This is a genomic window from Microbacterium sp. CFSPD4_SD4, from assembly GCF_057364585.1.
In genome coordinates this window covers 54,938-107,217 of record NZ_JBNFOC010000004.1, presented here as the reverse complement: position 1 = coordinate 107,217, position 52,280 = coordinate 54,938, and the positions used below count along the sequence as shown (strand labels likewise).

Annotated in this window: 62 protein-coding genes, 1 tRNA gene and 2 pseudogenes (2 of these 65 running past the window's edge); 30 read left to right on the top strand and 35 right to left on the bottom strand. The window is 71.3% G+C overall.

The features are described from left to right. The 3 genes in view from AC2W7E_RS08470 to AC2W7E_RS08460 are tightly spaced (at most 31 nt apart) and all read right to left on the bottom strand, a layout consistent with a single transcriptional unit that may run on beyond the window. A protein-coding gene (locus AC2W7E_RS08470) for a type II toxin-antitoxin system VapC family toxin (RefSeq protein WP_485988921.1) crosses the window boundary here: on the bottom strand, positions 1 to 182 show its 5' end (the start). The gene continues 208 nt to the left of window position 1, outside the view; only the first 182 of its 390 coding nucleotides appear in the window; the start codon lies at positions 180 to 182; its stop codon lies off the left edge, out of view. Beyond that, positions 179 to 436: a type II toxin-antitoxin system Phd/YefM family antitoxin gene (locus AC2W7E_RS08465; RefSeq protein WP_025102482.1), complete on the bottom strand. Its 258-nt coding sequence runs from the start codon at positions 434 to 436 to the stop codon at positions 179 to 181. The genes AC2W7E_RS08470 and AC2W7E_RS08465 overlap by 4 nt, the downstream gene beginning before the upstream one ends. A 31-nt stretch (positions 437 to 467) precedes the next feature. Then, entirely contained in the window at positions 468 to 1,505 is a 1,038-nt protein-coding gene (locus AC2W7E_RS08460; protein ID WP_485988920.1) for an NAD(P)H-dependent flavin oxidoreductase, read from the bottom strand. Positions 1,506 to 1,598: 93 nt separating this feature from the next. Here AC2W7E_RS08460 and AC2W7E_RS08455 point away from each other — a divergent pair, with 93 nt between their 5' ends. Beyond that, the gene (locus AC2W7E_RS08455; RefSeq protein ID WP_085606466.1) at positions 1,599 to 1,871 is read left to right on the top strand and encodes a DUF6412 domain-containing protein; all 273 of its coding nucleotides are present in this window, start codon (positions 1,599 to 1,601) and stop codon (positions 1,869 to 1,871) included. A 63-nt stretch (positions 1,872 to 1,934) separates the two neighbouring features. Beyond that, positions 1,935 to 2,699, top strand: a complete 765-nt coding sequence (locus tag AC2W7E_RS08450) for a YidC/Oxa1 family membrane protein insertase (protein WP_102208824.1) — start codon at positions 1,935 to 1,937, stop codon at positions 2,697 to 2,699. 22 nt (positions 2,700 to 2,721) lie between these two features. On the opposite strand, the gene AC2W7E_RS08445 is transcribed toward AC2W7E_RS08450, so the two are convergent. The 3 genes from AC2W7E_RS08445 to AC2W7E_RS08435 form a co-directional block, all read right to left on the bottom strand. Continuing rightward, a complete protein-coding gene (locus AC2W7E_RS08445; RefSeq protein ID WP_485988919.1) occupies positions 2,722 to 3,639 on the bottom strand; it encodes an EamA family transporter in 918 nt (305 codons plus the stop codon). Positions 3,640 to 3,698: 59 nt separating this feature from the next. Beyond that, entirely contained in the window at positions 3,699 to 4,598 is a 900-nt protein-coding gene (locus AC2W7E_RS08440; protein WP_485988918.1) for an SDR family oxidoreductase, read from the bottom strand. Between the two features lie 112 nt (positions 4,599 to 4,710). Continuing rightward, complete coding sequence (locus tag AC2W7E_RS08435) at positions 4,711 to 5,049, bottom strand: DUF7882 family protein (RefSeq protein WP_062765424.1); 339 nt, start codon at positions 5,047 to 5,049, stop codon at positions 4,711 to 4,713. Positions 5,050 to 5,247: 198 nt separating this feature from the next. On the opposite strand from AC2W7E_RS08435, the gene AC2W7E_RS08430 reads away from it, so the two are divergent. Further along, positions 5,248 to 5,781 (top strand): FHA domain-containing protein, encoded by a 534-nt coding sequence (locus tag AC2W7E_RS08430; RefSeq protein WP_062765427.1) that lies wholly within the window; start codon positions 5,248 to 5,250, stop codon positions 5,779 to 5,781. Here AC2W7E_RS08430 and AC2W7E_RS08425 read toward each other — a convergent pair. After that, complete coding sequence (locus tag AC2W7E_RS08425) at positions 5,757 to 6,434, bottom strand: DUF6766 family protein (protein ID WP_062765430.1); 678 nt, start codon at positions 6,432 to 6,434, stop codon at positions 5,757 to 5,759. The two genes, AC2W7E_RS08430 and AC2W7E_RS08425, sit on opposite strands and share 25 nt — an antisense overlap. Positions 6,435 to 6,700: 266 nt before the next feature. On the opposite strand from AC2W7E_RS08425, the gene AC2W7E_RS08420 reads away from it, so the two are divergent. Then, a complete protein-coding gene (locus tag AC2W7E_RS08420; RefSeq protein WP_062633002.1) occupies positions 6,701 to 7,210 on the top strand; it encodes a CinA family protein in 510 nt (169 codons plus the stop codon). A gap of 132 nt (positions 7,211 to 7,342) precedes the next feature. Here AC2W7E_RS08420 and AC2W7E_RS08415 read toward each other — a convergent pair. From AC2W7E_RS08415 to AC2W7E_RS08390, 6 genes and pseudogenes are all read right to left on the bottom strand, one after another. After that, positions 7,343 to 8,143, bottom strand: a pseudogene (locus AC2W7E_RS08415) (alcohol dehydrogenase catalytic domain-containing protein); the annotation flags it as partial. Positions 8,144 to 8,311: 168 nt separating this feature from the next. Continuing rightward, on the bottom strand, positions 8,312 to 9,019 hold the full coding sequence (locus tag AC2W7E_RS08410) for an HAD family hydrolase (RefSeq protein WP_485988917.1): 708 nt from the start codon (positions 9,017 to 9,019) through the stop codon (positions 8,312 to 8,314). Further along, positions 9,016 to 10,155, bottom strand: coding sequence for a TIGR03364 family FAD-dependent oxidoreductase (locus AC2W7E_RS08405; protein ID WP_485988916.1), 1,140 nt, complete (start codon positions 10,153 to 10,155; stop codon positions 9,016 to 9,018). Before AC2W7E_RS08405 ends, AC2W7E_RS08410 begins: the two co-directional genes overlap by 4 nt. Next, the gene (gene phnE / locus AC2W7E_RS08400) at positions 10,152 to 11,900 is read right to left on the bottom strand and encodes a phosphonate ABC transporter, permease protein PhnE (RefSeq protein WP_485988915.1); all 1,749 of its coding nucleotides are present in this window, start codon (positions 11,898 to 11,900) and stop codon (positions 10,152 to 10,154) included. Before phnE ends, AC2W7E_RS08405 begins: the two co-directional genes overlap by 4 nt. Beyond that, positions 11,897 to 12,724 carry a phosphonate ABC transporter ATP-binding protein gene (phnC, locus tag AC2W7E_RS08395; protein WP_485988914.1) on the bottom strand — a complete coding sequence of 276 codons (828 nt, stop codon included), beginning with the start codon at positions 12,722 to 12,724 and terminating at the stop codon, positions 11,897 to 11,899. Before phnC ends, phnE begins: the two co-directional genes overlap by 4 nt. 28 nt (positions 12,725 to 12,752) lie before the next feature. Beyond that, complete coding sequence (locus AC2W7E_RS08390) at positions 12,753 to 13,676, bottom strand: phosphate/phosphite/phosphonate ABC transporter substrate-binding protein (protein ID WP_485988913.1); 924 nt, start codon at positions 13,674 to 13,676, stop codon at positions 12,753 to 12,755. Positions 13,677 to 13,846: 170 nt separating this feature from the next. Here AC2W7E_RS08390 and AC2W7E_RS08385 point away from each other — a divergent pair. Beyond that, positions 13,847 to 13,978: pseudogene (locus AC2W7E_RS08385) on the top strand (GntR family transcriptional regulator); the annotation flags it as partial. A 95-nt stretch (positions 13,979 to 14,073) separates the two neighbouring features. Then, entirely contained in the window at positions 14,074 to 14,589 is a 516-nt protein-coding gene (locus AC2W7E_RS08380; protein WP_485988912.1) for a GntR family transcriptional regulator, read from the top strand. A 214-nt stretch (positions 14,590 to 14,803) separates the two neighbouring features. Here the strand turns inward: AC2W7E_RS08380 and AC2W7E_RS08375 are convergent, their stop codons facing one another. After that, entirely contained in the window at positions 14,804 to 15,874 is a 1,071-nt protein-coding gene (locus tag AC2W7E_RS08375) for a sensor histidine kinase (RefSeq protein WP_253247408.1), read from the bottom strand. Positions 15,875 to 16,172: 298 nt separating this feature from the next. Here AC2W7E_RS08375 and AC2W7E_RS08370 point away from each other — a divergent pair, with 298 nt between their 5' ends. Then, positions 16,173 to 16,826, top strand: a complete 654-nt coding sequence (locus AC2W7E_RS08370) for a response regulator (protein ID WP_231729504.1) — start codon at positions 16,173 to 16,175, stop codon at positions 16,824 to 16,826. 9 nt (positions 16,827 to 16,835) lie between these two features. Here AC2W7E_RS08370 and AC2W7E_RS08365 read toward each other — a convergent pair whose 3' ends face one another. Further along, the gene (locus AC2W7E_RS08365; RefSeq protein WP_025102501.1) at positions 16,836 to 17,699 is read right to left on the bottom strand and encodes an EamA family transporter; all 864 of its coding nucleotides are present in this window, start codon (positions 17,697 to 17,699) and stop codon (positions 16,836 to 16,838) included. A 227-nt stretch (positions 17,700 to 17,926) separates the two neighbouring features. Between AC2W7E_RS08365 and AC2W7E_RS08360 the strand changes: the two genes are divergently transcribed. From AC2W7E_RS08360 to AC2W7E_RS08350, 3 genes are all read left to right on the top strand, one after another. Beyond that, entirely contained in the window at positions 17,927 to 19,210 is a 1,284-nt protein-coding gene (locus tag AC2W7E_RS08360) for a M18 family aminopeptidase (protein ID WP_025102502.1), read from the top strand. Positions 19,211 to 19,254: 44 nt separating this feature from the next. Then, positions 19,255 to 20,694 carry a purine-cytosine permease family protein gene (locus AC2W7E_RS08355; RefSeq protein WP_485988911.1) on the top strand — a complete coding sequence of 480 codons (1,440 nt, stop codon included), beginning with the start codon at positions 19,255 to 19,257 and terminating at the stop codon, positions 20,692 to 20,694. Between the two features lie 107 nt (positions 20,695 to 20,801). Continuing rightward, positions 20,802 to 21,329: a cysteine hydrolase family protein gene (locus AC2W7E_RS08350; protein WP_249521683.1), complete on the top strand. Its 528-nt coding sequence runs from the start codon at positions 20,802 to 20,804 to the stop codon at positions 21,327 to 21,329. Between the two features lie 312 nt (positions 21,330 to 21,641). On the opposite strand, the gene AC2W7E_RS08345 is transcribed toward AC2W7E_RS08350, so the two are convergent. Next, positions 21,642 to 22,352 (bottom strand): MBL fold metallo-hydrolase, encoded by a 711-nt coding sequence (locus tag AC2W7E_RS08345; protein ID WP_249521626.1) that lies wholly within the window; start codon positions 22,350 to 22,352, stop codon positions 21,642 to 21,644. Positions 22,353 to 22,430: 78 nt separating this feature from the next. Here AC2W7E_RS08345 and AC2W7E_RS08340 point away from each other — a divergent pair, with 78 nt between their 5' ends. The 6 genes from AC2W7E_RS08340 (at position 22,431) to AC2W7E_RS08315 (ending at position 28,270) form a co-directional block, all read left to right on the top strand. Further along, positions 22,431 to 22,955 (top strand): TetR/AcrR family transcriptional regulator, encoded by a 525-nt coding sequence (locus tag AC2W7E_RS08340; protein ID WP_025102506.1) that lies wholly within the window; start codon positions 22,431 to 22,433, stop codon positions 22,953 to 22,955. Between the two features lie 51 nt (positions 22,956 to 23,006). Further along, positions 23,007 to 24,059, top strand: a complete 1,053-nt coding sequence (locus tag AC2W7E_RS08335; RefSeq protein WP_315109672.1) for an alpha/beta hydrolase — start codon at positions 23,007 to 23,009, stop codon at positions 24,057 to 24,059. A gap of 256 nt (positions 24,060 to 24,315) precedes the next feature. After that, positions 24,316 to 25,167: a tryptophan 2,3-dioxygenase gene (locus AC2W7E_RS08330; RefSeq protein ID WP_315109497.1), complete on the top strand. Its 852-nt coding sequence runs from the start codon at positions 24,316 to 24,318 to the stop codon at positions 25,165 to 25,167. After that, complete coding sequence (locus tag AC2W7E_RS08325; RefSeq protein ID WP_315109495.1) at positions 25,167 to 26,186, top strand: amidohydrolase family protein; 1,020 nt, start codon at positions 25,167 to 25,169, stop codon at positions 26,184 to 26,186. The genes AC2W7E_RS08330 and AC2W7E_RS08325 overlap by 1 nt, the downstream gene beginning before the upstream one ends. A gap of 1 nt (position 26,187) precedes the next feature. After that, positions 26,188 to 27,459, top strand: a complete 1,272-nt coding sequence (locus tag AC2W7E_RS08320; protein WP_485988910.1) for a kynureninase — start codon at positions 26,188 to 26,190, stop codon at positions 27,457 to 27,459. Next, positions 27,449 to 28,270, top strand: coding sequence for a PaaX family transcriptional regulator (locus tag AC2W7E_RS08315; protein ID WP_485988909.1), 822 nt, complete (start codon positions 27,449 to 27,451; stop codon positions 28,268 to 28,270). The genes AC2W7E_RS08320 and AC2W7E_RS08315 overlap by 11 nt, the downstream gene beginning before the upstream one ends. Here AC2W7E_RS08315 and AC2W7E_RS08310 read toward each other — a convergent pair. After that, on the bottom strand, positions 28,267 to 28,758 hold the full coding sequence (locus AC2W7E_RS08310; protein WP_025102512.1) for an FBP domain-containing protein: 492 nt from the start codon (positions 28,756 to 28,758) through the stop codon (positions 28,267 to 28,269). The genes AC2W7E_RS08315 and AC2W7E_RS08310 overlap by 4 nt on opposite strands. A 292-nt stretch (positions 28,759 to 29,050) precedes the next feature. Between AC2W7E_RS08310 and AC2W7E_RS08305 the strand changes: the two genes are divergently transcribed. Further along, on the top strand, positions 29,051 to 29,398 hold the full coding sequence (locus AC2W7E_RS08305) for a hypothetical protein (RefSeq protein ID WP_485988908.1): 348 nt from the start codon (positions 29,051 to 29,053) through the stop codon (positions 29,396 to 29,398). 21 nt (positions 29,399 to 29,419) lie between these two features. Here AC2W7E_RS08305 and AC2W7E_RS08300 read toward each other — a convergent pair whose 3' ends face one another. Continuing rightward, a complete protein-coding gene (locus AC2W7E_RS08300) occupies positions 29,420 to 29,797 on the bottom strand; it encodes a four-helix bundle copper-binding protein (RefSeq protein WP_231729507.1) in 378 nt (125 codons plus the stop codon). Positions 29,798 to 30,030: 233 nt separating this feature from the next. Here AC2W7E_RS08300 and AC2W7E_RS08295 point away from each other — a divergent pair, with 233 nt between their 5' ends. Beyond that, positions 30,031 to 30,219: a CsbD family protein gene (locus AC2W7E_RS08295; protein ID WP_370670658.1), complete on the top strand. Its 189-nt coding sequence runs from the start codon at positions 30,031 to 30,033 to the stop codon at positions 30,217 to 30,219. Between the two features lie 69 nt (positions 30,220 to 30,288). Here the strand turns inward: AC2W7E_RS08295 and AC2W7E_RS08290 are convergent, their stop codons facing one another. Further along, complete coding sequence (locus AC2W7E_RS08290; RefSeq protein WP_164498167.1) at positions 30,289 to 30,453, bottom strand: hypothetical protein; 165 nt, start codon at positions 30,451 to 30,453, stop codon at positions 30,289 to 30,291. A gap of 121 nt (positions 30,454 to 30,574) precedes the next feature. On the opposite strand from AC2W7E_RS08290, the gene AC2W7E_RS08285 reads away from it, so the two are divergent. From AC2W7E_RS08285 to AC2W7E_RS08260, 6 genes are all read left to right on the top strand, one after another. Then, entirely contained in the window at positions 30,575 to 30,841 is a 267-nt protein-coding gene (locus tag AC2W7E_RS08285) for a DUF7218 family protein (RefSeq protein WP_025102516.1), read from the top strand. A gap of 121 nt (positions 30,842 to 30,962) precedes the next feature. Continuing rightward, positions 30,963 to 31,922, top strand: coding sequence for a carboxylate-amine ligase (locus tag AC2W7E_RS08280; protein ID WP_485988907.1), 960 nt, complete (start codon positions 30,963 to 30,965; stop codon positions 31,920 to 31,922). Positions 31,923 to 31,960: 38 nt separating this feature from the next. Then, on the top strand, positions 31,961 to 33,367 hold the full coding sequence (locus AC2W7E_RS08275) for an MFS transporter (protein ID WP_303708780.1): 1,407 nt from the start codon (positions 31,961 to 31,963) through the stop codon (positions 33,365 to 33,367). Next, positions 33,364 to 34,233 (top strand): endo alpha-1,4 polygalactosaminidase, encoded by an 870-nt coding sequence (locus AC2W7E_RS08270; RefSeq protein WP_378872105.1) that lies wholly within the window; start codon positions 33,364 to 33,366, stop codon positions 34,231 to 34,233. Before AC2W7E_RS08275 ends, AC2W7E_RS08270 begins: the two co-directional genes overlap by 4 nt. Before the next feature lie 104 nt (positions 34,234 to 34,337). Further along, a complete protein-coding gene (locus tag AC2W7E_RS08265) occupies positions 34,338 to 35,384 on the top strand; it encodes an iron-containing redox enzyme family protein (protein ID WP_366215408.1) in 1,047 nt (348 codons plus the stop codon). Then, the gene (locus tag AC2W7E_RS08260) at positions 35,381 to 35,587 is read left to right on the top strand and encodes a CDGSH iron-sulfur domain-containing protein (protein ID WP_025102521.1); all 207 of its coding nucleotides are present in this window, start codon (positions 35,381 to 35,383) and stop codon (positions 35,585 to 35,587) included. Before AC2W7E_RS08265 ends, AC2W7E_RS08260 begins: the two co-directional genes overlap by 4 nt. Positions 35,588 to 35,593: 6 nt before the next feature. On the opposite strand, the gene AC2W7E_RS08255 is transcribed toward AC2W7E_RS08260, so the two are convergent. Next, a complete protein-coding gene (locus AC2W7E_RS08255; protein ID WP_485988906.1) occupies positions 35,594 to 36,373 on the bottom strand; it encodes a YggS family pyridoxal phosphate-dependent enzyme in 780 nt (259 codons plus the stop codon). 73 nt (positions 36,374 to 36,446) lie between these two features. On the opposite strand from AC2W7E_RS08255, the gene gabT reads away from it, so the two are divergent. Further along, positions 36,447 to 37,790 (top strand): 4-aminobutyrate--2-oxoglutarate transaminase, encoded by a 1,344-nt coding sequence (gene gabT, locus AC2W7E_RS08250; RefSeq protein ID WP_485988905.1) that lies wholly within the window; start codon positions 36,447 to 36,449, stop codon positions 37,788 to 37,790. Here gabT and AC2W7E_RS08245 read toward each other — a convergent pair. Next, complete coding sequence (locus AC2W7E_RS08245; protein WP_485988904.1) at positions 37,774 to 38,454, bottom strand: HAD-IA family hydrolase; 681 nt, start codon at positions 38,452 to 38,454, stop codon at positions 37,774 to 37,776. The two genes, gabT and AC2W7E_RS08245, sit on opposite strands and share 17 nt — an antisense overlap. Before the next feature lie 26 nt (positions 38,455 to 38,480). Between AC2W7E_RS08245 and AC2W7E_RS08240 the strand changes: the two genes are divergently transcribed. Further along, the gene (locus AC2W7E_RS08240; protein ID WP_338566718.1) at positions 38,481 to 39,194 is read left to right on the top strand and encodes a glutamine amidotransferase; all 714 of its coding nucleotides are present in this window, start codon (positions 38,481 to 38,483) and stop codon (positions 39,192 to 39,194) included. A gap of 65 nt (positions 39,195 to 39,259) precedes the next feature. On the opposite strand, the gene AC2W7E_RS08235 is transcribed toward AC2W7E_RS08240, so the two are convergent. Then, complete coding sequence (locus tag AC2W7E_RS08235) at positions 39,260 to 39,805, bottom strand: carboxymuconolactone decarboxylase family protein (protein WP_315107514.1); 546 nt, start codon at positions 39,803 to 39,805, stop codon at positions 39,260 to 39,262. Between the two features lie 122 nt (positions 39,806 to 39,927). Between AC2W7E_RS08235 and AC2W7E_RS08230 the strand changes: the two genes are divergently transcribed. Continuing rightward, positions 39,928 to 40,779 (top strand): AraC family transcriptional regulator, encoded by an 852-nt coding sequence (locus AC2W7E_RS08230; protein WP_315107516.1) that lies wholly within the window; start codon positions 39,928 to 39,930, stop codon positions 40,777 to 40,779. A gap of 2 nt (positions 40,780 to 40,781) precedes the next feature. Here the strand turns inward: AC2W7E_RS08230 and AC2W7E_RS08225 are convergent, their stop codons facing one another. The 6 genes from AC2W7E_RS08225 to AC2W7E_RS08200 all read right to left on the bottom strand — a co-directional run bounded on the left by AC2W7E_RS08225 (position 40,782) and on the right by AC2W7E_RS08200 (position 44,821). After that, complete coding sequence (locus AC2W7E_RS08225; RefSeq protein WP_485988903.1) at positions 40,782 to 41,894, bottom strand: DegT/DnrJ/EryC1/StrS family aminotransferase; 1,113 nt, start codon at positions 41,892 to 41,894, stop codon at positions 40,782 to 40,784. 44 nt (positions 41,895 to 41,938) lie between these two features. Beyond that, positions 41,939 to 42,009 (bottom strand) — tRNA-Cys (locus tag AC2W7E_RS08220). A 13-nt stretch (positions 42,010 to 42,022) separates the two neighbouring features. Continuing rightward, positions 42,023 to 43,267 carry an aminotransferase class I/II-fold pyridoxal phosphate-dependent enzyme gene (locus tag AC2W7E_RS08215; RefSeq protein WP_485988979.1) on the bottom strand — a complete coding sequence of 415 codons (1,245 nt, stop codon included), beginning with the start codon at positions 43,265 to 43,267 and terminating at the stop codon, positions 42,023 to 42,025. After that, positions 43,267 to 44,229, bottom strand: coding sequence for an aminotransferase class I/II-fold pyridoxal phosphate-dependent enzyme (locus tag AC2W7E_RS08210; protein WP_485988902.1), 963 nt, complete (start codon positions 44,227 to 44,229; stop codon positions 43,267 to 43,269). The genes AC2W7E_RS08215 and AC2W7E_RS08210 overlap by 1 nt, the downstream gene beginning before the upstream one ends. Next, entirely contained in the window at positions 44,226 to 44,621 is a 396-nt protein-coding gene (locus AC2W7E_RS08205) for a GntR family transcriptional regulator (protein WP_485988901.1), read from the bottom strand. Before AC2W7E_RS08205 ends, AC2W7E_RS08210 begins: the two co-directional genes overlap by 4 nt. A 50-nt stretch (positions 44,622 to 44,671) precedes the next feature. Continuing rightward, the gene (locus AC2W7E_RS08200) at positions 44,672 to 44,821 is read right to left on the bottom strand and encodes a hypothetical protein (RefSeq protein ID WP_172400099.1); all 150 of its coding nucleotides are present in this window, start codon (positions 44,819 to 44,821) and stop codon (positions 44,672 to 44,674) included. A gap of 195 nt (positions 44,822 to 45,016) precedes the next feature. Between AC2W7E_RS08200 and AC2W7E_RS08195 the strand changes: the two genes are divergently transcribed. Next, entirely contained in the window at positions 45,017 to 45,706 is a 690-nt protein-coding gene (locus AC2W7E_RS08195) for a DedA family protein (RefSeq protein WP_085605777.1), read from the top strand. A gap of 43 nt (positions 45,707 to 45,749) precedes the next feature. Further along, positions 45,750 to 46,535 carry a DNA/RNA non-specific endonuclease gene (locus tag AC2W7E_RS08190; protein ID WP_085605775.1) on the top strand — a complete coding sequence of 262 codons (786 nt, stop codon included), beginning with the start codon at positions 45,750 to 45,752 and terminating at the stop codon, positions 46,533 to 46,535. 16 nt (positions 46,536 to 46,551) lie between these two features. Here AC2W7E_RS08190 and AC2W7E_RS08185 read toward each other — a convergent pair whose 3' ends face one another. The 4 genes from AC2W7E_RS08185 to AC2W7E_RS08170 form a co-directional block, all read right to left on the bottom strand. Beyond that, a complete protein-coding gene (locus AC2W7E_RS08185) occupies positions 46,552 to 47,640 on the bottom strand; it encodes an alkene reductase (protein ID WP_485988900.1) in 1,089 nt (362 codons plus the stop codon). Positions 47,641 to 47,702: 62 nt separating this feature from the next. After that, positions 47,703 to 48,170 (bottom strand): MarR family winged helix-turn-helix transcriptional regulator, encoded by a 468-nt coding sequence (locus tag AC2W7E_RS08180; RefSeq protein WP_025102533.1) that lies wholly within the window; start codon positions 48,168 to 48,170, stop codon positions 47,703 to 47,705. A gap of 52 nt (positions 48,171 to 48,222) precedes the next feature. Next, positions 48,223 to 48,678 (bottom strand): MarR family winged helix-turn-helix transcriptional regulator, encoded by a 456-nt coding sequence (locus tag AC2W7E_RS08175; RefSeq protein WP_025102534.1) that lies wholly within the window; start codon positions 48,676 to 48,678, stop codon positions 48,223 to 48,225. Position 48,679: 1 nt separating this feature from the next. Then, a complete protein-coding gene (locus AC2W7E_RS08170) occupies positions 48,680 to 50,407 on the bottom strand; it encodes an MDR family MFS transporter (protein ID WP_060922712.1) in 1,728 nt (575 codons plus the stop codon). An 82-nt stretch (positions 50,408 to 50,489) separates the two neighbouring features. On the opposite strand from AC2W7E_RS08170, the gene AC2W7E_RS08165 reads away from it, so the two are divergent. Then, entirely contained in the window at positions 50,490 to 51,398 is a 909-nt protein-coding gene (locus AC2W7E_RS08165) for a cytochrome c oxidase assembly protein (protein ID WP_374460432.1), read from the top strand. On the opposite strand, the gene AC2W7E_RS08160 is transcribed toward AC2W7E_RS08165, so the two are convergent. From AC2W7E_RS08160 to AC2W7E_RS08150, 3 genes are all read right to left on the bottom strand, one after another. After that, on the bottom strand, positions 51,332 to 51,700 hold the full coding sequence (locus AC2W7E_RS08160) for a hypothetical protein (RefSeq protein ID WP_025102538.1): 369 nt from the start codon (positions 51,698 to 51,700) through the stop codon (positions 51,332 to 51,334). The genes AC2W7E_RS08165 and AC2W7E_RS08160 overlap by 67 nt on opposite strands. 56 nt (positions 51,701 to 51,756) lie before the next feature. Next, positions 51,757 to 51,921: a hypothetical protein gene (locus tag AC2W7E_RS08155; RefSeq protein ID WP_164498166.1), complete on the bottom strand. Its 165-nt coding sequence runs from the start codon at positions 51,919 to 51,921 to the stop codon at positions 51,757 to 51,759. A 107-nt stretch (positions 51,922 to 52,028) separates the two neighbouring features. Next, positions 52,029 to 52,280, bottom strand: the final stretch of a protein-coding gene (locus tag AC2W7E_RS08150) for a flavin monoamine oxidase family protein (protein WP_485988899.1). The gene runs 1,074 nt beyond the window's last position; 252 of the gene's 1,326 nt are visible here — the last part of the coding sequence; the start codon falls outside the window, past its right edge; its stop codon occupies positions 52,029 to 52,031.

Below are 52,280 nucleotides of genomic sequence, written 5' to 3'. Positions count from 1 at the left end.
AGGTACCCGTCACGGAGCTCCGGATTGCGCTCGCGGGCGGGGAGCACGAGGCATTCGTGGAGCGCCAGCGGACTCGACGCCACCTCGTCATCGACGTCGCGGAGTGCCTGACGCACGGCATCGCCCCTCCGACCGCGGTCCTCGATGGCGTAGATGAGGATGCACGAGTCGAGATAGATCATTCCCAGGCGTCCCGGTTCTCGGCGACCTGCGCGTCCAGTTCCTCGGCGGTCCGTGCGAGCCGGGGCGGAAGCGGATGCTGTTCGATCCACTCGACGAGGAGGCGGCCGCTCCGCACCACGTCGACCGGACCGATGGGGACCAGACGGGCGACCGGAGTGCCCCGCTTCGTGATGACCACGTCCTCACCCGCCTGGGACTCGGCGATCAGGCGCGAGAGGTTGTTGCGCGCTTCCAAGACGTTCTGCGTGGACATGACGCCATTCTAGCCAGGAACCTGGCGTTCCTCACCGGCCGGGGACTCCGGCTGCCAGCTCCGCGAAGACCTCGGCAGCGGTGGTCCCGCGCGCGAGAGGGGCGGCCTGCCCCATCCACAGCGACTGCAGCTCGCCGAGATTCTGCTCCCCTGCCGCCGTGCGGAAGCGTCCGGTGAGCCAGTTCTGCATCGGGAACGGGGCGATCGTGCCGCTCGCCTCGATCGCCCGCACCGCGCGGTTGCGGGCTCCGCGGGCGAGGCGTCCGCTCATCGCCCTGGTCAGCACGGTCTCGTCGGCGGCGGTGGTCCGGATGGCGTCGCGGTGCGCGGCCGTCGCGGCGGACTCGGCGGTCGCGAGGAACGCCGTCCCCACCTGCACGCCGGAGGCGCCGAGGGCGAAGGCCGCAGCGACCCCGCGGCGGTCTGCGATCCCGCCGGCGGCGATGACGGGCACGTCGACCGCGTCCACGACCTGCGGCACGAGCGCGACGGTTCCCACGAGCGACTCGGCCGCGGGGCGGAGGAACGACACCCGGTGCCCGGCCGCCTCGGATCCCGAGGCGACGACCGCATCGACTCCGGCCTCGGCGAGCGCGACGGCTTCCGCGACCGTGGTGGCGGTGCCCACGACGCGGATGCCGCGGTCGCGGGCCTCGGTGACGAGAGCGGCGGACGGCACCCCGAACACCACGCTCAGCACGGCCGGGGCGACCTCCCACACCGCGTCGAGCTGTTCGTCGAGCTCGGGGACGTAGCGCTCGGGCCGGGCCGGCACCGGAACCCCGACGGCCTCGTAGAACGGCTCCAGCGCCTGGGCGAAGACCGCGTGCTGCGGGTTCGGCGCGACCTCGTCCCCCAGGGGCAGCCAGATGTTCAGGGCGAAGGGCCGCTCCGTGGCGCGGTGCAGCTCGGCCCCGACGGCGCGGATCCGGTCGCCGTCGTAGCCGTACAGCCCGTACGATCCCAGCCCGCCGGCCGCGCTCACCGCCGCCGTCAGCGCCACCGACGAGCTCCCCCCGAACGGTCCCAGCACGATCGGATGCTCGACTCCCAGAAGTTCTGTCGCCATACCCCGACCGTACGCCCTTCGAATCGCCTGAATGGCTCCATCGGCGGCCCGGATACAGCAATTCAGGCGATTCGAACGGGGTAAGCTCGCGGCATGAGCGAGTGGTTCGGGCAGATGCTCGGCTTCGTCGCGGCCGCGATCGGCCTCGTGACGATGCCGGATGCCGCCGCGCTCGGCCTCGCGATCGCGCTGCTCGCCGTCACGGTCCTCACACTCGCGCTCGTGCTGAGCGTGCGCCACCAGGCCTCCGCCGATGCCCCGCACCCGCTGCGGGCGATCGATGTCGGAACCCTCCTGCCTCAGAGCGATCCGGATGCCGCAGGACACCCTCGTCCGCGAGCGCCGGGAGTCGCGACCGCCGCGTAGTCCGTCCGACCGGGACCACGCGGCCTTCGCCGACCCTCCCGACCTCATCGAACGGACCTTCCCGTGGACATCTTCGCCTTCCCTCCCCTCGCCGCGCTCCTGGACGCCGCCTACGGTGCCCTGAACGGCCTCTCCACCCTTCTCGAACCCCTCGCCGGCCCCTCCGCCGCCGCCCTCGCCGTGGTCCTGGTGACCCTCCTCGTGCGCGCCCTCCTCATCCCCGTCGGCATCTCCCAGGCCCGAGCCGAGCAGACCAGGGCCCGCCTCGCCCCGAAGCTGCGCGCGCTGCAGCAGCGCCACCGGAAGAATCCGGAGCGCCTGCAGCAGGAGATGATGGCGCTCTACCGCGCCGAGAACACCTCGCCCTTCGCCGGGATGCTGCCCGTGCTGGCGCAGGCACCGGTCGTCGGCCTGCTCTACACGCTGTTCCTGCGACCGGAGATCGCCGGACACCCGAACGAGCTGCTCACCCACGACCTCTTCGGCGCCCCGCTCGGCACGAGCCTGGTGTCGGCCCTGTTCGGCGGCACCGCGACCCCGGCGACGTTCGCGGTCTTCGGCGTGCTGCTGGCCGTGATGATCGCCGTCGCCGAGGTCACCCGGCGGGTGTTCCGACCGGCGCCCGTCGAGGGCGACGACTCTCCGCTCAGCTCCCCCGGCATGCTCCGGATGATGGCCGCGCTGCACTACCTCACCGCGGTCTTCGCCGCCTTCGTCCCCCTGGCCGCCGCGCTCTACCTCACGGTCACCGTGGTGTGGACCCTCGTGCAGCGGGTGATCCTGCGCCATCGGTACCCGCTGCCGCAGCCGGTGGCCGTCCGGGCGTGAGAGCCGCCCGACCGGAGAGGCGTCAGTCGGGAAGCGGGATCGGCGCGGTGAACGGTCCCGCGGGGCCGTCGCCCCTCCGGTCGCGGCGCACGCCCAGCGTCGTCCCCACGCTCGCGGCGACCACGAGCGCCACCGCGAGCAGCCGCAGCGGCGTGGCGTCCTGTCCGAGGATGAGCCACCCGGCGAGGGTCGCGAACGCGGGCTCCAGGCTCAGCAGCACGCCGAACACCCGCTGTGGGAGCCGGCGGAGCGCCGCGAGCTCGAAGCTGTACGGGATCACGGACGACAGCACCGCGGTGACCGCCGCGAGCAGGAGGAGCTGCGGATCCAGCGCCACCGTCGCCGCCGCGGGCACGCCCACGGGGATGAGGAGCACCGCCGCGACGACGAGTCCCATCGCGAGACCGCTGCTGCCGGGGATGAGGGCGCCGACGCGCGCGCTCATCCGGATGTACATGACCCAGAATCCGGCCGCGATGAGGATGAAGACGACGCCCAGCGGATCGAGGGGCTCGGCGCCGACGAGGCCGTCGACGCCGAGCAGCGCCATGCCCAGCAGGGCCACGCCCACCCAGACCGCGTCGGCGAGACGGCGGGTCAGCACGGCGGCGAGCACGAGCGGCCCGAGGAACTCGATGGCCACGGCGGGCCCCAGGGGGATGCGGTCGATCGCCGCGTAGAAGAACCCGTTCATCGCGGCCAGGGACACCCCGAACAGCACGGCGGCGAGCCACTGCGACCGGGTCCAGGCGCGGGGCCGCGGGCGCACGATGACGACCAGCAGCAGCGCGGCGATCGCGACGCGGAGCGACGTCACGCCCCACGGCCCGAGGACGGGGAAGAGCTGCGCGGCCACGGCGGCGCCGAACGGCAGCGAGAGGCAGGATCCGATGACGAGCGCGACGCCCATGAGGGGGCCGGATGCCGCGGGTCTCTGCACCAGACAAGCTTAGGCGGCGGGGCCCTGCCTCCCCGCCGCCTGCGCCGTCCTCGCGCGGATCAGAGCGGCTTGCCACCCGTCACCGCGAGCACCGCGCCGGATACGTACGACGACTCCGCCGAGGCGAGGTACACGTAGGCACCGGCGAGTTCTGCGGGCTGCCCCGCGCGTCCGAGCGGGGTGTCCTGTCCGAACGTCTCCAGGCGCTCCGGCCCCCATCCGGTCGCGGGGATCAGCGGCGTCCAGATCGGCCCCGGCGCGACGGCGTTGACGCGCACGCCGCGCGGCCCGGCCTCCTCCGCGAGCGCCTTGACGAACGCGACCTGCGCCGCCTTCGTCATGGCGTAGTCGATGAGTCCCGGCGACGGCTGCGCCGACTGCACCGACGAGGTCACGATGATGCTGGATCCCGGCTCGAGGTCGGGGAACGCAGCCCGGGCCGAGAAGACGAGGCCGGCGAGGTTCGTGTCGAACACGCGGCGCATCTTCTCGGTGTCGAGGTTCTCGAAGCCGTCGATGTCGTGCTGATAGGCCGCGTTGAGCACGAGCACGTCGAGTCCGCCGAGCTCGCGACGCGCACGGTGCACCGCATCGGTCGCGAAGGCCTCCTCGCGGACGTCGCCCGGGATGCTGACGCCGGAGCGACCGGCTTCGCGGACGAGCGCGAGCGTCTCCTCCGCGTCCGCCTGCTCCTCGGGCATGTGCGCGATGGCCACGTCGGCACCCTCGCGGGCGAAGGCGATCGCGACCGCCCGTCCGATGCCGGAATCACCACCGGTGATGAGAGCGCGCCGTCCCTCGAGCCGGCCGTGGCCGACGTAGGACTGCTCGCCGTGGTCCGGCTCCGGGGTCGTCTTCTCGGTGAGGCCCGGCTGGTCCTGGCTCTGCGCCGGGAAGCCGTCCTCGTGGTGGGCGTGTCGGGGGTCGGTGAGGCCGCCGTCGCGGGTGGTGTCGGTCATGTCCGCTCCTCCTGTCATGGGGCTGTCGATCAGGTCGTGATCGAGCCTCGTGGGTCCGGAGGAGGGACGGCAGGGGGTTGACAGCCCGGGGCGGTCTCCGCGACAGCAGGTGTCAGCCGGCGGAGGAGACGTCGCCGTGCGGGGGCTCGGCGCCCTCGGCGGGCTCGGGGACGAGGTAGAGCCCGCTGGGGGAATTCGCGGTGAAGGCGAGCGCTTCGACCCAGGCCCGGTTGACCGCGGGCTGGCGGCTGCCGAAGTACTTGAAGACGAGAGAGCTGCCCGGCTGGATCCAGACGGTGGTCCGGCCGCCGCCGACGCTGGCGTCCTCGCGCCAGTTGAACGGGAACGGCTCGCCGCGACGCAGCTTGGCCGTGATGACGAGCTGCAGGTGCGTGAGTGCCCGGTCCTCGATCTCGGTCTTCACGCTGCCTTCGTAGATGAACTTGCCCATCGGGTGATGCTCCTCGGTCGGGTGGTCCTCAGCCCGGCGGACACTGCCGGGATCGGCCTATGGGTAGAGGGTAAGCCCTCGGGCGGGGCGCACGGCAAATCAGCCCCGGAGGGCGATGCGCGCGTCGAAGTCAAGGCCCTGCGCGCGATCCGCGCGGCGATTAGCCTCGAATCATCGACACCCGAGGAGGGCACCGCCATGACTGACCGCCACATCGACGACCGTCCCGACGAGGGCTACACGCCCGGCACCACCCACGCCGAGCGCGGCGCGGGCAACCCGCGACTGCGCGTGCGGCGCGACGACGAGCGCACCGAGTTCGCGCTCGACATGGAGGAGGTCCGCATCGGATCGGCCGCCGGGAACGAGCTGCGCCTCGCCGACACCGAGCCGGTGCACGCGACGGTCGTGCACGACGACCGTGACGAGTACGTGGTGACCCTGCACGCCGACGGTGAGATGAACTCCAACCCCGATGCCGACGCGACCCACCCGGGCGACCGCACGGAGACGCTGCGTACCGGATCGCGCTTCACGGTGGGCCCGTGGGAGCTGGTCTTCGCCCGCGAGGAGTTCGCCGACCACGGCCGTCCGTTCGGTGGACGCCAGGGCGGCGAGTACTCCGACCAGCCGCTGCAGGAGGCGCGTGCGGGCTACGACGCCGACGACGAGCGGCTGTCCCAGGCCGACGTCAACGACGAGCGGTCTCAGTCGGACTCCAAGGCCGACTGATGGTGCGGGGTGCCGACGGGCTTCGACTCCGCTGACCCCCGCTGGCGGAGGTAGATCGCGAACGCGACCATCGTCCCCACCGCGAGGAACTCGGACTGCCAGTTCTGCAGGGTGCGGTCCCAGAAGTCGGAGCTGGTCACGTAGTCGCCCCAGGTGATCGCGGCGAGGCCGTGCATCGCGTTCTCCTCGTTCATGACCACTGTCCCGGCGAGCGACTGCGCGAGCCAGGACAGCACGAAAACCGCCCCCATCACGAGCAGCAGCGAGTTGCCGAACACCGCCGCTCGCCACCCGCCCGCCCGGGCCCACCGCGGAGAGTCCGGGCGGGCGTGCGCGCCGACGAGCTGATCGGCATCGCTGCCCGGTCCCTCGTCGCCGGGCTTCTTCGACTCCGGGGAGCCCTTCTGCACGAACCAGATCGTCGCGGCGATGAAGAGGAAGAACTGCAGGAACTCCGACTGCCAGTTCTCGGCGACGTCGACCGCGAAGTCGGACGACCAGAGGAAGTCTCCAAAGCCGATCGTCGGCTGCCCGTGGTCGAGGAGCTCGTCGTTGTTCCGGAGGTAGCCGGCGACGGCCTGGCCGGCCAGAGCCAGCACGAAGAGGGCGAGGAAGAAGAGGCTGAGGGCGTGGTCCTTGATCCGCGAGCGCATGTCATCGCCCTCCCAGCGGCAGGCCGATCATCACGGCGAGCCCGACGCCGATGATCCCCGCCCAGATCCAGAAGACCGCCCGCATCCCCGCGGTATCCCGCGCATCCTCCGCCATGTCCGCCTCCTTCGTCCGTGTGGCTCCCCTCGACGATGGTGCGCCGGACGACGACCCTCCAGGGGCTTGACGCGGGCGTCGTTGTCAATCCCCTGCGTCAGGGCGCCACGCGGTCCGTAGCGTAGGGGGAACCGACGAGAGGAGCGCCCCGATGACCGCACCGAACGAGACACCCGACCTCGAGCACCTCGGCGAGCTCGCCCGCAGCCGAGGTCTGCGCGTGAGCGTGGCGGAGTCGCTCACCTCCGGACGCCTCGCGAACACGATCGGTGCGGGCGAAGGGGCGTCGGGGTGGTTCGCCGGCGGTATCGTCGCGTACTTCACGGAGGTGAAGGAGAGGGTGCTGGGGCTCACCCCGGGGACCGACCCGACGTCCGCCGCCTGCGCCGAGCAGCTCGCCCGGGGCGCACGGGAGCTCTTCGACGCCGACATCTGCGTCTCGACGACCGGTGTGGGCGGGCCCGGTCCGGAGGGCGGTCATCCCGCCGGCACGGTGTACCTCGGCTGGGCGACCGCCGATGACGCCGGGCACCGGAGGCTCGCCCTGACCGGTGACCCGGACGAGATCCTGTCGGCGAGCGTCGACGCCGCGGTGCGCCTGCTCGCCTTCCACGCCGAAGGACTCCACCCCGCAGGGCCCCGGCGCACCGGGTCCGACTGAGGGCTCAGCGGCCCGGCACCAGCCCCACCCGCAGCGGGGCCCCGGCGCCGCAGCCTCCGTGAGAGCGGCGTCGATGTCGAGCAGCGGTCGCACGGCGCCCACGGCCTCGGCGAACGGATAGGCGCGCCCGCGCCCCGCGAGGAACGACACCGCTGCTGCGAGGTCGTCAGCGCCGTAATTGTGCACGCCGGTCACCGTGACGAGACGGCGGACGAGATCCTCTGCCTCCAGGGGGACGGGCGCCGACGGGAACACGCTCCCGACCAGGACGACCGTGCCGCCGACGGCGACGCCGGCGAGCGCCTCCCCGACGGCGTGTCCGGAGGCTTCGATGACCACGTCCGGGTCACGGTCGAGCGCGGTGGCTCCGAAGCGGGCGGCGAAGCCACGGCGATCGTCGTCTGGATCGCGCACCTCGACCACGGCCCCGTGCTCGGCCGCGATCGCCGCGGCGCTGATCCCCACCAGTCCTGCACCGTGGATGCGCACCGCGGCACCGTCGAGATCGATGTCACGCGCCGCTCGCGCCACGGCCGCCCATGCCGTCGCCGTCGCGCAGCCGGCCGGAGCCAGCACCGCGGCCGGCAGCGCCTCCGGTACGCGCGCGATCGCGGTGCCGGCCCGCAGCTGCACATGACTGGCGAAGGCTCCGGTCAGGTCGCCGTGCGCCCCGACGCGGTCGTGACCGTACTTGCCGAGGTCTCGGCACTTCTGCGTGAGGCCGCGCCGGCAGCGATCGCAGGTGCCGCACGACACCGTGACAGACCACACCACGCGGTCGCCGATCCGCAGCGGGGTCCCGTCCACCGCCTCCGCACCGTCGTCGCCCAGCGCGATGACCCGACCGACGCTCTCGTGCCCGAGGACGAGGGGCGCGGGCGCGGATCGGCGGCCCTGCACGGTGTGCACGTCCGATCCGCAGATCGTCGACATCTCCACGGCGACGAGCACGTCCCGGTCACCGAGCGCGACCCCGGGGACGGCGATGGTCTCGTGCGGGTGGCCTTCGCCGATCCAGACCATCGCGGTGGCGGCGGGGCGCAGCGCGACGTCCCTCCGGTGGCCGGGTGGGCGGATCAGCACCATTCCCATGACACGACCTCAGACGGAGGCGACGGCAGGAAGGAGCTCGCGCTGCGCCAGCGCTGTTCGCAGCGCCGTGACGTCGGACAGCACGACGTCGGCCCCCGCTCCGCTCAGCGCCGCGCGATCGTGGGCCCCGGTGAGGACCCCCGCGACGAAGCCCGCCCCCGCACGACGGCCGGACTCGACGTCGTTCACGGTGTCGCCGGCGACGGCCACCGCCTGCACCGCTGACGCGCCCGTCCGCAGGAGGGCGGTGAGGACGAGGTCGGGCGCGGGGCGTCCGCGGCCGGCATCGACCGGAGACAGGGCGAGGTCGATGAGTCCTCCCCACCCGAGCCCATCGATGAGCGCCTGTCGCGTGACCGGAGCGAATCCGGTGGTCAGGACGACGGTGAGCCCCGCGTCCTTCAGCCCCTGGATCGCGTCCGCCGCTCCAGGGATCTCCGCGACGCCGCTCTCGGCGACGATCTCGGCGTATGCGGTCTCGAACGCCGCGGTGGCCTGCCGCGCCGCGCTCGCATCGCCACCCGCGAGATGGAGGAAGACGTCGAACTTGGACTGCCCCATCGTCTCCCGGACGTAGCCGAGGGCATCCTCCCAGGGCAGCCGCGCGGCGACGCCGGTGCGCTCGGCGGCGCGCTGGAACGCCTGCTCCACCACGCCGTCGTCCACGACGGTGGTGCCGGCCATGTCGAGGACGACGAGTTCGATCGGAGTGGTCATGGTGTTCCTTCCAGAGCAGGGGTGCCGCCGAGGGCGGCGGTGAGGTTCAGGTCGGCGAGCCCGAGGCCGCAGGTCATGCCGATGCCGGTGGTCGCGGCGAGCACGAGGACGCCGTCGTCTCCGCGGTCGACGAGGAACTCGCCGGGGGCTTTCGCGTACACGCCCTGCCACCGCTCGATGACCCGCGGCGCCGCCCCGTCGAACAGGGCCTCGGCCTCGTCGAGGAACGCGGTGAACGCGGCCTCCGGCTGGAACGGCGACGGGGCGGCGTCGGTGGCGTGGGAGTCTCCGAGGATGAGCGTGCCGTCCGGCAGCTGCGTGTACATCTGATTGAGATCGAGGGCCGCGAGGTCGGGGCGCTCGGCGTGCAGGCGCGCACGGAGGACCCGGGCCTGCGGTCCTTCGGCGAACCTCCCGTATCGGATGAGGGACCAGCCGGTCAGCAGAGGCGCGGTCAGCGGACGAGGGAAGGAGACGGCCGCGCGCATCATGTCCAGCGCACACCGCACGACCCCGTGCCGTTCCGCGACCTCGGGCAGGAGCTGGTCGATGTCGTGGTTGACGGCCACGACGACCGCCCCGGTGTCGATCGCCCCGCGCGTGGTCTCCACCCGTCCCGCGCCGAGGGCCGTCACCGCGGTGCGGAAGCGGAACTCGACGCCCTGTGCCGTCAGGTGGCGCACGATCGCGGTCGCCGCCGTGCGCGGGTCCGTCTGCAGGTCGGCTTCGATGAGGGCACCGCCGACGAGCCCGTCCCGACGCAGCGGCGCACGGCCCAGGAGCTCGGCGGCCTCCAGCATCCGGATGCCGCCGTCCCGCGCCGCCGCGGAGAGCACGGCGAACTCGTCCTCGTGGCGGGCGGCCACGAGCGTGCCCGACTCGCGGAGCCAGAACCCCGCGTCCCGGGCGAGCTGCAGCCAGAGCTCTCGGGAGGCATCCGCGTATCGCCGTGCCTCTCCGCCCTGCGCGCCGATGCAGAGGTGGCCGAAGTTGCGGATCGTGGCGCCGGTCGGGGCGGCGCTGCGCTCGACGACGACGACCCGGAGCCCGCGGCGCACGGCGGCGAAGGCGGCCCCGAGACCGACGATGCCGGCCCCCACCACGACGAGGTCCGGATTCTGCTTCGCCCCGGTCATCGGAACACCTTCCTCATCCACATCGCGAGCCCCTCGACGGCGAGCACGGTGACGAGGATCATCAGCACGATCGCGGTGACGGTCTCGTAGCGCGAGCCCTGGCTGGCGTTCAGCAGGTAGTAGCCGACCCCTCCGCCGCCGACGATGCCGAGGATCGTGGCCGCGCGGATGTTGGTGTCGAGCATGTAGAAGCTGTGCCCGATGAGGGCTCGGGTGCCCTGGGTCAGCGTGGCCGACGTGTACGTCTGCATCCGTGTGGCGCCCACCGCCCGCAGCGCGCGCTCAGGGCCGCGGTCGACCTCCTCGAAGGAGTCGGCGATGAGCTTGCCGAGCAGACCGATGCCGCCGATCGCGAGCGCCATGACGCCGGCCTGCGCGCCGAGACCCGTGATGACGACGAGGACGATGGCGAGGATCAGCTCGGGGATGCCGCGGATGCCGACGAGCAGCAGACGGGCGGTGCCGCGCCCTGCCGCGTGCGGGGCGACGTTTCGCGCGGCGAACGAACCGAGCAGCAGCGAGGGCAGGAGCGTGAGGACGGTGGCGGCGAGCGCGATGGCGACGGTCTCCCGCATGGCCTCCAGCATCGCGACCGTGTCGTAGCTGCCGAACGACGGCGGCCAGAACCGGGCGGCGACGTCGGGCAGCTTCGCCCAGAAGGTGAACAGGTCCGACCAGGTGATCTGGCTCACGACGACGCTGCCGATCACGACGAGGAGCGCGACGACACCGGCCGCGGTGTGGCGCACGCGTTGCGCGGTCCACGGACGACGCACCGCGGTCTCCGGGCTCGCCGCCCACGCCGGGCGGCCCTCGGCGGGCGCGTGCGACCGCCGACGCAGGCGCGGGTGCACGATCCGGTCCATCCAGGAACGGGTCTGCTTCTGCTCACCGAGCATCGCGCCCCGCACCGTGCTCGAGATGATCTCCATCACGATGCACAGCACGAAGATCACGAGCGCGATCCCGAGACCCTTGCCGTAGTTCAGCGCCTTGAACGCATAGGACATCTCGAGACCGAGGCCGGCGACGCCCACGTAGCCGAGCACGACGCTCCCGCGCAGGTTGATGTCGTTGCGGTGCAGCACCGTCGCCACCCAGCTCGGCAGCACCTGCGGGAGGATGCCCGCCGTGAACTCCTGGAGCTTCGAGCCGCCGGCGGCGCGGATCGCGAGACGCGGCCCCTCGTCGATCTGCTCGATGGCGTCCGCGAACATCTTGGAGATCATGCCGATCGAGTGGATGCCGATCGCGAGGATGCCGGGCAGCGTGCCGAGCGAGAACATCAGCACGAAGGCCATGGCCAGCACGACGTCTGGAAGGGCACGGGTGAGGACGCCGAGGAAGCGGGCCGCCGCGCGCCAGCCGGCGCCCGGGGTGGTGTTCGCAGCGGCGAGGTAGGCGATCGGCACGGAGAGCACGGCCGCCAGCAGCGTGCCGACGAGCACGAGGCCGACGGTCAGGGCGATGAGCCCGGCGAGGTCGGCCGGCGCGGGGAAGGAGAGTCCGCCGACCCGGGCGAGGAAGTTCTCGGCGTTGCCCCAACTCTGCACCATCGCGGGGATCGAGATGCCCACGTCGCGCACCGCGACGATGCCGAGCACGACGAGGACGACGAGGGTGAGCCCCGCCGCGATGCGCTCCGCCGAGAGCGGCCGCTTCGGCGCCCGCTCCGCGACGCTCCCTCCGCCCTGATTCGCTGAGCCCGTCGAACCGCCCCGTGTCGAGGCCCCCACCGTCGTCATGACGCCCCCACCGTCGTCACGGCGTCGACGAGTTCCACCTGCACGGCGCGGATCTCCGCCGTGGTCGTCGCGACGCGTCCGTAGATCTCCATCACCTCGGCCTTGGTGAGTCCGTCCGTCGGGGTGTCCAGGACGACCTCGCCGTGCCGGAGCCCGACGATCCGGTCGGCCCAGCTGATCGCGAGGTCGACCTGGTGCAGGCTGCACACGACGGTGAGGCCTTCGTCGGCGGCGATCTCGCGGATGAGGGCCATCACCTGCTCGCTCGACTCCGGGTCGAGGGAGGCGACGGGCTCGTCGGCCAGGAGGATCGCCGGCTTCTGCATGAGGGCCCTGGCGATGGCCACGCGCTGCTGCTGGCCGCCGGACAGGGTGTCGCTGCGCTGGTAGGCGCGGTCGAGGAGGCCGACGCGGTCGAGGTGCTCCAGCGCGGTGAGCTTCGCGGCGCGGGGATAGCTCCACAGCCCGAGCCGCGGGCCGCGCATCCGCGAGAGCGACCCTGTCAGCACGTTCTCCAGCACGGTCAGCGAAGGCACGAGCTCGAACTGCTGGAAGATGAAGCCCACGCTGCTGCGAAGCTGTCGCAGCGCCCGCCCCTTCATCGAGGGAACGGACGCGCCGAGCACCTCGACGGACCCGGAGCTGGGCAGCTCCAGGCCGTCGAGATGCCGCAGCAGCGTGGACTTGCCGGAACCGGAGAGCCCGAGCAGCACGACGATCTCTCCCCGCGCCACCTCGAGCGTGACGTCCTTGAGGGCGGTGGTGCTGCCGAAGGTCTTCGTGACGCCGGCGAGGCGGATGAGGGTGTCGGATGCCGCGGTCATGGCTTCTCCTGTCGTCAGGCGCGGGGCGTCAGCCCTGGCACTGCTCGGCTTCGGTCTCGGCGCAGATGTCGCGGATGAGGTCGTAGTAGGCGTCGTCCACCGGCTTGGTGGCGTAGAACACGCTGCGGAACGCGTCCGAGTCCGCACTGTCGATGCCCGCCGCGATGATGTCGTCGATGGTGACCTCGCCGAGGGCGTCGACGAGCTGCGTCGCCACGTCGTCCGGCAGGGACGAGGAGTAGACGAGCGGAGCGCCCGGGACCATCGTCTCGGCGATGACCTTCACCTTGTCGGACTTCTCGACCTCGGAGTCCTCGGCGAAGCCGGCCTCGCACTCGACGCCCTCGCCGACCTTCTGCACGCTGACATCGTGCTTGCCCGCGAACACGGGGGTGATGTCGGTCTTCGGGTCGACGCCCGCCTCGAGGAGGTTGTACGACGGGAAGAGGTAGCCGGAGGTGGACGAGGGATCCACGAAGCAGACCTTCTTGCCCGCGAAGTCCTCGAGGCTGGAGATGTCGCTGTCCGCCGGCACGATCGCCTGCGAGTAGTAGCCGGGCTCCAGGCCTTCCTCGGTGACGATGGACGAGATCGGGGTGAGCTTCGCGCCGTTGTTGGTCGCGGTGACGTAGGTGAACCCCGAGAACGAGGCGACGTCGACCTTGCCGGCGACGGCGGCCTCGATGAGAGCCGCGTAGTCGGTGGACTCGTGGTACTCGACGGTCTTGCCGGTGGCCTCGGCGATGTAGTCCATGAGCGGCTGGTAGTTCGTCTCGGTGTCCACCGAGTCGGGGACGACCCCGAAGACGAGCGTGTTCTCGTCGACGGCGAATCCGCCGACCGACTGAGCGTCGGCGGAGGCGTCGGTGGCGTCGGCCGATCCGGAACAGCCGGCGAGGCCGAGCGCGAGGATCGCAGCGCCGGCGAGGGCAGGGAGAGCGCGGAGCTTCATGAGGACCTTTCAGGGTGGGAGGAGTGATCCAGGGACGACTCTCCCAGCCCCGCGGCCGAGATGTATACCTATCTCGGAAGAGTTCAGGCGGCGTTCACCCGGCATTCGCTTGGGTGAACAGGCGCGCAACGCCGACTGTGCGACGGCGTCGAACGAAGTAATGTACCTATGTGGCAGAAGCTGTGTACACCCAGATCGCCGACGACCTCCGCGCGCGGATCGCCGACGGGACGCTCCGCCCCGGGGACGACGTGCCGACCGAAGCGGAGCTCGCGGACCGCTGGCGCACGTCTCGCGGTCCGATCCGCAACGCCCTGGCTGCCCTCCGCGCCGAGGGGCTGATCGAGACGGGCCGCGGCCGCCCGCGCGCGTGGTGGCACGGAAGGCGAATCAGGCGGTGGACGTCTCGGTTCCCTTCACCCGCTGGGCGCGGGACCTCGGCGTCTCGCCGGGCGCGCAGACGCAGGAGCTCAGCCTGCGTCGCGCGGGAGACCTCGCCTCGGCCCTGGGCGTGGGACGCGACGACACGATCGTGAGCGTGGTCCGGCTGCGGCTTCTCGACGGTCGACCGACGATGCTGGAGCGCCTCGCGTACACCGAGGACGTCGGGCGACGCCTGTTCGAGGTGGACCTCGACGAGGTGTCGATCACCGAGTACCTCGCCTCGGTCGGCCATCCCATCGTCACCCTGCAGCACGTGATCGATGCCGTGGCCGCCGACGACCAGGACGCCGCGCTCCTGCGTGTGCCGCGCGGAACCCCGATCCTCCGCCTCACGCGGACGTCGCGGGACGCCGAGGGGCGCATCTTCGAAGCATCGGAAGACCGCTACCTCAGCGAGGTGGTGCGCTTCACGGTGGCGGCATCCGGGATATCGACGGACGGACACTACATGAGAGCGGTGGGCGGCTGAGGCCCGGAACAGATTCGCGACCGCGGGCGCGGGAGTTTAAGAAGCCAGAAAGATCGCGCCCGCGATCGCAGCGCTGGGGACGCTTTATCTGGGGAGCCTTCAGGATATGTCGGCGCCGCGAGGCCGCTGAAGTGCCGAATGTCGAGACACTCGTAGACTTTCGTCTACGGTCTCAGGCCCGGAATCACGGGCGTCGTCTCAGACTACGCGGGGCTCACACCACCGGCAACACGGCGGAGACGAGCCAATGCCCGTCCACCTCCCCGGCGCTGAACTCGCCGCTGGCGCCCATCACGCGTTCGGCCATCCGTCCGAGTCCGGTCCGGCTGGAGGAGAGCTCGCGACGCGGCGTCGTGGGCAGCGGACTCCGCAGCGACAGGTGGGCCTTGTCGTCGTCCACGGCGAGACGGATCTCGACGGTGCCGGGGCCCGCGTACTTCAGGACGTTCGTTGCCGACTCGCGCACGATGCGCGCGAGCACGATCTCCACGGCCCGGGGGATGCGCTCGTCGCCGGGGTCGCCGTCGAGGATGACGGCGTGCCCGGCCGCTTCGAACTCGGTCTGCGCCTCCTCGACCGCCGCGACGAGGTCGCCCGTCGGCATACCCGCGGCACGGGGGCCGTCGTCGGCGAGGTCGATCACGAAACGGAGGTCGGTCATGGCCTTCCGGGCGGCGACACGGATCGCCTCCCGGGAGCCATCGCTGGCGTCGGGGTCTTCGAGCATCTGCACGTGCAGCGACACCACCGTGAGGTGGTGCGCGATGCTGTCGTGCAACTCGCCGGCGATCCATCGTCGCTCGGCGAGGACGGCTTCCCGCTCCTGCTCCGCCGCAGCCTCCAGCTCGTGCTCGAGGCGACGTCCCCGGTCGAAGGCCAGCCGGAGTCCGAGGCCGATGGCCCCGGCGACCGTGGCCGCAATCAGGTAGATGCCGACATTGACGGGGACATCGGAGTCTCCGTACGCCATGACCGACGCAGCGACGAGGAAGACTCCGGTGTAGGAGAGGACAAGAGGGGTCCAGCCCAGGCGCATGACCAGCGCAGACGCCAGGGCGGCGGTGATGAGGACCTGCGATTCGGTCCCCGTGAAGAAGGAGGCCACCAGGACGACACCGATCGCACACGTGGCGATCAGAGGCGACCAGAGAAACAGAGCGGTAGCCAGAGTGGAGGCGATGCTCACCGCGGAGGCGAGGGGATTCACGGTGGGATCCGTGAAAAGAGTGAAGACGTCGATCGCGACCATCACGCCGATGATCGCGAGGATGACGATGCTCTCCACGCGTGTGAGGCGTTCGCCGCGTGCGAGTCGGAAAATGTCAGGCACCGCCCGTTTTGACTGGTCTAAGGCCATGGTGCACTGTCTCCTATTCGCCAGCTATCCTAGCGAGTGAAACCGAAAAGCTTGCCAACCTGCTGCCAGAAAGTCATTACATTCACCTCCGTTCTAGTGCCGTTTGTCGATGTCTGTATTCATCTTCTCGGCGGCGAGCGGAGCGCACATCTGGCGTTCGTCCAGACCTCGATAGCCAAAGGTCTACATCCTCAGAGCGCCCGCTTCACGCCGTTAGGCTTCCTCCATGCAGGAAATCCGCGTGGTGATCGTCGATGACGATCCTCTGGTCCGCTCCGCGCTGTCGCACTTCGTGTCGCGCGCGCCCGAGATCACGGTCGTGGCGCAGGCGGAGGACGGTGTGGAGGCCCTCACGACGGTCGAGCGCGAGAAGCCCGACGTCGTGATGATGGACGTCCAGATGCCGGAGATGAACGGCATCGAGGCGACTGCGGCGATCGCCGAACGGTGGCCCGACGTGCGCATCCTCGCCGTCACCACACTCGACGGCAGCGACACGGTGCTGCCCATGCTGAGCGCAGGCGCCTCCGGCTACCTGCTCAAGGACTCCAGCGCGGAGGAGATCGTCACGGGCGTGCGCGAGGTGTTCGCGGGAGCGAGCTCGCTGTCGCCCCGCATCGCGTCGATGCTCATCCGCCACGTGCGCGACTCCACTCCCACCGCGGCGGCGGAGACCCTCGAACCGCTCACCGAGCGCGAGGAGGAGGTGCTGCAGTGCCTCGCGAAGGGCATGTCCAATGCCGAGATCGCGAAGGCGCTCATCGTCTCGGAGGGAACCGTGAAGGCCCACCTCGGTCGCATGATGTCGAAGTGGCACCTGCGCGACCGCGTGCAGATCCTCGTCACGGCCGCCCACGCCGGCCTCGTCACCTTCCGGTGAGCCGCGGCCTCAGAGCGCGAGCAGCACGATCCCGGTGAGGACGACCAGCGAGGCGCCGATCCGCCAGCCGGGCCGGGACTCGCGCAGGACGAAGGCGCCGAACAGGCTCACGAGCACGACGCTGACCTCCCGCAGCGGTGCCACGAGAGCCACCGGAGCGATCTGGATGGCCGTCAGCACGAGGATGTAGGACAGCGGCGACAGGATGCCGAAGGCCAGGATGCGGCGCCACTGCGTGCGCCCCAGCGCCACGACAGCACCCCATCGTCCGCGCACCGCCACGGAATAGAACGGCACCTGCAGCAGCGTCGTCCCGACCATGAACGCCACGGGGGACAGCTCCCACTCCCGCACCGCGTGGGCGTCCCAGATCGTGTAGACCGCGATGGCCACGCCGGTGAGAGCACCGAACAGGAGGCCGGGGTCGATGCGGCGCCCGCTGCCCGCCGGACGGCGGTCGACGAACCCGATCGCGACCACACCGGCGATCACCGCGGCGACGCCGACGAGCGCCAGGGCCGAGGGGCGTTCGCCGAGCAGGAGCACGGCGACGATCACGGAGAGGAAGGGGCCGGTGCCGCGTGCCGTCGCATAGACGGTCGACAGGCTGCCCTCCCGGTAGCCGCGCTGCAGCACGGCCATGTAGGCGACGTGCAGGACCGCGGAGACGGAGACCCCGAGTGCGAACGAGCCGAGGTCGGCCGCACCGAGTCCGCCCGTGAACGGCACGGCCCCGATCCAGACGGCGGTGCTGGCGACCGCACCCCACCACAGGAACGGCGAGCCGGCGCGGCTGATGCCGTGCGCGATGACGTTCCAGGACGCGTGGGCGATCGCGGCGGCGAGGACGAGGACGAGAGCGACAGCGGACACGGAAGACCCTTCCCTCCGCCGCGGGCGCGACGAATCGGGTCCTCCGGGCTTTTGTCCTGTCAGATGACGGCCCTCCTGCGGAGGAGGACCGTGGCGCCGCTCGGACCAGACGGGTGCAGACCCCGGAACCCTAGGCGCTATCGTCACCACCCTATCCCCGACCGGGAGGGGCGCGGCGACCGGGCGCGACTACGCTCGAAGGACACCCTGCGCAGGAAGGTCATGCCATGCCCGTCACCCCGGACGCCCTCGCCCACGCCGAAGACCTCGCCGACTTCGTCGCCGCCTCCCCGTCGAGCTACCATGCCGCCGCCGAGACCGCCCGCCGTCTGGAGGAGGCCGGCTTCACGCGGCTGCAGGAGGAGGACGCCTGGCCTGCGCAGCCCGGAGGCCGGTACCTCGTGGTCCGCGACGGCGCGACGATCGCGTGGGTGGTGCCGGAGGATGCGTCTTCCACGACGCCCGTGCACGTGTTCGGAGCGCACACCGACTCCCCCGGCTTCAAGCTCAAGCCGCAGCCCACCACCGGAGCCCGCGGCTGGCTGCAGGCCGCCGTCGAGGTGTACGGCGGTCCGCTGCTGAACTCCTGGCTCGACCGGGAGCTGCGCCTCGCCGGCCGGCTCGCCCTCGCCGACGGCCGGGTCGTCCTCGCCGACACCGGAGCCCTGCTGCGCCTCCCCCAGCTCGCCATCCACCTCGATCGCGGGGTCAACAACGGCCTCGCGCTCGACAAGCAGACCGAGACGCAGCCGGTGTGGGGTCTGGGCGATCCGACCGAGGCCGATCTGCTGGCCGAGCTCGCCGACTCCGCCGGCGTGGACGCCGCAGAGATCCGCGGCTACGACGTCGTGGTCGCCGACGCCGCGCGGGGTGCCGTGTTCGGCAAGGACGACGCGTTCTTCGCCTCCGGCCGGCTCGACGACCTCGCCTCGGTGCACGCGGGCGTCGTGGCCCTCGCGGCACACGCCCCCGTGGCGGGCGCGCCGATCGCGATCCTCGCCGCGTTCGATCACGAAGAGCTCGGTTCCGAGTCGCGCTCCGGGGCCGCAGGCCCCTTCCTCGAAGACGTGCTGGAGCGGCTCTACGCGGGGCTCGGCGCCGATGGCTCCGCCCGCCGCCAGGCGTACGCGTCGTCGTGGTGCCTGTCCAGCGACGTGGGGCACTCCGTGCACCCGAACTACATCGGCCGGCACGACCCCGTCGTGCAGCCCGTGCTCGGCTCCGGACCCATCCTCAAGCTCAACGCCAACCAGCGCTACGCGACCGATGCGGTCGGCGCCGCGTCCTGGCGGAACTGGTGCGATCGGGCCGAGGTGGTGACGCAGGAGTTCGTCTCGAACAACAGCGTGCCGTGCGGCTCGACGATCGGCCCGATCACCGCGACCCGGCTCGGCATCCGCACGGTCGACGTGGGTATCCCGATCCTCTCGATGCACTCCGCCCGCGAGCTCGCCGGGGTCTCGGACCTGCACGACCTGACCCGCGTGGCCGGAGCCTTCTTCGCCGGCTGAATCGGGCCGCGCGGAGTGCGCCCCCGGAGTGCCAGGATGTGAGGATGACCGACATCAGGCCGGCTCTCATCGAGCGTGCAGGCATCGAGATCATCCCCGAGTCCGAGCGGACCGCCCAGCCCCGTGACCTGTTCTGGCCGTGGTTCGCGGCGAACGTGTCGGTGTTCGGGATGTCGTACGGCTCGTTCGTGCTCGGCTTCGGCATCTCCTTCTGGCAGGCGACGGTCGTCTCGGTCATCGGCATCGTCGTGTCGTTCCTGCTCTGCGGGCTCATCGCGATCGCAGGCAAGCGCGGGTCGGCGCCGACGATGGTGCTCTCCCGGGCCGCGTTCGGCGTGCAGGGGCAGAAGGTGCCAGGGATCGTGTCCTGGCTCACGTCGATCGGGTGGGAGACGTTCCTCGCGATCATGGCCGTGCTCGCGACGGCGACCGTCATCACGCAGCTCGGCGGCGACGGCGACAGTCTGTGGCTGAAGATCCTCGCGACCGTGGTCGTCGCCGCGCTGATCGTCGCGGCCTCCGTGCTCGGCTACCACACGATCATGCGGCTGCAGTCGGTGCTGACGTGGATCACCGGCGTCGTGACGATCGTCTACATCATCCTCGCCGCGCCGACCATCGACCTCGCCGCGGTGCTGGCCCGTCCTGACGGGGGCATCGGCCAAGTCGTCGGCGCGCTCGTGATGGTGATGACCGGATTCGGGCTGGGGTGGATCAACATCGCCGCGGACTGGTCGCGCTACCAGAAGCGCACCGCGCCCGACGGGGCGATCGTCGCCTGGAACACCATCGGCGGCTCGGTGGCACCGGTCATCCTCGTCGTCTTCGGTCTGCTCCTCGCCGGATCGGACGCCGAGCTCATGGACGCGATCGCCGCGGACCCGATCGGCGCGCTCGCGAGCATCCTGCCGGTGTGGGTCCTCGTGCCGTTCCTGTTCACGGCCGTGCTCGCGCTCGTCTCCGGCGCGGTGCTCGGCATCTACTCCTCCGGCCTGACCCTGCTCAGCCTCGGCATCCGCATCCCACGCCCGTCCGCGGCGGCGATCGACGGCGCGATCCTCACCGCGGGCACCATCTTCGTGGTGTTCTTCGCGACCGACTTCCTCGGCCCGTTCCAGAGCTTCCTCATCACCCTCGGCGTGCCGCTGGCCTCGTGGGCCGGCATCCTCATCGCCGACATCCTGCGGCGGCGGAAGGACTACGACGAGGCGGCCCTGTTCGACAGCCGCGGCCGCTACGGCGCCTGGGACTGGACCTCGATCGGCACCATGGTCGTCGCGAGCGTGATCGGCTGGGGCCTCGTCCTCAACGGCTTCGCGGACGCCGCGCCGTGGAACAACTGGCAGGGATACCTCCTGTTCCTCGTCGGCGGGGCGGACGGGGACTGGGCGTACGCGAACCTCGGAGTGTTCGTCGCCCTCGTGCTCTCGTTCCTCGTGACCTGGTTCGCGCGGGCGGGGAAGATCCGGCGGCAGGAGTCGTGAGCCCTTCGACAGGCTCAGGGACCCAGGGGGCGGCAGGCTCAGGGACCCAGGGGGCGGCAGGCCGCGGGGCCGAGGAGGCGGCCGGTTCCGCAGACGAGAGCTGGCTCGTGGTGGTCGATCCGCAGGTGATCTTCGCGTCGCCCGACTCGGCCTGGGGCTCGCCGTTCTTCGCCGCCGCGATGACGAACATCCGGCGCCTCGCGGACGCCTTCGGCGAGCGCGTGCTCGTGACCCGGTGGCTGCCGACGGCCGACCGCTCGACCTCCTGGGGCGAGTACTTCGCCGCGTGGCCGTTCGCCGACCGCCCCGCTGACGACCCGTTGTACGCGCTGGTCCCCGAGGCGGAAGGCCTGTCGCCTCATCCCACCGTCGACCTCCCGACGTTCGGCAAGTGGGGTCCGGAGCTGGAGGCGATCGTGGGGCGCGGTGGTCGGATCGTGCTCGCAGGGGTGTCCACGGACTGCTGCGTCGTGTCCACCGCTCTCGCCGCCGCGGACGCCGGGGCACGCGTGACGCTCGTGGCGGATGCCTGCGCCGGCTCCACGGCCGAGAACCACTCCGCCGCCGTGCAGGTCATGTCCCTGTATCCCCCGCAGATCACCGTGACCGACACCGCCACCCTCCTCTCCCCCTGACCCCCTCCCCCGGGCCCGCATCCCGCGCCCGTGCCGGACGGAAATCGCACCTCCGCACACCGTTTCGCGCCCGTTTTCGATCCCGCACGCCGGCGAGCCCTGCCAGCGGGACGGATTCCGCCCCTCGCGCGGGCCCACCGGGCACGTTTTCGATCCCGCACGGAGTCCCCGTCGCGGGACGCGAAATGCACCTCCGCCGCGCGACGGCGGTGCGTTATCGATCCGGCACCGTGGTGCGGCGTTCGGGCGGGACGGAAAGTGCACCTCGGCAGACGCGGGGAGGGGCGTTGGTGAACCCGACAGGGGCGAGCGTCAGGCGTGGGCGCGGACCGCGGCGGCGATGTCGGCGGGAGTTCCGCGCCACGGAGCACCATGGCCGGGAAGGACCCACTCGGCCTCGAGCGCCGCGAGGCGGTCGAGCGAGGCCAGGGCTGTTGTGGGCTCGTCGGTGAACGGGGCGGGTTGCGCGCCCTCCTCTCCCGTGAGCACATGCCGCGTGGTCAGGGCGTCGCCGACGAACACCGCGCCGACCGCCGGGACGTGCACCGCGATGCTCCCCGGCGAGTGCCCCGGAAGACCCACGACGACCGGGGCCCCGGGGAGGTCGAGCACGTCGCCGTCCGCGACCTCGGACACCTCGGTGACGTGGCGCGTGCGGAGCGCACTCTTGCGGAGGCCGTAGGCGAGGAACCCGAGCATGGGACCGATCCGGGAAGGACCCATCGGGGTCTTCGGCTTCTCCCCGGTACGCACGCGGTGTGCATCGGCGCCGTGGATGTACACCGGAACGCCGGACTCGCGGCGCAGTCGTTCCGCGAATCCGATGTGGTCGCTGTCGCCGTGGGTCAGCACGAGTCCGCGGATGTCGGACAGCGGGCGGCCGATCACGGCGAGCTCCCGCTGAAGGTCATGCCAGTGCCCGGGCAACCCGGCGTCGACGAGGGTGATGCCCTCGGGCAGGTCGATGAGGTACGAGGCGACGATGTCGTTGCCGAGGCGGTGGAGATGGGGGGCGAGCTTCATGATGATCCTCTCGGGCGATTGCGATGGCTACGTTACGTAGCTATCATGGCTACTGTCAATAGCCATCGAGGAGGACCCATGCCCACCCCCGAACGCACGTCGATCGATGCCATCGTCGCGGCCGGCCAGGAGATCATCGAGGCCGACGGTCCTGCGGGACTCACGATGCAGGCGGTCGCGGAGCGTGTGGGCGTGCGGGCCCCCTCCCTCTACAAGCGCGTGCGCGATCGTGAGGCCTTGCGAGTCGCGGTCGCCACGGCATCCGTCGATGCCCTCGCGACCCAGCTCGAGGCGGCCGGCGACGACCTCTCCACGCTCGCCCGGACCTACCGCGCCTTCGCTCATGCGCATCCGGAGGGTTTCCGCCTCATGTTCAACGCCGCGGTCTCCCGCGAGGCCCTGGAACGCTCCGCCGCCCCCGTCATCCGCGCCTGCGCCACCGCGGTCGGCGAGACGGACGCTCTCGACGCCGCGCGTCTCTTCACCGCCTGGGCCACCGGATTCCTGCAGATGGAACTGTCTGGGGCGTTCCGACTCGGGGGTGACGTCGACCGCGCCTTCGAGTACGGCCTCCGGCGTCTCCTCGCGAGCCTCGCCGGGTGAGGACGCCCGTCATTCCCGGTCCATGACGGCGGATGCTGGCACACTGAGGCCGTGGAAGACTCCCGCAGCACCGCCGGAACCGTGGCCGCGAAGACCGGTCGGACGCCCTGGCGTCGCACGAAGATCGCCGTGGGCACCCTCGCCGCGGTCGCCGCCGTCGTCGCGATCGTCGGCGCGCTCACCCCGTGGCCGTCCGCGATGATCATCCGCTCCGTGTTCACGAAAGGCGGCGACGAGACCGCCGCCGAGATGACCAAGCACGTCCCGGACACCGCCCTCGACGAGCGGAAGGATGTCGTTTACGGTGACGCCGGCGCGGACACGACGATGGACGTCTTCCGCCCCGCCTCCGCCGACGGCGCACTGCCGACCGTGGTGTGGATCCACGGAGGCGCCTGGATCTCGGGATCGAAGGAGGACGTCGATCCGTACCTCCGCATCCTCGCCGCGGAGGGCTACACGACCATCGGCGTGAACTACACCCGCGGACCCGAGGGCGTGTATCCGCTCGCCGTCCACCAGCTCGACGAGGCCCTCGCCTACATCGACGCGCACGCGGCGGAACTGGGCGTCGATCCGCGCCGCATCGTGCTGGCGGGAGACTCCGCCGGGGCCCAGCTCGCCAGCCAGATGGCGACACTCATCACGAATCCGGACTACGCGGAGATCCTCGGCATCCGCCCGTCGATCCGCGCCGATCAGCTCGTCGCCACCGTGTTGAACTGCGGCGTCTACGACCTCGCCGCACTGGCACAACTCGACGGGGTCGCCGGATGGGGCTTCAAGTCGGCGATGTGGGCGTACTCCGGCACGAAGACCTGGGCGGAGGACTCGACAGGCGCCACGATGTCGACCGTCGACTGGGTCACGGCCGACTTCCCCGCGACCTACATCTCCGGCGGCAACGGCGACGGGCTCACCTGGCTCCAGTCGATCCCGATGTCGAAGCGGCTTCAGGAGCTCGGGGTCGACGTGACGCCGGTGTTCTGGCCCGCGCCGCACGAGCCGGAGCTCCCGCACGAATACCAGTTCCACCTCGATCTCCCCGAGGCCCGGAAGGCGCTTGCGGACACCATCGCCTTCCTCGACGCGCACACCCGCTGACCCGGCCTCTTTCGTCCGGCGCAGGCTGCCACCGTTGCACGACCCCGCCACGGATGCACGACCCGAATCCTCCGGATACCCGTGCCACCGTCTCCGAATCGTGCAGGCGGACCCGGGCACGGATGCACGACCCGGGCACAGGTGCACGACCGAATCCTCCGGATACCCATGCCACCGTCGCCGGGTCGTGCCGATGCGTCGGGATTTGGACATAACGTCTCTGTGACGACCGGCACGAAAGTGATATGTTCACGGGATGCACACCGAGAACGAACGCGCCCTCGAGTCCGGGATCGTCACGGACCTCTCCGGTCGCATGACCTACGGCTCGTACCTCGCGCTCGACCAGCTCCTCACGGCACAGCACCCGGTGAGCGACCCGCAGCACCACGACGAGATGCTGTTCATCATCCAGCACCAGACGACGGAGCTCTGGCTGAAGCAGCTGCTGCATGAGCTCAGCTCGGCGCGGGAGCTGCTTGCGGCCGACGACCTGCGTGACGCCCTCAAGCGCATCGCCAGGGTCAAGCGCATCCAGGACGTCATGACGCAGCAGTGGTCGGTGCTCGCGACACTGACCCCGACGGAGTACGCCCAGTTCCGTGGCGCGCTCGGCAACTCGTCCGGCTTCCAGTCGGTGCAGTACCGCGCCGTGGAGTTCGCGCTGGGCAACAAGAACGAGAAGATGCTGAGCGTCTTCCGCGACCACCCGGCGAACCTTGCGCTCCTCACCACCGAGTGGGAGAAGCCCACGCTGTACGACGAGTTCCTCCGCTATGCGTCGCGCCGCGGGCTCCCCGTCCCGCACGAGATCCTCGACCGGGACGTGCGCCAGCCGTACCGCGAGACCCCGACCCTCGTACCCGCCATCCGCGCGATCTACCAGGACCCGCGCACCCACTGGGACCTCTACGAGGCCTGCGAGGACCTCGTCGACCTCGAGGACAACTTCCAGTTCTGGCGCTTCCGTCACCTCAAGACCGTGTCCCGGACCATCGGGATGAAGGTCGGCACGGGTGGATCGAGCGGCGTCGGCTTCCTGCAGCGCGCCCTCGACCTCACGTTCTTCCCGGAGCTCTACACCGTCCGCACCGAGATCGGCTCCTGATGCTCGCGGCGACGTTCTTCGACGGCGAGCGCTGGCGCGACGGCGTCGTCGGGCTCGGCGCGGACGGGCGCCCCCAGCTCCGCGACGAGGCGCCCTCCCCCGGCACCCCAGCCCTGGTCGGACGCATCGTCGGCGGTTTCACCGACCACCACGTGCATCTGCAGCTCGTCGACCATGCACTCCTGGCCTCGTCGCGCCTCGGGCGGGTGGTCGACCTCGGCGGCGACCCGTCGACCGTCGCGTCTATCGCCGTCCACAATGCAGGAGAACTGGCCGACGGAGGCGGCGCCGGCGCGGTTTCGCGCACGGTGGGGCCGGATTCTCCTGAGTTGCGAACCGTCCGGTACGCCGGCGCCTTCCTCACTTCGCCGGGTGGCTACCCCTCGGATCGGGCATGGGCTCCGGCCGGATCGGTGCGGGAGATCGCGGACCCCGCCGGGGCGGCGGCCGCCGTGGCGGAGATGGCGGCGTCGGGCGCGTCCTTCATCAAGATCGCGAGCAACAGCACCGCCGGCCCGACCTTCTCCGACGCCCTCTTCCGCGCGATCGTCGAGCTCGCCGCTGCGCACGGCCTCCCCGTCGTCGCCCACGCCGAGGGCCCTGGCGAGGCGCAGCGCGTCGTCCGCCTCGGAGCGACGCAGCTCGCGCACGCCCCGTTCACCGAGCGTCTGGATGACGAGGAGATCGCGGAGCAGGCCGTCCGGGCCTCCTGGGTCAGCACCCTCGCCATCCACGACCCCGCCGCGAGGGCCATCGCGATCGACAACGTCGCCCGCTTCCATGCCGCCGGCGGCACCGTCCGCTACGGCACCGATATGGGCAACGGCCCGGCCCCCGTCGACCTGAACCCCGCCGAGGTCGCCGCCCTCCGCACCGCCGGGCTCGACGACGACGCCCTCCTCCGCGCCCTCGCGCCGGTCGACCCGCTCGATCCCCGCTCTCTCCTCCTCCTGCTGCCACCGGGATCCGCCGATCCCCTGGCCGCCCGCCCCCTCACCCCCGCCGACCTGAAGGTGTGACATGACCGACCGCTCCGCCGACACCGCCCTCCTCGACGCCGCCCGCACCCTGGACGCCGCCGACCCGCTCGCCGCGCACCTCGACGCGTTCGTCGAGGCCCCGGGCGTCACCGCCTACCTGGACGGCAACTCGCTCGGCCGCCCGCTGCGCGACGTGCCGGAGAAGCTCGCCGCGTTCGTGCGCGAGGACTGGGGCACACGCCTCATCCGCTCCTGGGACGAGCAGTGGATGGCCCTGCCGATGGAGCTCGGAGACCGCATCGGCGCCATCACCCTCGGCGCGGGGCCGGGGCAGACGGTCGTGTCGGACTCCACGAGCGTCCTGCTGTACAAGCTCATGCGGGGGGCCCTTCGACAGGCTCAGGGGCCCAGGGGCGCGGCGCAGGGATCCGCGGGGCGGACGGAGCTCGTGATCGAGGAGGGGAACTTCCCCACCGATCGGTTCCTCGCCGAGGGCGTCGCGGCGGAGATGGGGGCCACGCTGCGCTGGATCACGCCCGACCCGGTGCACGGCGTCACGGTCGACGACGTCGCCGCCGTGGTCTCCGAACGGACGGCGCTCGTCTCGCTCAGCCACGTCGACTACCGCTCCGGCGCCCTCGCCGACATGCCCGCCATCACCGCCGTCGTCCATGACGCGGGGGCGCTCATGCTGTGGGACCTCTGCCACTCGGCGGGCGTCGTGCCGATGCAGCTCGACGACTGGGGCGTCGACATGGCCGTCGGCTGCACCTACAAGTACCTCAACGGCGGCCCGGGATCGCCCGCGTTCGCCTACCTCCGCCACGACCTGCAGGGCCTGCTGCGGCAGCCGATCCAAGGCTGGTGGAGCGCGGCCGACATCTTCGCCATGGGCCCGGAGTACGTTCCCGCCGACGGCATCCGTCAGCTCCTCAGTGGCACGCCGCCGGTGACCTCGATGCTCGCGATGCAGGGGATGATCGACCTCATCGAGCAGTCGGGGATCGACGGCGTGCGCGCGAAGTCGGAGTCGCTCACCGCACTCGCGGTCCGGGCGTACGACGAGCTGCTCGCGCCGCTGGACGTCCGCCTGCTCAGCCCTCGCGACCCGGCGCGACGCGGCGGACACATCACGATCGGCCACCCCGACTTCCGGGAGGTCACCCGGAGGCTCTGGGCCGACGGCGTCATCCCCGACTTCCGCTTCCCGGATGGGATCCGGCTCGGGCTGTCGCCGCTCAGCACCTCGCACGCCGAGACCGTCGCCGGGGTGCTCGCGGTCAGGGATGCGTTGGAGTCCGGTGTCTCCTGACCCCGCGGCGCCGGTCGTGCTCGATGACATCGACGCCCGCCCCGGCAGCACCGCCTCGCTCCTGCGCACCCTGATCGGCCTGTATCTGCGCCCGCTCGGAGGCTGGATCTCGGCCGCCGATCTCGTGGCGCTGGCCGCCGACCTCGGCATCCCCGCCGCTCCCGCCCGGACGGGCATCGCCCGCCTCAAGCAGAAGGGCCTGCTCCTGCCGGAGCGCCGCGACGCCGTCGGCTACCGGCTGAGCCCGGCGGCTGTGCCGATGCTGGAGCGCGGCGACCGCCGGATCTTCCGGATGCAGGAGATGACCGACGACGATCCGTGGTGCCTCGTGTCGTTCTCGATCCCGGAGAGTGCGCGCAGCGTGCGTCATCAACTGCGCCGGCGCCTGCAGTGGATCGGCGCCGGCGTCGTCTCTCCCGCCCTGTGGATCTGCCCCGGGCACCTCAGGGCGGAGGCGGAGCAGATCCTCGACGAGCTCGGTGCCCGCCGCTGGGCGACGCTGTTCGACGCGTCGGCCCCCGCCCCGGCCGGCACGCTGGCCGAGGCCGCGGCGGCGTGGTGGGACCTGGGCGCGCTGCGCGGCGAGCACGAAGCCTTCCAGGCGTCGCTCGCGGCGCTCCCGGATGCGCCGTTCCCCGCGTACGTGCACCTCATCGACCGCTGGCGGGTGCTGCCCTACACCGATCCGGGACTGCCCCCGGCGATGCTGCCGGCCGACTGGCCGGGCGGACGCAGCTTCGAGGCGTTCGCCCGCCTGTCGGCGGCGTGGGCGGCACCCGCCCTCGCGCATGTCCGCGCCGTGACGGCCTAGTCGGTCCGGGCGACCTCGCGCACGAATCCGGTCACGTGCTCCTGCAGCCGCAGGATCCGCATCTCGCGCGCGAGCTCGCGGTCGTACCCCGGATAGGCCAGCGGCGGGAGCTTGCGCACCGCCGCGTTGCAGCCGAACTCCGCGCACGCGAGCACACCGACCGTGTCGCCCTTGCGGCCGGCGGCCCCGGCGCGTCGGGCGACGTACAGCTGCACGTCGTTGCGGAGCGTCACGTCCTCGCACCACGAGCACTGGGCGCGGGCGAGCACGCGCTGCTCGGCGCGCTGCAGCACGACGCCCACGGGCTCGTCGTCGATCCACACGACGACATAGGCGCGCCGGGGCAGCTTCGGGTCGATCCAGCCGAGGTAGTCGAGCCGGTCGAAATCGGTCTCGGCGAAGCCGGGCGGCAGAGTGATGTCGGAGACCTCCTTGCGGGAGGCGTTGCAGAAGGAGGCGCGCAGGGCGCGCTCGTCGATGGGACGCATGAGGGGAAGAGCTTTCGGTGTGATCGCCGGAACGGCGAGACGGATCGGAGGAACACCCGGACGATGCCGGGGTACGACGCAGCACCGGAGACGGGGTTCCGCACCCGGCCGGTCCTCAGCCTCTGCCTGCGGCGCTGAACGCGCCTGCAGCTCCGCTCCGCGCCCCGAGGGCACTCATCGACGACAGCACCCGGCGAGCCTACACCCGTTTGTTTCGTCGCGTGTCGGGAGCGCTGCGGAATCCCGACCTCGTCGACGTACTCTGGCCGGACGCCGATCCGAAGGAGTCCCCGTGTCCACGCCGCTGCACCGCCGTCCGCCCCTCGAGGTGCGTGAGCGTGCGACGTGCATGTGCCGGAACGGCGGCCGCTGCTCCTCGTCGGCCCCCGGCCACGCCCTGCACCTGATCCAGGAGCGTCTCGCCGCGGCGACCCCGGCGCGATGGGCGGACGCGTTCGTGATCGCGGCGGATCCGGTCGCCGGAGACCTCGTCGTCCGCACGCTCGACGGCACCATGCACACGCTGTGGAACGGCTCCGGCGCCGCGCTGGAGGCCGCCATCGGCAGCCCGGTCGCCCTCCACCTCGACTACGCCGTGCTCGCCGTGGGACGCACCCGCTTCAACGTCGCCGTCGTGTGACCAGGGCCTGACCCCCTCGGGTCAGGCGCTCGCCATCATCATGTCGCGGACCGCCATGCACGCGTTCATGCAGGCCTGGCACGCCTGAGCGCAGAGGCGGCAGACGTCGCTGTGATCGGCATGCTGCATGCACTCGTCCATGCACATCTGGCACATCGCGATGCACGCGTCCAGCATCGCCATCATCGTGGCCGGGGTCATCCCCTGCATGCGGAGCATCGATCGCATCATCGTGTGGCACATGTCCGCGCAGTTCATGCACGCGGGGGCGCAGTCCATCTCCTGCGTCGCGCACACCGTGCAGGCCTGCTCGCAGGCGGCACACGCGTCCATACACGCCTGGAGCACCGACATGTCCATCATCGCCATGTCCGGCATCGACTCCATGTTCTTGGACATGGCACCCATCATCATCGCGTCCATCGCACACCGCTCCCTTCGTCCAGGACGACGGGCAGGACACCCGCCTGGCGCCAGGCTAACCCCTGTGCGGGCGGGAGTCGATGGGGGCGGAACGCTGACACGCCCGTCGGTGAATGTCAATCCCGTGGACGGACCGCGACGCCGGTGCGACGCTCGAAGAGCAATCGATCCGTCCAGGAGAGGAGCCTCTTATGAGTGGCGCAGATGACATGAAGAATTCCGCTGAGAAGCTGGGTGGCAAGGTCAAGGAAGGCTTCGGCAAGCTCACCGACAACGAGAAGCTCGAGGCCGAAGGCCAGGCGGATCAGGTGAAGGCCGACGCGAAGCAGGCCGGCGAGAACGTGAAGGACGCCGCGGGCAAGGCCGGCGACAGCGTCAAGGACGCGTTCAACCGCTGATCCCCCACCCGCTGAACCCATGAAGAGGGGGAGGCTCGCCGATGGCGAGCCTCCCCCTCCGCACTCGGGTCAGACCTTGCGGCTGCCGGTGATCGCTCGGATCAGCCAGGCGATCACGGCGATGGCCAGGAGCACCAGACCGACCCACAGCAGGAACTGGAGCGACTGCACCAGTCCTCCGGTGATCGCGAGGATCACGGCGATGACGATGACGATGATCAGGAGGATGTTCATCGGTCTTTCCCTTCTCTGGGGGCGCGGGCGCCCGACTGCGGTGACCTCACGCTAGACCCGAACCACACCCTCTCTGGAGGGGGTTGACTTCCCCCCTCCCGATGCGCGAAGGAGCAGAGCAATGCCAGGACGACGCAACAACTCGCTGAAGGATCCGGAGCTGTACGAAGAGCTCCGCGACGACGGGGCTTCGAAGGAGAAGGCCGCCCGCATCTCGAACGCGGCCGCACGAGACGGCCGCAGCTCGGTCGGCCGCCGCGGCGGGAAGCACGGGGACTACGAGGACTGGACCGTTCCCGAGCTGCGGAAGCGCGCGAAGGAGTTGGGTCTCACCGGCTACAGCGGCAAGCGCAAGGCCGAGCTCATCTCCGAACTGCGAAACCACTGACCCGGATGACGCGCTTCGGGATCGAGGAGGAGTTCCTCCTGCTCATGAGGATTCGCTCGTCCCCGTCGCCCTCAGCGGTGACATCCTGGAGCGCATCGGCGATGACGTCACCGCCGGACGCGTGACCACCGAGTACCTGGCCTCGCAGGTCGAGGCGCTCACCGACCCGGTGCGCACCGGCGCCGAGGCCGTCCAGCAGCTGACGGCGTTGCGCACGGCCATCGGGAGGCAGGCACGCGTCCGGCGCGCGATCGCGGCACCGACCGGCGCCCCGTTCACCACTCTCCGCTCGCCGCGCCTCTCGCCGTCGGCGCACTACGACGACGTCGCGCGACGGCTGGCGCACCTCACCCGCGAGCACGAGGTCAACGGCCTGCACGTGCACGTGGAGGTGCCGGACGAGGAGGAGCGGGTCCGCGCTCTGAATCGGCTTCGCGCGTGGCTGCCCCTGCTGCTCGCCCTCAGCACGAACAGCCCGTTCGGCAACGGTCTCGACACGGGTTTCGCGAGCTGGCGGAGCATGCTCATCCGCCGACTCCCCTCGTCGTGGTGTCCGCCCCGGTTCGCCGACGTCGACGACTACCGCACGCGCGTGGGCCAGCTCCTCGACCTCGGGACCATCGGCGAGGCGACCTCCCTCTCCTGGGCGGTGCGCCTCTCCGAGCACTACCCGACCGTGGAGGCGCGCGTCGCGGACACGCAGCTCACCGCGGAGGACGCCGTCCTCTCCGCGCTGCTGACCCGCGGGATCGCCCTGTCGTCCGGGCAGCGGATCGTCGCCGATGAGACGGAGACGATCGACGCGTCGATCTGGATGGCGTCGCGAGCCGGGATGACGGCCCGCCTCCTGGATCCGCTCACGGGCGAGATCGCCCCGGCCTGGACGGTGGCGGAGCACCTTCTCGACGACATCGGACCGGTGCTGGACGAGCTCGGCGATGCGGACGCGGTGCGGGCGGGCCTCGCCCGGATACGGGCCGACGGGACCGGCGCGGCACGGCAGCGTGCGGCGCACGCACGGGACGGGCTCCCCGCGCTCCGACGGCTCCTGCAGGAAGGTACCGGAACACCGGCTGACTGACCGGCCCTCGCGTCCGTCGCCCGGAGTAGGGTCGGCCTGTGTCATCCTTCGCCCCGCTCCAGCGGCTCGTCATCGCGATCGCCGTGCTGGCCTCGTTCGTCACGTTCCTCGACGGGACAGTGGTGAACGTCGCCCTTCCCGCCATCAGCGAGGAGCTCGGCGGCGGGATCACCACGCAGCAGTGGGTCGTCGACGCGTACCTCATCACCCTCAGCGCGCTGATCCTGCTCGCCGGCTCCCTGTCCGACGCCTACGGACGGGTGCTGGTGATGCGGATCGGCCTCATCGCCTTCGGCATCGCGTCCGTCGCGGTCGCCGCCGCGATCGACCCGCTCATGCTCATCGTGGCCCGCGGGGCCCAGGGGGCGGCCGGGGCCCTGCTCGTCCCCAGCTCCCTCGCGCTCATCACCGCGACCATGCGCGGTGACCTCCAGGCGAGGGCCATCGGCGTCTGGACCGCCTTCACCACGGCCGCTCAATTGGTCGGTCCGCTGCTCGGCGGGCTCTTCGTCGACTTCCTGTCCTGGCGCTTCGTCTTTCTCATCAACGTCCTCCCCATCGGGGTGACGCTGGTGCTGCTCGCCCGCCTGCATCTGCCGGAGCACCCGCGGGGCGTCCGCGTGGACTGGTGGAGCGGTGCACTGTGCGCGCTGGGGCTGGGCGCCATCGTCTTCGCCCTCATCGAGCAGCCGAACCTCGGGTGGGCCTCCCCCGCGATCTGGATCCCCGCCGTGGCCGGGGCCGCGCTCTTCGCCGTCTTCCTGTGGCGCCAGGGCCGCTCGGCCACGCCGCTCATGCCGCTCTGGCTGTTCCGGGTGCGCGACTTCGGGTGGGGCAACCTCGCCACGCTGTTCGTGTACGCCGCGCTCTCGCTCAACGGCTTCGTCGTCGGCGTCTACCTCCAGCAGGGGGCGGGACTCAGCGCGACAGCGGCGGGGCTCGCGAGCCTGCCGATGACGATCCTCATGATCCTGCTGAGCTCCCGTGCCGGCGGGTGGGCGGGGCGCTGGGGCCCGCGCATCTTCATGACGGTCGGACCGCTGATCATGGCCGTCGGAGCGCTGATGCTGCTGACCGTGAACGCCGCCTTCGATTACTGGGCCCAGGTGCTCCCGGCCATGATCGTGATGGGCCTGGGCCTGTCGCTCACCGTCGCCCCGCTGACGGCCGCGATCCTCGGCGCCATCGACGAGAACCACTCCGGCATCGCCTCCGCCGTGAACAACGCCGTCTCCCGCGTCGCCGGTCTGCTCGTGGTCGCGATGCTGTCGACCATCGTCGGGGGCACCCTCGACCTCGACGGGTTCCACAACGCGGCCTGGGTCACGGCGGCGCTCCTCGTGCTCGGGGGCGTCGTGTCGTGGATCGGGATCCGCCGGAACCCCTCGGAGGCCGCGGCCCCGCCCGCCGACGCCCCCGCGCAGCCGACGCCTCAGCCGCGATGAGCCTCCCTCGTCCCCCGCGCGGTCGAAGCAGCGCACGCGTCTCCCTGGCGCCGACGGCCCTCGTCGCGGTCGGGATCCTCGCCCTCTCCGCCTGCACCGCTCCGTCCACTCTCCCCGCGGAGGGAACGGCGCCGTCGGCCGCTGTCGCGCTGCCTCCGACCGCCGCCCTCCCGGACTACCAGCTCGGTGGCGCCTACGACCCGCCCGAGGGTGTGGGGATCGTCGCCCGCGACCGCAGCGCGGAGCCCGCCGCCGGCCTCTATTCCGTCTGCTACGTCAACGGCTTCCAGACCCAGCCGGGCGAGCTGGACACCTGGCCCGACGACCTGCTCCTGCACGACGGCGACGAGGTGGTCGTCGATCCCGACTGGCCCGACGAGGCCCTCCTGGACACCGGCAGCGCGGCACAGCGGTCCCGCATCGCCGAGATCGTGATCCCGTGGATCGAGGGCTGTGCAGACTCCGGCTTCCAGGCGGTCGAGTTCGACAACCTCGACTCGTTCTCGCGCGCGGACGGCGCCCTGAGCCTGGACGACAACCTCGCCCTCGCGGAGCTCTTCGTCGACGCGGCGCACGGCGTCGGGCTCGCCGCCGGGCAGAAGAACGCGGCCGAACATGCGGACGCCCTGAAGGAGCGCGCGGGCTTCGACTTCGCCGTGACGGAGGAGTGCGCCGCCTACGCGGAGTGCGGCGCGTACACCGCGGTCTACGGGCCGCACGTGATCGACATCGAGTACACGGATCAGCTCCCTCGGCCGTTCGCGGAGCTGTGTGCCGACCCGGACACCCCGGCGTCGACAGTGCTCCGCGATCGCGACCTCGTCACTCCGGACGAGGAGGGGTACGTGTTCGCCGGGTGCCCGTGACGGCGGGCGCGCTTGCCTGCCGAGCGCCTCGGCGTCAAGTCCCTGGTGGTCTCCGCTCGCGCGGGTGAGGATGCGGGTGATCGATCCGATGGGAGCCCCTCCTCATGACCGTTTCCACCCTTGACGCCGACACCGCCGTCGCCTTCTCGCCGCGCGGCCCCCTGTCGAGCGCCGTCCTCGGTGTCCTCACGGGTCGCGGTGACGACGCCGCCACCCTCCCCGACCTCGCCGCCGCAGCCGTCGCCGCGAGCGACGACGTGGTCAGGGACGACGACATCCAGCTCGCCCTGTTCGTCCTCTACGCGTCCTCCTACGGCTCGCTTCCGCAGCTGGATGCGAGTCTCGAGTGGGATGCCGGGGTGGTCACGGCACGCCGTATCCTCGAGGACGCCTTCGAGGCCGCACTGCGTGACACCGTGCCGGTGCCCGAGCTTCCCGAACCCACGGTCGACGCCGTGGGTCGCGCTCTGTTCGCCCTCGCTGCCGCGGACACCGGCCCCAGCCTGTCGCGCCACATCGCCAGGAAGGCCACCCGCGAGCAGGCCGAGGAGTCCCTGATCCTGCGATCGGTGTACACGCTGCGGGAGGCCGATCCGCACTCGTGGGCGATTCCGCGGCTGACCGGGCGCCCCAAGGCCGCGCTCGTGGAGATCCAGTCGGACGAGTACGGCGGCGGCCGCCCGCAGCGAGTGCATGCGGAGCTCTACGCCCGAGCGCTGCGCGCCGCAGGACTCGACGACACGTACGGCGCCTATGTCGACGACGCCCCGGCGATCACGCTCGCCTCGCACAACATGATGAGCCTGTTCGGACTCAACCGCCGGCTCGTCGGCGCGATCGTCGGTCATCTCGCCGCCTACGAGATGACCTCGTCCATCCCGTGCCGGTTCTACGCCGACGGTCTGCACCGGCTGGGGTTCGCCGACGAGGTCGCCGCGTACTTCGAGGAGCATGTGGAGGCCGACGCGGTGCACGAGCAGATCGCCGCCCGTGACCTCGCGGGCAGCCTCGCCGAGGACCGTCCGGAACTGCTGGCGGACATCCTGTTCGGCGCGGCCGCGTGCCTCACGGTCGACGGCTGGGCCGGAGCCCACACCCTCGACGCCTGGAGCGAAGGGCGCTCGGCACTGCGGGAGAGGACGACCGCATGAGCGGCCGGGACGAACCGGTCACGGTCACCGCGTACCCCGACGGCCCGCTGCTCGTGCGCGGCGAGATCGAGCTGCACGCGAGCGACGGCACGGTGATCGACCCGCGCCGACGCACCGTGGCCCTGTGCCGCTGCGGGCTCTCCGCGCTCAAGCCCTTCTGCGACGGCACGCACAAGGCGGCCGGCTTCCGCACCGAGGACTGAGCGGGCTCAACCCTCCGGCCAGTAGTGACTGTCGGGGACGGCACGCGCACCGAAGATCGCCTGCCCGACCCGCACGCACGTCGCCCCCTCCTCGACGGCGATCTCATAGTCGCCGGACATGCCCATCGAGAGGGCGCCGTCGCCGATGAGCTCGGGGGTCTCCTCGAGCGCCCTGTCCCGAAGAGTGCGCAGCAGCGCGAAGCACTCCCGCACCCGGGCGTCGTCCGGTGTGAGCAGCGCGAGCGTCATCAGCCCGCGGACACGGAGGGCACCGTAGGACGGCAGCGCCTTCAGGAAGCCCGGAAGCTCGTCGGGCGGCATCCCGAACTTCGAGTCCTCGGCCGAGGTGTTCACCTGCACGTACACGTCGAGGCTGCGCCCTGCGGCCTGCAGGCGCCGGTCCAGGGCTTCGGCGACCCGGAGCCGGTCGAGCGCCTGGAACTCGGCGGCGAACGAGGCGACGTCCCTGGCCTTGTTCGTCTGCAGGTGGCCGATCACGACCCAATCGACGTCCAGGTCGGCCGTTTCCCGGTTCTTGCGCACCGCCTCCTGCACCTTGTTCTCCCCGAGCCGGCGCAGGCCGGCGTCGATGGCCACCCGCACCCGCTCGGTCGGGACGGTCTTGCTCACCGGGAGCAGGTGCACCGCACCCGGATCATGTCCCGCCCGCTCGGCGGCGGCGTCGATGCGGGCGCGGACGGCGGCGAGGTTGGCACGGAAATCCGCGGCGGTGACGGCCGTCGGGTAGCGCGCGGCGCCGTCTCCGACAGGCTCAGACTTTGACATAGGTCAAAATCTAACATAGCTTCGGGACCACGTCGCGCGCCCGCCGACACCCCCTTCGCGAAGGAGCCCTCTCATGTCCGCACCCGGCCTGTTCTCCGACACCGCACTGACGGCTCCGCGCCTGCGCACCGAGGTCCCAGGGCCGCGGAGCCGGGCGCTCCACGAGCGCCGGCAACGGGTCGTCCCCCGCGGCGTCGGCAGCGTGCTTCCCGTCTACATCGAGCACGCCGACGGCCCCTGGGTCACCGACGTCGACGGCAACCGCTTCCTCGACCTCGGCAGCGGCATCGGCGTGACGACGATCGGCCACACCAACCTCGCCGCCGTCACCGCCGCGGCCGAGCAGCTCGATCGGGTCACGCACACGCTCTTCACCGTCACCCCGTACGAGGGCTATGTGCGCCTCGCGGAGCTGCTCGCGGAGAAGGTGCCCGGCACCCACGAGACCCGCACGGCCTTCGCGAACTCCGGCGCCGAAGCGGTCGAGAACGCGGTGAAGATCGCCCGGAGACACACGGGACGGCGCGCTGTCGCCGCCCTCGACCACGCGTTCCACGGGCGCACCAACCTCGCGCTCGCCATGAACCACAAGGCGGCGCCGTACGGAACCGGGTTCGGCCCGTTCGCTCCCGACATCCACCGTGTCCCCAATTCCTATCACTACCGGGACGGCCTCGACGGGACGGAGGCCGCGGCGCGCACGATCGCCCATCTGGAGCAGCGCATCGGCGTCCACGACCTCGCCGCCGTCATCGCCGAGCCCGTCCAGGGCGAGGGCGGCTTCGTCGTCCCTGCCGCGGGCTACCTGCCGACCCTGCAGGAGTGGTGCACGCGGAACGGCGTGGTGTTCATCGCCGACGAGATCCAGACGGGCCTCGGGCGCACCGGGACATGGTTCGCGAGCACGCACTTCGACCTCGTTCCGGACCTCGTGCTCACGGCGAAGGGCATCGCCGGCGGGCTGCCCCTGGCCGGGGTGACCGGTCGCGCCGAGATCATGGACGCACCCGACCCGGGCGGCCTCGGCGGCACTTTCGGCGGAAACCCGGTCTCGATCGCCGCCGCCCTCGCGGTGTTCGACGAGCTGGAGCACGGGACCTTCTTCGCGGACGCCCGGCGGATCGGCGCGCATCTGTCCGCGCGGCTCGAGGGCCTGCGCTCCCGTCACGCCGTCGTCGGGGACGTCCGCGGGATCGGTGCCATGCAGGCCTTCGAGCTGAGCACCCCTGGCACGACGCGACCGCTGGCCGGGGCCGCCTCCATGGTCGCGGAGTTCGCCGCCCAGCGCGGCATCCTGCTGCTCACCGCGGGCAGCGACGGCAACGTGATCCGCTTCCTGCCGACGCTCACGACGACGGACGAGCAGCTCGACGTCGCGGTGGACGTCATCGACGAGGCCCTCAGCGCGCTCCGCTGAGCACTCGCAGGCACAGCGCCTCGCCGCTCCAGCGCACACGGGCGAGGTCGTGCACGATCAGGTCGGGGTGGGCCGCCGCAGAGCCGGCGCCCACTCCGACCACGAGCCCCGCGCCGGCCGCCCGCGCCGCACGGATCCCCGGTGCCGAGTCCTCGAAGACCACGCAGTCCCGCGGGTCCCGCCCGAGCAGACGCGCGGCGCGGAGGTAGGGGTCGGGAGCGGGCTTGCCGCGGTCCACGTCTTCGGCGGCCACGAGCAGGGCGGGTGCCGGGATGCCCGCACCCCGCATCCGCGCGGTCGCGACCGCCCTGTTGCTGCTCGTCGCAACCGCCCAGAGCTCGGACGGCAGCGCAGCGAGCAGGGCAGCGGCCCCCGGGATCCCGGTGGTCGCCGGGGCGACGGCGAGCTCTCGCGCGAGGAGATCGACGGTCGCCTCGGCGGCCCGCTCCGGCCCGACGATCGCCGCGACCACCTCACTCGGTCGCATGCCGTGCGGGGCGTCTCGGAGGAAGTCGAATCCCGGGGCGTACCGGCGGGCCCAGGCATCCCACACGATCGCCGCCGAGGGGACCGAATCCACCAGCACGCCATCACAGTCGAACAGGACCCCCGCGGCGTGCACGATCACTTCGGAGCCCTGAACCTCCTGTGCTATTTTTGGCATAGGTCGAATCTATCCGAGGAGAGTGCATGTCCGCGTCCCGCACGCCCCGCACGGCCGTCGCCGTTCGCCACGTCCCCTTCGAAGACCTCGGGATCCTCGCTCCTCTGCTGGCGGAGCGCGGTTACGAGACCACCCTCCTCGATGCCGGCATCGACGAACTCGACGCAGACGCCGTCGCCGGAGCCGACCTGCTCATCGTCCTCGGCGGTCCGATCGGGGTGTACGACGACGATCGCTACCCGTTCCTGCGCTCCTCGAAGGCCGCCGTCGCGGCGCGACTCGACAGCGGCGGCGCCACGCTCGGCGTCTGCCTCGGCGCGCAGCTCCTCGCCGAGTCCCTGGGCGCAGCGGTCCGGCCGACCGGTGCGGTCGAGATCGGCTTCGGTCCGCTCACGCTGACGCCCGAGGGCCGGGAGTCGGTCCTGGCCCCGCTCGACGGCGAGCCGGTGCTGCACTGGCATGGGGACGAGTTCGCGATCCCCGCCGGGGCGCAGTCCCTGGCGCACACGCCCGGCTTCCCGCATCAGGCCTTCGCGGTGGGGCGCACTCTCGGCCTTCAGTTCCACCTGGAAGCCGACCACCGCACGATCGAGCGCTGGCTCATCGGCCACGCCCACGAACTGCATCACAACGGCATCGACCCGCGGGTGATCCGGGAGCAGGCACGCGCCCTCGGCCCCCGGCTCGAGACGCTCGCCACCCGCGTCCTCACCGACTGGCTGGATGCGGTCGAGGCCTAGCGAGCCGGCCGGGGCAGCGGAAGAGGCCGGACCCCCAGCGAATCCGGCCTCTGCTCCCCTCGACCTCAGGCGGCGCGACGCAGCGGCACCGTCGGGAAGTCGATCGGCACGTCGAGCGCGATGTTCACGTAGTTCGTGAAGAGGTTCAGCGCGACCTGGCCGATGGTCTCGACGATCTGCTCGTCGTTCCAGCCGTGCGCGCGGAGGGCGTCGACATCGGCCGAGGTCACCTGGCCGCGCTCGTCGACGAGCTTGAGCGCGAAGGCCAGCAGCGCCGCGGTGCGCGGGTCGTCGGAGGTGCCTTCCTGCGCCTCGGCGAGGACCTCGGTCGAGAGGCCGGCCTTCTTGCCGAGCGCGGTGTGCGCGGCGAGGCAGTAGCCGCACGAGTTGCGGTTCGCGACGGCGACGGCGATCTGCTCACCCAGGGCCGCACCGAGCGTGCCCCCACCGTAGGCGCCGAACGCGCTCCACATGCTGGTCAGGGCCGCAGGCGAGTTCGCGACCGCGCGGAACATGGCGGGGACGGCGCCGAAGGCGGAGCCGATCTGCTCAAGCTGGTCCTTGACGGGGCCGGTGGCGGCCTCACGGTCGACGAGAGGGACGTTGGGCATGGGATGCTCCTTTGTTTCGAGACGAGCCGGGTTCGGCTTCCCCTTCAGTCTTCCGCGGCAGTGAGTACGATACGTATCATTTGATCTTGCATTCATGACACATCGTCCAGAAGAATGGAGGAATGCCGCCGCTCGACCGCCTCACCCCGTTGCTCGACCGCTTCCGAGTGCGCAGTCGCCTGTTCCACACCGGACCGCTCTGCGGCACCACGGTCTTCGCGGCGAGCGCCGGCCACGGCTTCCTCCACGTGCTGCGGCGCGGCGAGATGGAGGTGACGCATCAGCGCCCGGACGGACGCATCGAGCGCGAGACCATCACCCGCCCGAGCCTGTTGTTCTTCCCCCGCCCGATCGATCACACCTTCCTCAACGCCCCGACCGAGGAGTCCGACTTCGCCTGCGCCACGATCGACTTCGACGGCGGGGCCACCCACCCGCTCGTGCGCACCCTCCCCTCCGTGATCGTCCTGCCGCTCGACGAGGTGTCCACCCTCGCGCCTGCGCTCGACCTCCTCTTCGCCGAGGTCGACAACGTGCGCTGCGGTCGTCCCCTGCTCGCCGACCGGATGTTCGAGGTCGTGCTCATCCAGCTCCTCCGCTGGATGCTCGACCACTCCGGCGAGCTGGCGCTTCCCCCGGGACTGCTGCCCGGACTCTCGGACGAGCGTCTGGCACCCGCGCTCGTGGCGATGCACGAAGCACCCGGCGAGCCCTGGAACCTCGACACGCTCGCGCGCACCGCGGCCATGTCGCGCAGCGCCTTCGCGGCGCGCTTCAAGGAGGTCGTCGGTCGCGCGCCGGGCGACTACCTGACGGAGTGGCGCCTCACGATCGCTCAGGAGCAGCTGCGCGCCGGCATGTCGGTGAGCGCTGTCGCCGCCGACCTCGGCTACGCGAGCGCCTCTGCCTTCTCCCGGGCGTTCACCCAGCGTCTCGGCCGCTCCCCCCGCGCCTGGCTCGGCCTCGCCGCCTGAAGTCAGCCGCCGGCCGACATCACCGCTGCGACTCCCGTCACGATCCGGTCGAGATCGCCGGCCGTGAGCGAAGGGTACACGGGGAGGGAGAGCACCTCCTGCGCCGCGCGTTCGGTCTCCGGCAACTCATCGGTCGGAGCGAAGCGCGCCAGCGAGGGCAGCCGATGGTTCGGGATCGGGTAGTAGACGCCGGAACCCACCTCGTGCTCGTCGCGGAGAGCGTCGCGTACCCGGTCGCGCTCCCCCGCGGCGATCCGCACCGTGTACTGGTGGTAGACGTGCTCGGCGCCCTCCGCGACCGCAGGCACCGTGAGCCCGTCGATGCCGGCGAGCGCGGCGTCGAGGAACGCGGCGTTCCCCTGTCGCTGCCGCGTCCAGGCGCCGACCCGTCCCAGCTGCACCCGACCGACCGCGGCATGCACCTCGCTCATCCGGTTGTTGTAGCCGACGACCTCGTTCGCGTACTGCGTCTCCATGCCCTGGTTGCGGAGCAGACGGATACGTCGCGCCACCTGCTCGTCCGCACAGGACACCATGCCGCCCTCGATCGCCGTCATGTTCTTCGTCGGATAGAGGCTGAACATGCCGAACGTGCCGATGGTCCCCGCCGGCCTCCCCCGCCACGCCGCGCCGTGGGCCTGCGCGGCATCTTCGTAGATGGCGAGACCGTGGTCGCGCGCGACCTCCTCGATACCGTCCACGAGGAACGGGTGCCCGTACAGATGCACGGGCATGATGCCCTTCGTGCGGGCGGTGACCGCGGCACGGACCCGGGTCGGATCCAGCGTGAAGTGCGCCGGTTCGATGTCGACGAACACCGGCGTCGCTCCGGCCAGCACCACGGAGTTCGCGACCGCCGCGAAGGTGAAGGACGGCACGATCACCTCGTCGCCCGGCCCCACACCGGAGGCGAGCAGCCCCAGGAGCTGCCCGCTCGTCCCGGAGTTGACCGCGACGGTGGTGCGACCGTCCACGAACCGGGTCGCGAACTCGCGCTCGAACGCCGCCACCTCGGGGCCCTGCGCGAGCATCCCGCTGCGGAGCACCCGTTCGACGGCTGCCACCTCGTCGTCGCCGATGAGCGGCGCGGCGGCCGGGATGAAGTCCTTCTGCATGGAGATGCCCTTCGTCGGGAACGGCTCGTCGAGAGCCGGATCGGAGGTGGAGGCAGGAATCGAACCTGCGTACACGGTCTTGCGGACCGCGACCTGGCCACTCGGTCACTCCACCGGGTCAGGTGTCCTCACGCGCCCGGCGGCGAGTACCCCTGCAGGAACCTGCCGAAGCGCTGCACGGCGTCGACGAGGACGTCGGTCTCGGGCAGGAAGGCGACGCGCACGTGGTCGGAGTCCGCGCCGTTGAAGGCCCGCCCGTGCACCAGGAGGATGCGCTCCGCATCGAGGAGGTCGAGCACCAGGCGCTCGTCATCCTGGATGCCGTAGACCTCCGGATCGAGCCGCGGGAAGAGGTAGAGCCCGCCACCGGCCTCCTGCACCGCGACACCGGGGATCTCCCGCAGCGCCGCCGTCGCCGCGTCGCGCTGCAGCGTCAGACGCCCCTCCTCCGCGACGAGGGCGTCGAGCGACGTGTCGTGCTCCAGCGCTGCCGTGATCGCATGCTGAGCCGGTACGGACGCGCACATCCGCATCGAGGCGAGCAGCCGCACTCCCGAGAGGAAGGCGTCGTCTGCGGCGAACCCTGTCGTGAGCGCCCAGGCCGCCCGATATCCGGCGACGCGGTGCGTCTTCGACAGTCCGGCGAAGGTCACACACGGCACGTCGGGCGCGACCTGCGCCGTGGAGAGGTGCGTGAAGCCCGGGTACACGACGCGGTCGTAGATCTCGTCCGAGAGCAGGAGCAGTCCGTGACGACGGGCGAGGTCGGCGATGCCCTCCAGCGTCGCGCGGTCGTACACCGCCCCGGTCGGGTTGTTCGGGTTGATGATGACGATGGCCACCGTGCGCGGTCCGATCGCCGCAGCCATGGCCTCGAGGTCGGGACGCCAGCCGGCTTCCTCGACGCAGGGGTAGTGGACCGGCTCTCCTCCGGCGAGGACGGTCGACGCCGTCCACAGCGGATAGTCGGGGCTCGGGATGAGCACCTCGTCCCCCGGTTCCAGGAGCGCCTGCAGGGTGAGGCCCACGAGCTCGGACACCCCGTTGCCGACGGTCACCGCATCGATCCCCAGGGCCGGGAATCCGGGACGGCGCGCGTAGTGCGCGCGAATCGCCTCGCGCGTCTCCGGCAGACCAGGGGACTCGGAGTAGCCGTGGGCACGGGGAAGCGCCGCTCGCAGCGCCTCCACGATGACCGGCGGCGCCTCGAAGCCGAACGGGGCGGGATTGCCGATGTTCAGGCGGAGGATCTGCTCGCCACGGGCCTCCAGCTCTGCGGCCCGCTCCGCCACCGGACCGCGCAGGTCGTAGAGCACGCCGTCCAGTCGCGACGACCGCCCGACCCGGAAGACACCCGCCGTCTCGCCCTGCATCACGCGCCCTCCTCGGTCGAGGCCGGTCCGGCGGCTGCGGCGACATCGTCGGCGAGGCGGCGCAGCTCCGCGTCGTCGAGATCGTGCACGGTCACCCGCACGTGGCGCCCCCCGGCGGATTCGTCCTCCAGGGTGAACTCGGAACCCGGACGGACGAGCCAGCCACGGCGCGCCAGCCGATCCGCGACCACGCCGGCGTCGTCGCGGACGTCGACCCACACGTTCAGGCCGCTCTCCCCGGAGGCTTCCACCCCGCGGGCGGCGAGGAGCGCCACGAAGGACCGGTTGCGGGCCACGTAGCGGGCGCCCGCCGTCGCGATGAGCCGATGGACCTCCTCGTCACGGAGCATGGCCGCGGCGAGCTGCTGCATGACATGGCTCACCCACATCGTCCCGGGGCTGAGCCGGAGGGCGAGCCGCTCCGCCGTGACCGGGTCCGAGGCCGTCACCGCCAGGCGCATGTCCGGCCCGAGGAACTTCGACACCGACCGCACGAGGGCCCAGCGTTCGTGCGCCGGGCCGATGATGCTCGCGTAGGGCGTGGGGGCGAGCAGGGAGAAGTGGTCGTCCTCGATCACGAGGACATGCGGATGGGGCGCGAGCACCTCCTGCAGTTCCGCAGCGCGGGCGGCGCTGGTGCTGACCCCGGTGGGGTTGTGCGCACGGGGCGTGCAGACGATCGCGCGCACGCCGGCCTCCAGGGCCTCGCGCACTCCCTCCACGGTCAGCCCCTCCTCGTCGACCGGGATGGCGACGGGCGTGTACCCGGCCAGCCGCGCGGTCTGGATGCTGGAGAGGAAGCAGGGGTCTTCGAGGCCCACCCGGTCGCCGTGCACGAGCGTCTGGGCGAGCAGCCGCTCCACCGCGTCGACGGCGCCCGCGGTGACCGAGAGCCGGAAGGGGCGCGGCTGGTCCTCTGCGATCCAGCGCGTCGCCCACTCGGCGAGTTCGGCGTCGATCACCGACTCGCCGTAGAGGACGGATCGGGGATGCACCGTCGCGAGGCCGCGGCGAGATCGGGCAGCAGGGCCGCCTGGGGGTTCCCACTGGCGATGTCACGCAGGGCCGTTCCGGGCGTGAAGCCCTCATCCGGCGTGGCAGCCGGTCCGAGCACCGTCGTGCCGGTGCGCCCGCCGGTGGTCGCAATGCGCGCCGTCACGAGGGAGCGATAGGCCGCGAGCACGGTGTTGCGATTGACGCCGAGGCGCTGTGCGAGGGTGCGGACAGGCGGGAGGCGGTCGCCGGCGACGAGGGCTCCCCGTTCGACGAGGTCGCGCACGCTCTCGGAGATCTCGGCGGCGGTGACACCGCTGATCGCATCGGTCTCGCCGTCTCTGCTCTCCGCCGTGCCCATGACTCGACGGTAGGGGAGATTTTGACCTATGTCAAAACCACCCCCACCGATCAGGGACGGTCGCCGACCTCCACGCCGTCCTCGATCTCCTCCGGCTCCAGATCGGTCACGTCGACCTCCGGGGCGTCGCCTTCTCCGTTGTTGGCGGTCGGGGGCTCCCCCTGGAACCCGGTCGTCTCGTCCTGGCGCGGATCGGTCATGCTGCCTCCTCGGTCGATGGGGTTCCATGATCTCCGTACCGTCGGACGGCGGCGAGCGCCTTGACAACGCCGGCTCCTCCCGCTCCCTGCGCACGCAGGCGGGGTCCAGGGAAGGGCGATACCGTGCAGAGGCGATGTCCGCTCCGACGGACCCGCTCTCCGCACGATCACCGCGATCCCCCGACAGAGGACACGATGACCCCCGGCACTCTGCCCCTCGCCGCTTCCGCCCCCGGCTACGACGGATTCATCGGCTGGGTGCTCAGCCTGATAGAGACCCTCGGCGAGGTCGGCGTCGGCCTCGCGGTACTCATCGAGACATTCGTCCCCCCGATCCCATCCGAGGCGATCCTGCCCGCGGCAGGCTTCCTCGCCTACGACGGCCGGATGAACGCCTGGGGCGCCTGGGCCGCGGCCACCCTCGGAGGGCTCGTCGGCGCGTGGATCTGGTACGGACTCGGCGCGGCGGTCGGCCGGGACCGCACCCGACGCATCGTCGGACGCATCCCCCTCCTCGACCACGACGACTTCGACAAGGCGGAGGCGTTCTTCGCCCGCTGGGGCGGCGGCGCGGTGCTGTTCGGCCGCTGCGTGCCTCTCGTGCGCTCCTTCATCTCGATCCCCGCCGGCATCGAGCGCATGGCGCTGTGGAAGTTCACGCTGTACACCCTGGTCGGATCGGCCGTCTGGAACGGCATCTGGATCGGCCTCGGGTTCGCCTTCGGCCCCGCCATCCGGCCGATCCTCGAGCAGTGGAGCGGCGTGATCTCCGACGTGGTCGTCGGCCTGCTCATCCTGCTGCTCCTGGTGTTCATCGCGCTGCGCGTCCGCCGCCGCATGCGGGAGGCCGCGGCACGGCGCGCGGAGGACAACGGCCCGGCCTGAGCGGCGGCCACCCGATGTCGGCGGGCCGGGGCACGATGGAGGCATGACGGACGGCTACGACCCCGGGTTCCTCGGCATCCCGCTTCCGCTGCCCGTGCCTCCGATGGCGGTGCGCACCCTCCCCGCTCCCCGGTTCACGGTGCTGCTGGACCCGGAGCGGCGGCTCGCCGCGGTGACGGCCGTCACCATCGACGGCGCCCGCCTGCGAGATCTCCCCCGGACGGGTGAGTGGCGTCTTGACCCGCGAGTGCCCGCAGAGGAGCAGGCGGGTCCGGCGGTCTATGCGGGGAACGACCTCGACCGCGGGCATCTCGTGCGCCGCCGCGATCCGGGCTGGGGCGAGCGCTCCGACGCCCGCGCGGCCATGGAAGCCACCTTCACCTACCCCAACGCGGCTCCGCAGGCGGCCGTCTTCAACCAGTCGAAAGACCTCTGGCTCGGGCTGGAGGACCACGTGCTCGCGTATGCCGAGACGACCGCACAGCGCCTGTCCGTCTTCACCGCCCCGGTGCTCGCCGACACCGACCCGCCGTACCGCGGCATCCGCATCCCCCTCCGGTTCTGGAAGATCGCGGCCTGGAGCTCCGAGGGCCGACTCGCCGCCGCCGCGTTCCTCCTCGACCAGACAGAGCTCGTCGACACCAGGGAGGGTGTCCTCGCCGTCGCGTCGCTCGGAGCCTTCCGCACCTTCCAGGTGCCCGTCGCCGAGGTCACCACCCTCACCGGAGTCGACCTCGGCCCGCTGCCCGACGCCGACGTCCTCCCCCGACGCGGGATCCGCGAGACCGGATGGCGCCCGCTGCACACGGCCGACGACATCGTCGTGTGACAGCGGGCGCTCCGTATCACTCGCCGGCGCGCGCGACCTCCAGGGACGGGTAGTCGATGTACCCCTCGGCGGTCGAACCGTAGAACAGCTCGGGGCGCGGTTCGTTCAGCTCGGCCCCGGTCCGCCAGCGCTCCACGAGGTCGGGGTTGGCGATGACGGGACGCCCGGCCGCGACCGCGTCCGCCCAGTCCTCGGCCACCAGCTCCTCTGCCGCGGCACGGGTGGTCTCGACGCCGAAGCCGGTGTTGACGATCAGCGGTGCGCCCGCCGCCCGGCGGATGGCCTGGACGAGCTCTCCGGCGGGCTCGGCGTGCAGCACATCGACGAAGGCCAGCCCCAGAGGCGCGAGCCCTTCGGCGAGCGCGGTGTAGGTCGCGAGGACGTCGGCCGCGTCGTCCTCGATGACGCCCTGGATGCCGTGGGCCGGAGAGAGCCGGATGCCGGTCCGGTCGGCACCCACCGCGGCGGCGACCGCCGTGGTCACCTCGATCGCGAAGCGCGCGCGGTTCTCCGGCGAGCCGCCGTACCGGTCGTCGCGGACGTTGGACACGGGAGACAGGAACTCGTGGACGAGGTAGCCGTTGGCGCCGTGCACCTCGACGCCGTCGAAGCCGGCCGCGATCGCGTTCCGCGCGGCCTGGACGAACTGCTCGACGACCACCGGGATCTCGTCGAGGGTGAGGGCGTGCGCGACCGGCAGGTCGGCCTTGCCCTGGGGCGTCCGCGTCTGGCCGGGGGCGGCCAGGGCGCTCGGGGCGACGACGCGGGGCTCACCGGAGATCTCCGGGTGGCCCACCCGGCCGCCGTGCATGAGCTGCATGACGATGGTGCCGCCCTCGGCGTGCACGGCGTCGGTCACGCGTCGCCATCCGTCGATCTGGGCGGGGGTCACGATCCCCGGCTGCCCGGGGTACGACTTGCCCTCGAGGACGGGCCAGACGCCCTCGGAGATGATCAGCCCCTGCCCCGCGCGCTGACGGTAGTACTCCTCGATGATCGCGGTCGGCACGCCGTCGGCGTCCGCACGCGTGCGGGTGAGCGGCGCCATGACGACGCGGTTGGACAGGTGCAGCGAGCCGAAGTCGGCGGAGTCGTAGAGAGTCACAGAGGGACCAAGGACACGGCCGGCCGCTGTATTCCCGTGAATCGACCAGGTGTTCCGGTGTATCAACCGCCCAGATCGGCGACGAGGTTCGCGAAGTGGTCGAGGTCGGCGGCCGTCCAGCCGCGCAGTCGCTCGCCGATGCGCCCCTCATACCGGGAGCGGGCGAGAGCGACGCGCTCTTCGGCCAGCGGGGTCGCCACCAGCACCCGGGCGCGGCGGTCCTCGGGATCGGGGATGCTCTCGACGAGCCCGAGCTGCTCGAGCTGACGCACCTGCCGGCTCACGGCGGATTTGTCCGTCTGCAGGCGCTCGATGAGAGCCCCCGCCGAGGTCGCCCGTCCGGCGAGGATCGAGGTCAGCACCTGGTACCCGAGCGGCTGGAGGTCCGGATGCACGGTGGCGGCAGCCTCGCGCCACCCGACGCGGATGCGGGCGAACAGACGGCCGAGCTCGTGCTCGACGCGGGCGACCGCCTGGTCGAGATCGTCGAGGGGAGCGTCGTCGGCGGGATCGTCGGACGAGGCGCGCATATCGCCAGTGTACGGCGAAGCCCCGCGACCGCAGGCGGTCGCGGGGCCCGGTTCAGACCTCGGCGAGGAGCCGGAACACCTTGGACGCGGCGTCGATCTCGGCGGGCGTGAGCTCGTCGATCACGGCGCGGAGCCGGGTGCCGTACTCTCGCCGGACCTCGGTGAGAGCGGTGCACGCGGCGGGCGTCGCGGTGAGCACCCGGAGCCGGCCGTCACGCTCGTCCGGCACGGAGGCGATCAGCCCGAGGTCCTCCAGCATCCGCACCTGGCGACTGACGACGGACTTGTCCATCTCGAAGCGCTCGGCGAGCTCGTGCGCGCTGGCCGAGCCCGCCCGGTCGATGAACGTGAGCAGCTTGTACCCCGCCACCTGCAGCTCCGGGTGGACCCGGGACGCCGATTCCTTCCACAGCGACCGGGTCCGCGCGAAGATGAGGTTGAGATGCGCCTGGAGGTCGCTGAGGGCGGTGTCGACGTCGGGGGTGCCGACCGCCTCGGACGCGATCATGTCAGCGCTCCTGCTTCCGATCGTCGCGCTCGAGCACGCTCACCGACCCCGTGGTGGTCGCCGGTCCGGCCTGCCCGGTGCGGATCGTCCCCGTCGAGAGGTTGGCGCCGACCTCGGCCTCGGAGACCTCGATGACGGACTCCTCGGCCTGCTCGCGCAGCTGCTCCGCGGCGTTCTTGGTGGACAACGGCTTGTTCTTGATGAACGCGATCGCGATGATCGCGATCACGGCCAGCGGGATGGCGAGGATGAACGCGTCCGCGATGCCGTGCCCGTAGGCGCTCTCGACGATCGTGCGGATCGTGTCGGGCAGCTCGCCCACCTTCGGCACGTCTCCGGAGCCCAGGCGCTCCAGGGCGCTGATCTCGTCGGGCGTGGTCGGGACGAAGCCCTTCAGGCCGTCCTTCATGAAGTCGGCCACGCTGGTCGACAGCAGCGATCCCATGACGGTCACGCCGATGGTGCCGGCGATCGTGCGGAAGAAGTTGACGTTCGACGAGGCGGCACCCAGCTGCTGCGGCGCGGTGTCGTTCTGCACGATCAGGGTGAGGTTCTGCATGACCATGCCGAGGCCGGCGCCGAGGACGAACATGTACACGGCCACCAGGGTGAACGGGGTGTCGTAGCGCAGGGTGGCCATCAGGCTCACACCGATGGTGGCGAGGATGGAGCCGGTAACCATCCAGCCCTTCCACTTGCCGAAGCGGCTGACGAGCTGTCCGATGATGATCGACGCGCCCATCTGACCGATGATCATGGGGATGGTCATCAGGCCCGACTCGGTCGGCGTGGCGCCACGGGCCAGCTGGAAGTACTGCGCGAGGAAGACCGAGGTCGCGAACATCGAGACGCCGATCGCGATCGAGGCGATGACCGACAGCGTGAAGGTGCGGTTGCGGAACAGCGACATCGGGACGATGGGTTCCTTGACGAAGAACTCCACGGCGACGAAGGCGGCGATGGCGACGCCCGCGGTGACGGCGAGGGCGATGCTGGTCCCGGAGTCCCAGTCGAACTGGTTGCCGCCCATGGAGACCCAGATCAGCAGGGTCGAGACGCCCACGGCGAGCAGGACGATGCCGAAGTAGTCGATGGACACCTTGGTGCCGCGCTGCGGCTTGGGCAGGTGCAGGGTGAACTGCAGCAGGACGAGCGCGACGATCGCGAACGGGACGCCGACGAAGAAGTTGGCGCGCCAGCCCCAGGCGTCGGTGATGACGCCGCCGAGCAGCGGGCCGCCGATCGTGCCGAGGGCCATGATGCCGCCGACGACGCCCATGTACTTGCCGCGCTCGCGCGGGGAGATGATGAGGGCCACGGCGATCATGACGAGCGACATGAGGCCGCCGACGCCGATGCCCTGCACGACGCGGACCGCGATGAGCATGTTCGTGTCGGTCGAGAAGCCGGCGATGACCGTGCCGACCGTGAAGAGGATGAGCGAGATCTGGATGAGGACCTTGCGGTCGACGAGGTCGGCGAGCTTGCCCCAGATCGGCGTCGAGACGGCGGTGGCGAGAAGGCTCGCGGTGATGACCCAGGTGTACTGCGACTGGGTGCCGCCGAGGTCGGCGATGATGACGGGCATCGAGGTCGAGACGACCGTGCCGGAGAGCACGGCGACGAACATGCCGACGATGAGGCCGGAGATCGCGGTGAAGACCTCGCGGGCCGAGCGCGCGGTCTCGGAAGAGGATGAGGTGTGTGTCACGGGGGAATGCTCCTGCATAGAAAGTTGATCGAGATCAACCATACGCCGATAGTTGCGGTTTCGCAACTATCGGGCTGCTCGCTGCCGGAGCCCTCACGGTGTGGCGGACCCGACCCGCCCCGAGGGGGTGACAGCCGTGCACGACGGGCACGACGACCCGCCCCGGCTTCCGGGCCTCGATGCAGACGCGACGGGCGCGGGCATCGACGTCCTCCCCTTCCTCGCCCTCGTCCTCCTCCTCGGCGCCGCCGTGCTGTATTTCGTCGCGCTGCGGCGGACCCGCGACCGCAGTCCCTGGCCGCGGCCACGGACGGCCGCCTGGATGAGCGGTCTGCTGTGCACCGCGGTCGGCACCGTCGGACCGTTCGCCGCCCTGGCCCACAGCAGCTTCCCGGTGCATATGGCCGACCATGTCCTCGTGGGCATGCTGGCCCCGCTCCTCCTGGTGCTCGGGCGTCCGGTCTCCCTGGCCCTCCGCGCCCTTCCCGTCACCGAGGCCCGTGCGCTCTCCCGGGTGCTGCGCAGCGCCCCGATCCGGGTGCTCACGCATCCCGTGGTCGCAGGCACCCTCAACATCGGCGGGTTGTGGCTCCTCTACGCCACGCCGCTGTTCCCCCTCATGCACGCCTCACCGTGGCTGCATGCTGCCGTGCACCTGCACGTCCTGCTGACGGGGTATCTGTTCACCGCGAGCATCCTCGGCCTCGATCCCGATCCGCATCGAGCCTCCGTCACCGTACGGGCGTCCGTCCTCATCGTCTTCATCGCCGCGCACTCGATCCTCGCCAAGTGGCTGTGGGCACACCCTCCGGTGGGTGTCGACCCCGGGGACGCGCGGATCGGAGCGGAGCTGATGTTCTACGCGGGTGACGCCGTCGACGCACTGCTCATCGTGCTGCTGCTCCGGCAGTGGTACGTCGCGACACGACCGCGCGAGCCGGCTCAGCCGCAGAAGGAGGAGAGTCCGTCGTGGAGGCGCTCGATCGCCTCGACCGTCTCCGGGGCCTGAAGGTCGGTCATGCCGCCGAGCTGATCGGCGCCGGAGCGGATGAGGTCGCCGAGCTGCCCGTCCATTCCGTCCGCGACGCCGTCGAGGGTGGCGACGAGGTCGTCGCGCGCGGCATCGAGCTGCTCCGCGGACGCGTCGCCCTGGCTCAGCAGCTCCTGATACTGCGCGTACGCGTCGTCGATGGTCGCGCACGTCTCCGCGACCGGAACTCCGAACGCGTCTCCCGCGGCCTGGGTGACCTGCGCACACCCGGCGAGGAGACCGACGGCGAGCAGCAGAGGGACGAGAGCGATGCGGCGCATGACCCGAGAGTAGCCGCGCCACCTGGGGCGCGGCTGACCCTCGGGCGGTGCGGCGGTCAGCCGCCGGACGGGTTCTCGAGGGGCTTGCCCTCGTCGTCCGTCGTCTCGCGCTCGAGCACGTCGTCGGTGCTCTCACCGCTGTCGTCGGGAGCGCCGCCGGAGGCCGTGTCGGCTTCCTCGTCGGCGCCGGGGGTGCCCTGCGTGTTCTGGGGGTCGCTCATGCTCTCCTCCTCTGTTCGGTCCGACGACCATATGCGCGGCGGCGAGGAATGACGCAGGGGGTTGACCGCACGTATGGCGACGGCCACACTGCCCGCGCCGGGGCGTGTCACTCCGGTGTCCACAGTCGTTCGATCGGGACCGCCCGCCCGAGGATGCGCTCCGCCGCACGATGCCCGGAGAACAGGGCCGCCGGCACCGTGGCCGGATCGTCGGTCCACGTGGCCTCGCCCGCGAGGTGCAGCACGCCGCCGACCGGGGTGGCGAGGTCGTCGTGATCCGCGGTGGTCGACCCGACCGTCATGTACGCGTACGACCCGTGCGCGAACGGATCGTCCTGCCAGGCCGTGCGGCGCATCCC

Bases quoted from the DNA above. Each gene is read 5' to 3' on its own strand.
- AC2W7E_RS08465 (WP_025102482.1), bottom strand. From the start codon at position 436: ATGTCCACGCAGAACGTCTTGGAAGCGCGCAACAACCTCTCGCGCCTG.
- AC2W7E_RS08460 (WP_485988920.1), bottom strand. From the start codon at position 1,505: ATGGCGACAGAACTTCTGGGAGTCGAGCATCCGATCGTGCTGGGACCG.
- AC2W7E_RS08455 (WP_085606466.1), top strand. From the start codon at position 1,599: ATGAGCGAGTGGTTCGGGCAGATGCTCGGCTTCGTCGCGGCCGCGATC.
- AC2W7E_RS08440 (WP_485988918.1), bottom strand. From the start codon at position 4,598: ATGACCGACACCACCCGCGACGGCGGCCTCACCGACCCCCGACACGCC.
- AC2W7E_RS08435 (WP_062765424.1), bottom strand. From the start codon at position 5,049: ATGGGCAAGTTCATCTACGAAGGCAGCGTGAAGACCGAGATCGAGGAC.
- AC2W7E_RS08430 (WP_062765427.1), top strand. From the start codon at position 5,248: ATGACTGACCGCCACATCGACGACCGTCCCGACGAGGGCTACACGCCC.
- AC2W7E_RS08425 (WP_062765430.1), bottom strand. From the start codon at position 6,434: ATGCGCTCGCGGATCAAGGACCACGCCCTCAGCCTCTTCTTCCTCGCC.
- AC2W7E_RS08420 (WP_062633002.1), top strand. From the start codon at position 6,701: ATGACCGCACCGAACGAGACACCCGACCTCGAGCACCTCGGCGAGCTC.
- AC2W7E_RS08410 (WP_485988917.1), bottom strand. From the start codon at position 9,019: ATGACCACTCCGATCGAACTCGTCGTCCTCGACATGGCCGGCACCACC.
- AC2W7E_RS08405 (WP_485988916.1), bottom strand. From the start codon at position 10,155: ATGACCGGGGCGAAGCAGAATCCGGACCTCGTCGTGGTGGGGGCCGGC.
- phnE (WP_485988915.1), bottom strand. From the start codon at position 11,900: ATGACGACGGTGGGGGCCTCGACACGGGGCGGTTCGACGGGCTCAGCG.
- phnC (WP_485988914.1), bottom strand. From the start codon at position 12,724: ATGACCGCGGCATCCGACACCCTCATCCGCCTCGCCGGCGTCACGAAG.
- AC2W7E_RS08390 (WP_485988913.1), bottom strand. From the start codon at position 13,676: ATGAAGCTCCGCGCTCTCCCTGCCCTCGCCGGCGCTGCGATCCTCGCG.
- AC2W7E_RS08370 (WP_231729504.1), top strand. From the start codon at position 16,173: ATGCAGGAAATCCGCGTGGTGATCGTCGATGACGATCCTCTGGTCCGC.
- AC2W7E_RS08360 (WP_025102502.1), top strand. From the start codon at position 17,927: ATGCCCGTCACCCCGGACGCCCTCGCCCACGCCGAAGACCTCGCCGAC.
- AC2W7E_RS08355 (WP_485988911.1), top strand. From the start codon at position 19,255: ATGACCGACATCAGGCCGGCTCTCATCGAGCGTGCAGGCATCGAGATC.
- AC2W7E_RS08345 (WP_249521626.1), bottom strand. From the start codon at position 22,352: ATGAAGCTCGCCCCCCATCTCCACCGCCTCGGCAACGACATCGTCGCC.
- AC2W7E_RS08340 (WP_025102506.1), top strand. From the start codon at position 22,431: ATGCCCACCCCCGAACGCACGTCGATCGATGCCATCGTCGCGGCCGGC.
- AC2W7E_RS08330 (WP_315109497.1), top strand. From the start codon at position 24,316: ATGCACACCGAGAACGAACGCGCCCTCGAGTCCGGGATCGTCACGGAC.
- AC2W7E_RS08325 (WP_315109495.1), top strand. From the start codon at position 25,167: ATGCTCGCGGCGACGTTCTTCGACGGCGAGCGCTGGCGCGACGGCGTC.
- AC2W7E_RS08320 (WP_485988910.1), top strand. From the start codon at position 26,188: ATGACCGACCGCTCCGCCGACACCGCCCTCCTCGACGCCGCCCGCACC.
- AC2W7E_RS08310 (WP_025102512.1), bottom strand. From the start codon at position 28,758: ATGCGTCCCATCGACGAGCGCGCCCTGCGCGCCTCCTTCTGCAACGCC.
- AC2W7E_RS08300 (WP_231729507.1), bottom strand. From the start codon at position 29,797: ATGTCCAAGAACATGGAGTCGATGCCGGACATGGCGATGATGGACATG.
- AC2W7E_RS08295 (WP_370670658.1), top strand. From the start codon at position 30,031: ATGAAGAATTCCGCTGAGAAGCTGGGTGGCAAGGTCAAGGAAGGCTTC.
- AC2W7E_RS08290 (WP_164498167.1), bottom strand. From the start codon at position 30,453: ATGAACATCCTCCTGATCATCGTCATCGTCATCGCCGTGATCCTCGCG.
- AC2W7E_RS08285 (WP_025102516.1), top strand. From the start codon at position 30,575: ATGCCAGGACGACGCAACAACTCGCTGAAGGATCCGGAGCTGTACGAA.
- AC2W7E_RS08270 (WP_378872105.1), top strand. From the start codon at position 33,364: ATGAGCCTCCCTCGTCCCCCGCGCGGTCGAAGCAGCGCACGCGTCTCC.
- AC2W7E_RS08265 (WP_366215408.1), top strand. From the start codon at position 34,338: ATGACCGTTTCCACCCTTGACGCCGACACCGCCGTCGCCTTCTCGCCG.
- AC2W7E_RS08260 (WP_025102521.1), top strand. From the start codon at position 35,381: ATGAGCGGCCGGGACGAACCGGTCACGGTCACCGCGTACCCCGACGGC.
- AC2W7E_RS08255 (WP_485988906.1), bottom strand. From the start codon at position 36,373: ATGTCAAAGTCTGAGCCTGTCGGAGACGGCGCCGCGCGCTACCCGACG.
- gabT (WP_485988905.1), top strand. From the start codon at position 36,447: ATGTCCGCACCCGGCCTGTTCTCCGACACCGCACTGACGGCTCCGCGC.
- AC2W7E_RS08245 (WP_485988904.1), bottom strand. From the start codon at position 38,454: ATGCCAAAAATAGCACAGGAGGTTCAGGGCTCCGAAGTGATCGTGCAC.
- AC2W7E_RS08240 (WP_338566718.1), top strand. From the start codon at position 38,481: ATGTCCGCGTCCCGCACGCCCCGCACGGCCGTCGCCGTTCGCCACGTC.
- AC2W7E_RS08235 (WP_315107514.1), bottom strand. From the start codon at position 39,805: ATGCCCAACGTCCCTCTCGTCGACCGTGAGGCCGCCACCGGCCCCGTC.
- AC2W7E_RS08230 (WP_315107516.1), top strand. From the start codon at position 39,928: ATGCCGCCGCTCGACCGCCTCACCCCGTTGCTCGACCGCTTCCGAGTG.
- AC2W7E_RS08225 (WP_485988903.1), bottom strand. From the start codon at position 41,894: ATGCAGAAGGACTTCATCCCGGCCGCCGCGCCGCTCATCGGCGACGAC.
- AC2W7E_RS08215 (WP_485988979.1), bottom strand. From the start codon at position 43,267: ATGCAGGGCGAGACGGCGGGTGTCTTCCGGGTCGGGCGGTCGTCGCGA.
- AC2W7E_RS08205 (WP_485988901.1), bottom strand. From the start codon at position 44,621: ATGGGCACGGCGGAGAGCAGAGACGGCGAGACCGATGCGATCAGCGGT.
- AC2W7E_RS08200 (WP_172400099.1), bottom strand. From the start codon at position 44,821: ATGACCGATCCGCGCCAGGACGAGACGACCGGGTTCCAGGGGGAGCCC.
- AC2W7E_RS08195 (WP_085605777.1), top strand. From the start codon at position 45,017: ATGACCCCCGGCACTCTGCCCCTCGCCGCTTCCGCCCCCGGCTACGAC.
- AC2W7E_RS08190 (WP_085605775.1), top strand. From the start codon at position 45,750: ATGACGGACGGCTACGACCCCGGGTTCCTCGGCATCCCGCTTCCGCTG.
- AC2W7E_RS08180 (WP_025102533.1), bottom strand. From the start codon at position 48,170: ATGCGCGCCTCGTCCGACGATCCCGCCGACGACGCTCCCCTCGACGAT.
- AC2W7E_RS08175 (WP_025102534.1), bottom strand. From the start codon at position 48,678: ATGATCGCGTCCGAGGCGGTCGGCACCCCCGACGTCGACACCGCCCTC.
- AC2W7E_RS08170 (WP_060922712.1), bottom strand. From the start codon at position 50,407: ATGCAGGAGCATTCCCCCGTGACACACACCTCATCCTCTTCCGAGACC.
- AC2W7E_RS08160 (WP_025102538.1), bottom strand. From the start codon at position 51,700: ATGCGCCGCATCGCTCTCGTCCCTCTGCTGCTCGCCGTCGGTCTCCTC.
- AC2W7E_RS08155 (WP_164498166.1), bottom strand. From the start codon at position 51,921: ATGAGCGACCCCCAGAACACGCAGGGCACCCCCGGCGCCGACGAGGAA.